The 57,671-nt window shown below is 70.9% G+C and carries 43 protein-coding genes (1 of these 43 running past the window's edge); 13 read left to right on the forward strand and 30 right to left on the reverse strand.

Annotated elements, in window-relative coordinates; translation table 11 throughout:
- A partial coding sequence (locus IF43_RS0116600; protein ID WP_037888864.1) for an NlpC/P60 family protein occupies positions 1-802 on the forward strand: 802 nt, incomplete at its 5' end.
- Positions 803-878: 76 nt separating this feature from the next.
- Here the strand turns inward: IF43_RS0116600 and IF43_RS0116605 are convergent.
- The 3 genes from IF43_RS0116605 to mobC are packed head-to-tail and all read right to left on the reverse strand — an operon-like array spanning position 879 to position 4,237.
- Complete coding sequence (locus IF43_RS0116605; protein WP_051795452.1) at positions 879-2,021, reverse strand: hypothetical protein; 1,143 nt, start codon at positions 2,019-2,021, stop codon at positions 879-881.
- Positions 2,022-2,036: 15 nt separating this feature from the next.
- Positions 2,037-3,806: a hypothetical protein gene (locus IF43_RS0116610; protein ID WP_030200614.1), complete on the reverse strand. Its 1,770-nt coding sequence runs from the start codon at positions 3,804-3,806 to the stop codon at positions 2,037-2,039.
- On the reverse strand, positions 3,803-4,237 hold the full coding sequence (mobC, locus tag IF43_RS39510; RefSeq protein WP_078910216.1) for a plasmid mobilization relaxosome protein MobC: 435 nt from the start codon (positions 4,235-4,237) through the stop codon (positions 3,803-3,805). Before mobC ends, IF43_RS0116610 begins: the two co-directional genes overlap by 4 nt.
- Positions 4,238-4,479: 242 nt before the next feature.
- Between mobC and IF43_RS0116620 the strand changes: the two genes are divergently transcribed.
- A complete protein-coding gene (locus IF43_RS0116620; protein ID WP_030200620.1) occupies positions 4,480-4,851 on the forward strand; it encodes a hypothetical protein in 372 nt (123 codons plus the stop codon).
- A 63-nt stretch (positions 4,852-4,914) separates the two neighbouring features.
- Here IF43_RS0116620 and IF43_RS0116625 read toward each other — a convergent pair whose 3' ends face one another.
- The 24 genes from IF43_RS0116625 to IF43_RS0116745 all read right to left on the reverse strand — a co-directional run bounded on the left by IF43_RS0116625 (position 4,915) and on the right by IF43_RS0116745 (position 40,094).
- A complete protein-coding gene (locus IF43_RS0116625) occupies positions 4,915-6,636 on the reverse strand; it encodes a DNA cytosine methyltransferase (protein ID WP_030200622.1) in 1,722 nt (573 codons plus the stop codon).
- A gap of 495 nt (positions 6,637-7,131) precedes the next feature.
- Positions 7,132-7,776, reverse strand: a complete 645-nt coding sequence (locus tag IF43_RS43880) for a DUF6248 family natural product biosynthesis protein (protein ID WP_369405187.1) — start codon at positions 7,774-7,776, stop codon at positions 7,132-7,134.
- 1,134 nt (positions 7,777-8,910) lie between these two features.
- Positions 8,911-9,525, reverse strand: a complete 615-nt coding sequence (locus IF43_RS0116635; protein WP_051795459.1) for a hypothetical protein — start codon at positions 9,523-9,525, stop codon at positions 8,911-8,913.
- 142 nt (positions 9,526-9,667) lie between these two features.
- Entirely contained in the window at positions 9,668-10,540 is an 873-nt protein-coding gene (locus IF43_RS40760) for a phosphoadenosine phosphosulfate reductase family protein (RefSeq protein WP_051795461.1), read from the reverse strand.
- 94 nt (positions 10,541-10,634) lie between these two features.
- Positions 10,635-11,324, reverse strand: coding sequence for a hypothetical protein (locus IF43_RS40765; protein WP_030200633.1), 690 nt, complete (start codon positions 11,322-11,324; stop codon positions 10,635-10,637).
- Positions 11,325-11,498: 174 nt separating this feature from the next.
- Positions 11,499-11,888 carry a hypothetical protein gene (locus IF43_RS0116650; RefSeq protein WP_030200635.1) on the reverse strand — a complete coding sequence of 130 codons (390 nt, stop codon included), beginning with the start codon at positions 11,886-11,888 and terminating at the stop codon, positions 11,499-11,501.
- 134 nt (positions 11,889-12,022) lie between these two features.
- Positions 12,023-12,352, reverse strand: coding sequence for a hypothetical protein (locus IF43_RS0116655; protein WP_158939351.1), 330 nt, complete (start codon positions 12,350-12,352; stop codon positions 12,023-12,025).
- A gap of 532 nt (positions 12,353-12,884) precedes the next feature.
- Complete coding sequence (locus IF43_RS0116660) at positions 12,885-25,946, reverse strand: hypothetical protein (protein ID WP_030200641.1); 13,062 nt, start codon at positions 25,944-25,946, stop codon at positions 12,885-12,887.
- Between the two features lie 83 nt (positions 25,947-26,029).
- A complete protein-coding gene (locus IF43_RS0116665) occupies positions 26,030-26,443 on the reverse strand; it encodes a DUF6292 family protein (RefSeq protein WP_158939353.1) in 414 nt (137 codons plus the stop codon).
- A gap of 564 nt (positions 26,444-27,007) precedes the next feature.
- Positions 27,008-28,192 carry a ParB/RepB/Spo0J family partition protein gene (locus tag IF43_RS36500; RefSeq protein WP_051795462.1) on the reverse strand — a complete coding sequence of 395 codons (1,185 nt, stop codon included), beginning with the start codon at positions 28,190-28,192 and terminating at the stop codon, positions 27,008-27,010.
- A complete protein-coding gene (locus IF43_RS0116675) occupies positions 28,189-29,424 on the reverse strand; it encodes a ParA family protein (protein WP_030200647.1) in 1,236 nt (411 codons plus the stop codon). Before IF43_RS0116675 ends, IF43_RS36500 begins: the two co-directional genes overlap by 4 nt.
- Positions 29,425-29,705: 281 nt before the next feature.
- Positions 29,706-29,831: a hypothetical protein gene (locus IF43_RS43500; RefSeq protein ID WP_267884787.1), complete on the reverse strand. Its 126-nt coding sequence runs from the start codon at positions 29,829-29,831 to the stop codon at positions 29,706-29,708.
- A gap of 11 nt (positions 29,832-29,842) precedes the next feature.
- Entirely contained in the window at positions 29,843-30,175 is a 333-nt protein-coding gene (locus tag IF43_RS0116685) for a hypothetical protein (protein ID WP_030200648.1), read from the reverse strand.
- Positions 30,172-30,714 carry a hypothetical protein gene (locus IF43_RS0116690; protein WP_030200650.1) on the reverse strand — a complete coding sequence of 181 codons (543 nt, stop codon included), beginning with the start codon at positions 30,712-30,714 and terminating at the stop codon, positions 30,172-30,174. The genes IF43_RS0116685 and IF43_RS0116690 overlap by 4 nt, the downstream gene beginning before the upstream one ends.
- 100 nt (positions 30,715-30,814) lie before the next feature.
- Positions 30,815-32,389, reverse strand: a complete 1,575-nt coding sequence (locus tag IF43_RS0116695) for a hypothetical protein (protein WP_051795464.1) — start codon at positions 32,387-32,389, stop codon at positions 30,815-30,817.
- Entirely contained in the window at positions 32,389-33,228 is an 840-nt protein-coding gene (locus tag IF43_RS38080) for a hypothetical protein (RefSeq protein WP_051795466.1), read from the reverse strand. Before IF43_RS38080 ends, IF43_RS0116695 begins: the two co-directional genes overlap by 1 nt.
- A gap of 112 nt (positions 33,229-33,340) precedes the next feature.
- A complete protein-coding gene (locus IF43_RS0116705) occupies positions 33,341-34,051 on the reverse strand; it encodes a hypothetical protein (RefSeq protein ID WP_030200660.1) in 711 nt (236 codons plus the stop codon).
- A gap of 5 nt (positions 34,052-34,056) precedes the next feature.
- On the reverse strand, positions 34,057-34,545 hold the full coding sequence (locus IF43_RS41645) for a hypothetical protein (RefSeq protein WP_030200662.1): 489 nt from the start codon (positions 34,543-34,545) through the stop codon (positions 34,057-34,059).
- 1,804 nt (positions 34,546-36,349) lie between these two features.
- Positions 36,350-36,589 (reverse strand): hypothetical protein, encoded by a 240-nt coding sequence (locus IF43_RS0116720; protein ID WP_030200665.1) that lies wholly within the window; start codon positions 36,587-36,589, stop codon positions 36,350-36,352.
- Positions 36,586-37,095 carry a hypothetical protein gene (locus tag IF43_RS0116725; RefSeq protein WP_158939355.1) on the reverse strand — a complete coding sequence of 170 codons (510 nt, stop codon included), beginning with the start codon at positions 37,093-37,095 and terminating at the stop codon, positions 36,586-36,588. The genes IF43_RS0116720 and IF43_RS0116725 overlap by 4 nt, the downstream gene beginning before the upstream one ends.
- 109 nt (positions 37,096-37,204) lie before the next feature.
- Positions 37,205-38,512 carry a DUF2637 domain-containing protein gene (locus tag IF43_RS38085; RefSeq protein ID WP_051795468.1) on the reverse strand — a complete coding sequence of 436 codons (1,308 nt, stop codon included), beginning with the start codon at positions 38,510-38,512 and terminating at the stop codon, positions 37,205-37,207.
- Positions 38,509-39,045, reverse strand: coding sequence for a hypothetical protein (locus IF43_RS0116735; protein ID WP_030200670.1), 537 nt, complete (start codon positions 39,043-39,045; stop codon positions 38,509-38,511). Before IF43_RS0116735 ends, IF43_RS38085 begins: the two co-directional genes overlap by 4 nt.
- Positions 39,045-39,428, reverse strand: coding sequence for a hypothetical protein (locus IF43_RS0116740; protein ID WP_030200671.1), 384 nt, complete (start codon positions 39,426-39,428; stop codon positions 39,045-39,047). The genes IF43_RS0116735 and IF43_RS0116740 overlap by 1 nt, the downstream gene beginning before the upstream one ends.
- Positions 39,429-39,572: 144 nt before the next feature.
- Positions 39,573-40,094, reverse strand: coding sequence for a hypothetical protein (locus IF43_RS0116745; RefSeq protein WP_030200672.1), 522 nt, complete (start codon positions 40,092-40,094; stop codon positions 39,573-39,575).
- Positions 40,095-40,682: 588 nt separating this feature from the next.
- On the opposite strand from IF43_RS0116745, the gene IF43_RS0116750 reads away from it, so the two are divergent.
- The 8 genes from IF43_RS0116750 (at position 40,683) to IF43_RS0116790 (ending at position 50,762) form a co-directional block, all read left to right on the forward strand.
- A complete protein-coding gene (locus tag IF43_RS0116750; RefSeq protein ID WP_030200674.1) occupies positions 40,683-41,471 on the forward strand; it encodes a GntR family transcriptional regulator in 789 nt (262 codons plus the stop codon).
- On the forward strand, positions 41,468-42,070 hold the full coding sequence (locus tag IF43_RS0116755) for a GNAT family N-acetyltransferase (protein ID WP_107048509.1): 603 nt from the start codon (positions 41,468-41,470) through the stop codon (positions 42,068-42,070). The genes IF43_RS0116750 and IF43_RS0116755 overlap by 4 nt, the downstream gene beginning before the upstream one ends.
- A 196-nt stretch (positions 42,071-42,266) precedes the next feature.
- A complete protein-coding gene (locus IF43_RS43710) occupies positions 42,267-42,545 on the forward strand; it encodes a DNA-binding transcriptional regulator (protein ID WP_030200679.1) in 279 nt (92 codons plus the stop codon).
- Positions 42,546-42,942: 397 nt separating this feature from the next.
- On the forward strand, positions 42,943-44,697 hold the full coding sequence (locus IF43_RS0116765) for a hypothetical protein (RefSeq protein ID WP_030200683.1): 1,755 nt from the start codon (positions 42,943-42,945) through the stop codon (positions 44,695-44,697).
- A 1,744-nt stretch (positions 44,698-46,441) separates the two neighbouring features.
- Positions 46,442-46,684, forward strand: a complete 243-nt coding sequence (locus IF43_RS0116770; RefSeq protein ID WP_030200686.1) for a hypothetical protein — start codon at positions 46,442-46,444, stop codon at positions 46,682-46,684.
- A 268-nt stretch (positions 46,685-46,952) separates the two neighbouring features.
- Positions 46,953-47,417, forward strand: coding sequence for a hypothetical protein (locus IF43_RS0116775; protein ID WP_030200694.1), 465 nt, complete (start codon positions 46,953-46,955; stop codon positions 47,415-47,417).
- Between the two features lie 316 nt (positions 47,418-47,733).
- A complete protein-coding gene (locus IF43_RS0116785; protein ID WP_030200698.1) occupies positions 47,734-48,552 on the forward strand; it encodes a hypothetical protein in 819 nt (272 codons plus the stop codon).
- A gap of 305 nt (positions 48,553-48,857) precedes the next feature.
- Positions 48,858-50,762, forward strand: a complete 1,905-nt coding sequence (locus IF43_RS0116790; RefSeq protein ID WP_324605114.1) for a pentapeptide repeat-containing protein — start codon at positions 48,858-48,860, stop codon at positions 50,760-50,762.
- Between the two features lie 336 nt (positions 50,763-51,098).
- Here IF43_RS0116790 and IF43_RS0116795 read toward each other — a convergent pair whose 3' ends face one another.
- Complete coding sequence (locus IF43_RS0116795) at positions 51,099-52,289, reverse strand: DUF4238 domain-containing protein (RefSeq protein ID WP_158939357.1); 1,191 nt, start codon at positions 52,287-52,289, stop codon at positions 51,099-51,101.
- A 291-nt stretch (positions 52,290-52,580) separates the two neighbouring features.
- On the opposite strand from IF43_RS0116795, the gene IF43_RS0116800 reads away from it, so the two are divergent.
- Both IF43_RS0116800 and IF43_RS36505 read left to right on the forward strand, forming a co-directional pair.
- Positions 52,581-53,387 carry a NucA/NucB deoxyribonuclease domain-containing protein gene (locus tag IF43_RS0116800; RefSeq protein ID WP_030200701.1) on the forward strand — a complete coding sequence of 269 codons (807 nt, stop codon included), beginning with the start codon at positions 52,581-52,583 and terminating at the stop codon, positions 53,385-53,387.
- A 107-nt stretch (positions 53,388-53,494) separates the two neighbouring features.
- Positions 53,495-53,884 carry a hypothetical protein gene (locus IF43_RS36505; RefSeq protein WP_051795473.1) on the forward strand — a complete coding sequence of 130 codons (390 nt, stop codon included), beginning with the start codon at positions 53,495-53,497 and terminating at the stop codon, positions 53,882-53,884.
- A gap of 258 nt (positions 53,885-54,142) precedes the next feature.
- On the opposite strand, the gene IF43_RS0116810 is transcribed toward IF43_RS36505, so the two are convergent.
- Positions 54,143-55,393, reverse strand: coding sequence for a hypothetical protein (locus IF43_RS0116810; protein ID WP_234332210.1), 1,251 nt, complete (start codon positions 55,391-55,393; stop codon positions 54,143-54,145).
- A gap of 670 nt (positions 55,394-56,063) precedes the next feature.
- Between IF43_RS0116810 and IF43_RS0116815 the strand changes: the two genes are divergently transcribed.
- Complete coding sequence (locus tag IF43_RS0116815) at positions 56,064-56,537, forward strand: lamin tail domain-containing protein (RefSeq protein WP_030200710.1); 474 nt, start codon at positions 56,064-56,066, stop codon at positions 56,535-56,537.
- A 375-nt stretch (positions 56,538-56,912) separates the two neighbouring features.
- On the opposite strand, the gene IF43_RS0116820 is transcribed toward IF43_RS0116815, so the two are convergent.
- Positions 56,913-57,671 carry the 3' portion of a Ku protein gene (locus IF43_RS0116820; RefSeq protein ID WP_030200711.1) on the reverse strand. It continues 141 nt past the right edge of the window, so 759 of the gene's 900 nt are visible here — the last part of the coding sequence; its start codon lies beyond the right edge, outside the window; the stop codon is at positions 56,913-56,915.

A 57,671-nucleotide genomic window follows, 5' to 3' on the forward strand; every position in this document is an offset into this window, starting at 1 on the left:
CGCCCGGTCCGATGCCGGCGCCAAGGGGCCGGCGCAGTTCGTCGACGGCACCTGGGCCACGTACGGCCGCGACGATGACGGCAACGGCGAGAGCTCCCCGTTCGACATCGGCGACGCTGTCATGGCTCAGGGCCGCTACATGTGCTCCCTCCTCGGCGACGCCAAGAAGTCCGGATACCCCGGCGACACCCGAGGCCTCGCCCTCGCCGGCTACAACGCGGGCTGGGGCGCGGTCATCCGGTTCGGTGGCGTGCCACCGGCCACCTTCGCCGAAGGCCAGACCTACACCTACGTCCGCGTCATCCTCGCCGACCTCATCCGCTTCCAGGGCACGGACTCCCTCGACGTCACCGGCCACGGCAGCGGCCCGGACGCCCTGCGCAGAGCTGCCGCGCGGATGGGCACCCCCTACTCCTGGGGCGGCGGCGGCCCTGACGGCCCGAGCATCGGCTTCTGCGACGGCATCAACGGCTACCTCAACGGGAAGTGCTCCGCCTCGGTGACGGTCGGCTTCGACTGCTCCAGCCTGGTGCAGTACGCCTACTGGCCCTCCACCCACCTGGCGCGCACAGCTGCCGCCCAGTACGGCCAGACTTCCGACCGTCCCATCGCCCGCAGCCAGCTCAAGGTCGGAGACCTGCTGTTCTGGTCCCACGGCGGGTCCGCCTCGATCTACCACGTCGCGATCTACGCGGGCGACGGCACCATCCTGCATGCCCCCAAGACCGGCCGCACCGTCACCGTCCAGTCCATCGACACCGCCATGCCCTCCTCCGACTACTACGGAGCCACCCGGCCCTGACTCCCTCCACCCCTTAAAAGGGGTGTGCCGCAGACCTCGAGAAAGGTCTGCGGCACACGGGCGCGGAGGGCGGAATCTACTTCGCCTTGCCCTGCCTGGCGGCCGGCCCGGTCTGCCGGTGCGCAGCCACCCCAGGCTCAGCCGGAGCCGTCCCCTTGACCGGCTGCGCCCTAGTAGGGCCCATCGTGGACGACTGCGACCTGGCCGCGGCCGTAGACACCGTCTGCCGGGCCGCCGCCGGGGCCTCCCCCGGCGCGTGACGCAAAACCTGGGTCGTCGCCTGGAAGAGCCTTGTCCCAATCTGGCTCGGCGGGCCCTGCACCCAGGAAGTGTCCTTCGCCAGTCCGGCCAGGTGCTCGGAAACCGGCTTCCCCTCGCTCTCCATCTTCGCCATCCGTGCGGCGATCAACGGCCAGTGCTTCGCCGGGACCGCGAGGACGGTCTCCCGCACGTGATCGGGCAACGCGTCCTTGAGTATCTGCGCGTACCGGGCGCTCTCCTGGGGGGAGATCGACAGCTGTCGAAGGGCACGCGCCCGGTCGGTCAGGTCGAGATCCGGGGGGATGTCGAGCTCTTCGGTCAGCGGCCCGTACGACAGCAGCGCGTCCCGGCTCGTGGTCGGAGCCTCGCCGGCCGCGAGTACCTTCGCGACCGCCTGGTCGACGCCCAGCCCCTCATCGTGCGCGGAGGCGAGGATTCGTCGCACATCGACACCGCGCTCGTCCAGCCTCGCCATCGTCGCTGCGATGTCGGGCCACGTGGGCGAGGACAAGATCGCCTCCCGCACCGGCCCGGCGGGCAGGGTCTCGCGGAGCATCCGCTCCCACTCCCCCGTCCCCTCCTGCGCCACCCGCGCCTCGTTCGCGGCGACCTGGTCCCGCACGGTCACCGCGATCTCGCCGACTCTGGGCAGCAGCTGCTCCAAGTCCACCCCGGCCCTCTTCAGCGCCATGAGCTGCTGCGCCAACAGCGGCCAGTCCGCGCCGGCTGTCAGGGCCACGGAGATGTCCGCGGGGAGCAGGTCCTTGAGCTCCGCATTCGCGTCCTCCTTCGCCTGCTCGGCGGCCGGCAGCTCCTCCTCGGCCCCCCTCCTCTGCCGCTGCTGGTGCCGCCGCACGGCGTCCGCGATAGCCATGACCAGACGCACCGACATGACAGCGGTCTGCACCGCCTCGCCCGCCGATTCGGCGAACGGCTCCCCCTGAGCGGGTGTAGCCACGTGCTCTCCCCTCGGTTAGCGGGTCCGCCTCGGACCCTTGCCCTGCTCGTCGCCGGGCCTGCGCTTCGGGGCAGGTGCTACCCCCTTGCGCGTAGGCGCCGGGCTCCTCCCCATACCGCCGGCCCCGGCTGTCGACGACGAGCTCGAACCGGGGGCGACCGCGGCCGTACCGCGCTGCGCCCGCCACCCGTCCAGTCGCCATGTAAGCACCTCAGCGACCGACTCCGCAGAGGACAACTCCCTTCTCCTGGCCACCGTTGCCAGCACATCGGCGGGGTCTTCGCCTGCCCGCTCGACCTCCGCCAGACGGGCCCGCAGCGTGGGCCACGCCGGATCGGCCAGCACGGCCTGCGCATGCTCGGGCAAGGCTTCCTGGACGACACCGGCCATCAGCCGCTCACCCGGTGCCGCAGCCTTGCGCTGCCCGGCCACGGGCCGCGCGCCGGTGCGATTGGGGCGAGGCCGGTACTCACGAGCCGCGCTCGCACCGGCGGTCACCTCCACTGCCTCATGCAGAAGCCGACCGGCCCGCCCGGAGGCCTGGGCCTGCGCGCGATGCTCCTGCGCGTCGTGCCAGCGGCCGGCCGCCTCCACGGCCTGGACCAAGGCCAGCAAAAACCCCAGCGCGGCCGCCGCATCGTTGCGTCCGACGGCGGCAGCCGACTGCGAAAGGATCTGGGCCGACTCCCGGTAGAGCCTGCGCGACTGCCCTTCCAGGGCACGGTCACCAGGGGCCCGCGATGCCCTCTCGAATTCCATGGCGGCATCCTTGATCTGGTTGCGCACCAGCCGCGGTGACACCACCGCTACGACCACGATGAGGTCTCCGAGAGCAGACACATCCCCCGCCCCCTGGTGCAGTCCCTCGGCACCAAGAGCTTCGGCAGCCGCTCGCACCTTCTGCTCGGCCACCTGCCACGCCTCCGCCGGCGAAACGCGGGGCGCCGGAACCGCTGCGCTCCAGCGCTCGCGTACGCGGGGAAGTGACAGGTCCGGGGCCAGCCGGGCACCGGAGAACCAGATCGGTTGCTGCTCAATGTTGCGGTCGCCGGGTAGCGCGACGGAGTAGCCGGTCAGCTTGCCGTCTGCTGCAATCCGTTGCTTCACCCGAAGGCCCGCCGCGGCCAGCCGCTCGAAGAAGTCGGCGTCACCGGAAGCCGCCGCGGCCGCCTCGCGCACCAACCGCTGGAGAGTTGCCCGAGGCGCCTCGCTCAGCCCTCGCCGAGCAGCCTTCTCCTGCTCGCCGGACTTCTGCCAGCGCCCGGCCGTCTTGTCTCCGTGCTTGAGTCGGCGCAGCCCGAACTTCACCTCGAAGGCACGCGCCGACGCCTGCATCTTGACGATGTCCTGCCGCAGATTCGGCTGCCGTCCATCCTCGCGGACCTTCGTCGCGACGAGGTGGATGTGGTCGTCGGCGTGCCGCACCGCAACCCACCGGCAGCCCTCGTCATCGTCGTGTTCGGCGATGCCGGCGGCGTGCATGATCTCCGCTGCGACCTCGGCCCATTCCTCGTCGCTGAGGATGCGGTCTTCAGGGTCGTTGCGCACTGCCACGTGGTAGACGTGCAATTTCGGCTTCTTCCCCCTCATCGCGAACACGGGTGCGTCCAAGAGAAGTGCAAGGTCCGAGATCGTCATGTCGGGCGACCGAGCCGGGTCGTCGATGTAGGGGTCCCAGGCGGCAACCATGTGTGGGTTGGTGTGTTCGTCGCGCCGACCGGGACCGTAGAGGTAGTGGAGCAGGCCGTAGGTGTCGCTTCCCTCGTCGAGCTTCTGCGGGATCACGTCCTGTCCCTCCTCTCCCGCATCAATTGCAGGGTGGCCTCGTCCAGGCGCCGGATGGCAGTCACCAGGGCCCGGTGGACGGAGGTCATCTCCTCGTCCGTCACCTCGCCATCCGAGTTCAGCACCTTCGCGATCTGGTTGTAGTTGACCCCGATTCTCTTGAGCTGCCTGCGGGCCTCGATCAGCTCTGCAATGAGTGCTCTCTGACTGGAAGGCAGCGGCACGACAATCTCTTCTGCAACTTCCACGGAGAGGCGTCCGATCCAGGACGCTGTGGCTTGACGCGCGCGTTCGGCGGCAGCCTTCACGAGGTCATGCTCGTCATCGTTGAACGAGACTTTGATACGTGTCTCGCGAGCGCCGCCGGCCTCGCGCTCGCGTCTGCGCGAAGCGCGGCGTGCAGGTGTCTCATCCGCTGCTGGCTCTGCCATGGCAGCCCCCTCCGGGGTTCCCGGTCCGTGCTCGGACCAATGATCACCAGCCGTCCACCCTACTGAAGAGGGTGGCCGGCGATCCGCTTACTGGGCCCAGTAAGCACTATCTTGCTACCGGTGGCTGAGGTAGGCCTTCGAGTTGCGAATTGCATCGTGGCTGAGCATCAAATGCCCTCCAAACTGCGCTGATTGCGGTGATCCACACGTTGCCGGCGCCATGGCGTGCGTACGATGCGGCCATGTCTGCATACGAGATCCTGCGCAAGATGGAAGCGATTCAAGCGCTCCGTGCGGAGGCGATCCAGCCTCTGGCGGAGATCCAGGGACAGCGCGCCGACCTGCTCCGGCAGCTGGCTGAGCTCGACGAGCCGTACGGCAACGCATATGCGGCCGCGGAGGCCGCGGGGTGGACCGCGGAGGAGCTGTCGGCCATCGGCGCCGAGGAGCCGGTGAAGCGCCCGAAGGGCCGTCCGCGCGGCCGCCGTGCGAACCCGAGGAAGTCCGCTGGGGAGTCGGCCCCGGCTGTCCCCGAGGCGCTCTCGCCGGCGGTGGTCCCCACACAGGGCAGCACAGGGGGTACTGCTCCGGTCGGAGCCACCTACTCCAGCTGAGGGAAGCGAGCAGGCAGAAGGGCCCCGCCGAGGCGGGGCCCTTCTGCGTTCGTGGTCGTCCGGTCAGGCAACGTGGACCGTGGTGGCGGGTGACGCCGGGGTGCGCGGGGCGAACAGCTTGCGCAGGAGCTTCGTGTCGTCGGCCTCGCCGAACAGGTACATCTGCTCGGCCTGCGTGTTCCGCGCCACGGTCCCCCGAGCAGTGACGCCGTGCTTGTGCGCGCCAAGCTGATACAGCTTGGCCTGGTAGGCCGTGACCGGCGCGTACCAGTCCTCGCCCTGAACGGCGGCGGAGACGGCCGCGCCCATGAACGGGGAGACGGCATCGGCGATCATCTGCGCGATATTCCGGGTGCCCTTCGCGCCCACGCGGGCCGGGATGTAGGTCCACGGGTAGTCGCGGCGGAAGCCTACGAGCACGCCGAGGTCCGGCAGGGAGACGGCGGCCTTCCCCTCGCCCTGGGGGACGCTCGCCGGGCGGAACTTGACCCCGTACCAGGGTGCGGTGACGCACTGCCCGACGGTGTTGAGGCGGAAGGATCCGCCGCCCATCGCCTTGCCGGTGGCGGGGTCCACCTTGCGCTTGCCGCGGGTGTCGGCCCACCAGTCCTCGGGGAGGTTCAGCGCGGCGGCGACGGTCACCGTCGGCAGGGCGGGGCGGCCCTGGTAGGGCTCGATGCGGCTGCTGAGTTCCGGCGTCCAGTCCGGGAGCTTGCCCGTCTTCGTCAGGACGTGCGCCCACATTTCCCGGGCCGCCGTCTCGCCGTTGCCGTGCTCGGCGTAGCGGGGCTTGTCGTACCGGGTGGCGACCATCCAGGCGCGCTCGCGGTGGGTGGCCGCGCCGTAGTGGGCGGCGTCGGCGATCTGCCACGAGCACCATGCCCATCCGAAGCCTTCGACGCTGGTGATCTCGGACTGAATCGCCTCGGCGAGGGCCGGTGTCTGCTTCAGCAGGTTGGCGGACTGCTCCATGGTGATGGAGACCAGCGGGGCGCCGATCTGTACCAGGCACATCGGCCAGATGAGCATCTCGGCCATGAGGGCGGTCCGCTCGTCGGAGACGACGGAGGCGGCCCACTCGCGGAACGCGGCGGGGGTCATGCAGGGGGGTAGGTGTCCGCCGCCGCAGAGCTCCCCGTAGCTGTCGGCGTCGGGGTGGTCCTCCATGCCGTCGATGACGTCGCCGAAGTAGTGGTGCGGGCCGCCGTAGAGCGAGCAGAGGTCGTCGACGTCGAGGAAGCCGAAGGCCTCGCCGGCCTGCCACATGATCGACTGGAGTTCGGCGATCTCGTCGGAGTTCCACCCAGCGCGCTTGCCCGCATCGCTGAGGGTCTGGCACGGCGGGGAGCCGTGGAAGCGGTGGGTGTAGCGAAGGGCAGGGTGGCGAGGGTCGAGCGTGCGGACGTCGGCCTGGACAACCCAGTGCCCGGCGGCCCGGGCCGTCGCGGCGGCGTCCCGGTTCCACTCGATCAGGACCCAGTCGCCGCCATCGTCGACCAGGCCGCGGCCGGTGGACATGCCGCCCGGGCCACCGAAGATTTCCACGCCGCGCTCGGGCTCGCCCTCCTGCCAGTCCTTCGCCCAGCGCGGCGGGTACGGTGCCGCGAAAGCGGTGCACTCCTGGCAGTCCGCGCAGGCCGTACCGGTGCCGCAGACGATGCAGTCGGTGTCGCACGTCCAGCCGTCCCAGTCGAGCGTTGCCGGTCGGAAGCCGTTCGCGTACGGGCGCCCTTCCTCGTCCGTCGCCGGGCTCGTGCTCTCGTTGTGCACGGGGGTGTCTGCCATGCCCTGTCCCTCGGATGGTTGAGGTGATTCGGTGTGGCCCTGGGGCCGGGGTGTTGGTCTGGGATTCCCGCCCCATTCCGACGTGTACAATACTCTCAAGTTTTACGTGATGGGTCAAGCCTAAAGGGCCTGCTCAACGCACATTTGAGGTCACGTCAGGCTGTGGTCGACTGCCGGCCCCGGTCCACATCGCGGCAGCGGCTGCCCGCCAGCACCCATCGCGTCAGGGTGCGGTCGCCTCACGCACCTTCGGCTGCGACGGCGTGGGTACGGTGCGCGCCCAACTCCAGCCCGGTGGACGGTGTCCGGGTGGCCACCCAGCGCCCTCCCTCTCGCCGCCGGCACTCTTTGGGGTGCCCAGCGCGCCCGCGGTCGCGGTACCAGCTGGCCACGCGTGCCCTGTGACGGTAGGCGCCCTAGGTGCCACCGTCAGCTCGGCAACCGGCGGTGGGCGGCGGGGCCGGTCGACCTGCGCCGCCTCGCCGCCGTACACGCTCAAAAAAGGGCGCCCTGGGCCAGGTTCGCGTCCGCGGGACGACGGGACGCGCTCACCGGCGCAGCATCGACGGGGGCGGGCTCCGGCCTCGGTGCGGATGTTGGATTCCTGTCGGGCGCGGGCCCGTCCTTCGGGCAGGTGCAGCGGCACCACCAGACGCACGGCGCGTCGTCGGCGCGGGGGATGAGCCGGGCGACGGTCCTGCCCGTGGGGCCGTACACCGAGTCGATGTTGTCGTCCACGTCGGGGCCACCCTTCTGCCGGTGGACGCACAGGTCACATCGGTGCGAGAGGCAGTTCCAGCAGACTCCGCGTTCGCACATGGACCACCGGTAGAAGCCCCACGGGTACTTGCTCTCGATGGGCTGGAAGTGGCTGGGCCACGCGTGCTCGCGCACCCACTCCCCCTCGGCTTCGGGCATCGGGGACGCGTTGGGCACCGGGTCGACCAGGCCCATGATGAGGGCGCCCTGGAAGTTCAGCAGCGGCACGTCCCGAACGACTTCGCGCTCCCTCGGCGTCAGCGTGCGCCGGGGGCGGCGGATGACGGTCCGGAGCGGGCCGCGCGGTGTCCTCGGCGGTCGGGCGGGGCGTCTGCACGCCGGGGCAGTAGCCGCCCTCGTCCGCCCACTGCTCGGCGGCATCGCGCTGCGCCTGGAGCTCCTGCTCGACAAGCGTCACCGGCCGCCGGTAGTTGCGCAACGCGTGGCTGGCGAGCGGGGGCAGGCGGCGCGCGGCGGCCTTCTTGTCGTCGCTGCGGTCGTACTGCTTGGCGACCTGGGTGTAGCGGGCCTGGTAGGCGTCCCGGTCCGTGGCGTAGAGGCCTTCGGGGTATAGCCGGGCGAGTTCCAGCGCGACCTGCCCCATGGGGCTGGGGATGAGTGCGCGGGTGCCGTCGGGCTGTCGGGCGGCGGCCAGGAATCGCGACGCGTACAAGGCCCGGGTCCGCTCGCTGCTGACCTTGCGGCCGCCCGCCCCTGCACCTTCCCGCGCGGCCTGGCGGGCCTGCCCGTTGCTCCAGTACAGGCGGCCGGTCTCGGCGGCCTCCAGCACGCGCAGGTGCCCGGCCGTCCAGCCGAGTTCAGGAACGGCGTCTTCGGCGTAGTAACGGTTCATGCACGCCTGGCGGCGGTTCTCCTCGTCCATGCCGGTGGCGGTTCGCTCCTCGGCCTCGGCCCGGGCTTCCTGACGGCGCCGCTCGCTCTCGCGCTCGGCGTGCTGCTGCGGCGCCAGCGGCTGCTCCAGTTCCGCGCGCAGCGTGGCGGCCGTCGCGTCGAGACCGGCGGCCCTCTGGGCGTGGACGGCGGCGTCGGCGGCGGCCTTGGCGTAATGGGTGAGGGTGTGCTCGGCGGCGCCGTCGGCCGCCCATTCGGCCGCCCACTCAGCGTATTTCTCCGCCTCGACCGCCTGCACGTGGGCGGTGTGCATGGCCTCCTCCAGGCGGGCGGTGCTGCCGGAGCGGCTGGCGCACACGGCCTCGGTGGCCTTGTCGGCCGCGGCGACAGCGAGCGCTGCGGCAGCCTGGGCGATGCGGATGAGCTTCTGCGGGCGGGACTCGGTCCGGTGGGGTACGGGGGGTTCTGTGGCAGGAGCGCCCTGGTGGTCGGTCATCGGCTTCCTTGGGGTGTTGAGGGGTTTCGGTGCGGCCCTCAGGCCGGCGTCGGATCGGGATTCCCGCCCCAATCCGACACAACCAATACTCTCAAGTTTTCAGGTGGGGGTCAAGGCCCTTTCAGATCAGTGGGCCTGACCCTCCGCCGGAAGTGCGGCTGGGCCGCTCAGGCCGTTCTACGGGCCTCGGTGACGATCCGCTTCCAGGTACTGACCGATCCGCCGTGGCGCTCGGCGAGCAAGGCGGCCACCTCTCCCGGCTTGGCCTTGGGCGTGGCCTGGAGCGCCAGGGCGGCCTGGCGGACGCGGGGGTCGGGCGCCTTCTCCGTGGGGCCGGACGGGCGGCCGCCGACGGTTCCGAAGGCGGGGTTCTTGTCGGCGAACTCCCACAGCTGACGCCGGGTGCGGTACTCGCGGGTGCGGGTCGGCAGCTGCTCGATGTACGCCGGGTCGGGCCACCCCGCGGGCGGCTTCTTGCCGTACTGGGTGATACGGCTGGTGTCGACGCCGAGCACGCGGGCCTGCGCGGCCGGCGCCAGGAGCTCGTCCGGGTCGCCGCTGCGGTCGACCTTCGACTCCACGGCGGGCGCCTGACGGCTCTGCTCGAACCAGGTGGTCCACTGCTCCAGGTCCCAGTGCATGACGCGGTCGATGGTGCGGGCCGGCGGGTGGCCGTTCGTCTCGCGGTCACGCCACAGGTCGGCGATGGTGGTCCGGCTGTAGCCGCTGTGCTTGATCAGGTCCTCGCGGTTCGCCCACTGGCGGCCCTCGACGGTCTTCACGGTGTGCTCCTGGTGGTGGGGGTCCTGGGTACGATGATGGCTGGTTCGGTTATGGGTCTGTTGAGGGCCCTCGGTGGCCGGACCGCCGGCCCGGCGGGATTCCCAACGCTTTGCGCCCCGCCGGGCCTCACGCTGTCCGCCGTCAGCTTCGGGCACGCTCGATGATCGCGCGCAGGGTGATGGACTTCTTGAAGGGCTGGCCCATCTCGGCCTCGGCCTCGGCGTACTCGGCGAACAACTGCGGGTTGAGCTGGGCGGAGCGGACCAGGTCGTCGGTATGGGCGAGCGGGCAGGCCCGGCAGCTCAGACGGCGCATGCCCTGGTCGTACGCCTCGTGGTGCGCGATGCCGTTCTCCCGGTGGACTTCCCAGACCTGCTCGGTGGTGAGCCGGTGGATCGGCAGCCACGTCGTCACGACCCGCTTCGTGCCCTTGCCGCTCATGCGGTGGCGCTCGACCTCGGGCTTCTTGGCGCGGGCCGGGGACTCCTCGGCGCGCATGCCCATCGCGTACCCGGCCCTGACCGGGCGTCCCAAGTTCAACTCGGCGCCGACTTGGTCCACGTAGTCCCGGCCGGGCCCGGTCTTACCCTCGGCCGTGCAGTAGCGCGCGAAAAACCCGGGCCAGTTCCCGTGGGCACGGATCCGCTGCCACAGCGACCCCCAGCGCTCGTTGCGGCGGACGGCGAAGGGAACGCCGTACTGCTCGGCGTGCGCACGGGCGACGTCGAGCGCGCCGGGCCACTCGACCAGGTGCCCCCTCTGGGTGGTCCCGAGGTCGCAGTGCAGCACGTGGACCTTGTGGAGCTGGCCGGCCTTGTCGGCCTGGGTGCACACCTCGTGCACAAGCGCGCCGGAGTCCTTGCCGCCGCTGTCGCCGACGATGACCACGTCGTGGGCGTCGAAGTCGAACTCGACGGGCGCCTCGGACGCCGCGGGCGGGGCAGGCGCAGGGAACAGCTCCATCTGGGCGGCGCACCCGCTGCCGCACGGCGGGGTGAAGGTCTGCTTCGTCATGGTCTTCTCCTGGTTGAGGTGTTCGGTGCGCTCGCGCCGGGCCCCGGCGGGGGAACGGGATTCCCGCCCCGCTCCCCCGCCGGACTGGCGCCGGTCACTCGACCCGGTCGACCCGGGCGTAGTTGTGGAAGTCGTCGCTGACAACGAACTCGGTCGGCTCCACCGGCGCGCACACCCAGGTGGCCATCGGGCCGGGCGTCTCCTGCTGGCCGCTGAGCCACCGGTGGATGTCGGCCCGGACCTCGAAGAGGCTTCCGTCCTCCTCCTCGGCAAAGAACGTTGAGGTGCCGCCGAACCCGTTCTCGTCCGCGTACTCCCACACGCAGACCAGGTAGGGGCCGCCCTCGTCGTAGATGCGGCCGAAGACGCTGCGGATGTCCCGGGCGCTGTAGCCGTCCGCGAACCTGCCGTGCAGGTGCGCGATGTCGCCCAGCGGGTCGGGGCGCCGCAGGTCCTCCGCGGCCTCCATGCTCGGCGCAGGCGGCTCCTGGTTCTCATGCTCGCCACCGTGCTGAACGACCAGGTCGCGCACGGCCTCGATCGGTACGTCCCCGTACAGCGAGCCGCCGCGGAAGGTGCCGCCGGTCAGCCACTCCTCCAGGTCGTCCTTGTTGCCCCAGCCCTCCGCGTCGGGGGCGGCCAGCCCCGGGTAGAGGAAGACCTCCTGCGCCACGGCGGCACCGGGGCAGATCTTGAGGGTGAGCAAGTGGCCGTCGGCGAGGCGGATGCCGTTGAAGTCGCTGCCGTCGGTGGTGAGGCTGTCGAGTCGAGGCGTGCTGGTCATCGTTGGTCAGCCCTTCGGTCAAGGTGGTTCGGTGTGGCCCGGTCGGCGGGATCCCCGCCCCGCCGGCCGGGCCTTCTCGGACGCGCCGCAGTCGGCGCGGGACCGGGGCGGCGTGGTGGCCACCCCGGGGCGCATTCATCAGGTGTTGCCGGTCGCTGCTGGGCGCGCTGGCCGTCAGCTTCCCGGGTGGCCCTCCACCACGGCCCAGGCCCACTCGTATGCGCCGACGCAGTAGTAGCCGTCCTCGGTCGGCTTGAGGACGTTGCCCGAGTCGGGGCCGTCCTGGTCGAACCACGTCCATTCGATCTTCAGGACAAGCGCCCTCGGGTCTCCCTCGGCGTTCACGCCGCCCTCGTGGACGTGGATGGTGGGTGCGAAGTCGTAGCCGTCCCGAACGGCAAGGGCGGCGTGGACCTCCGCGATCCGGCGGACGGTGCCCAAGGTGAAGTAGGGGATCACGAAGCCGTTCCAGCGCTCGGCCGGGTCGATGAGGGCGGGGTACGTCGTGGTTCCGTCGGCGGTGACGAGGGTCTCGATGTATGCGGGGTCCGCGGAAACGATCACAGGTGGCTCCTGTCTGGCCGCATCGCTGGCGCGCCTGACGCAGCGGGGCACGGCCGGTTGAGGTGTGCTCGGTGGGTGGGGTCCACGGCCGGGCGGGGATTCCCGCCCCCGCCCGTCCGCGGGGTGATGGCCGGTCAGGCCTGCTGCGCGCCCATCTGGAGCATCAGCCAGTCCGAGCCGCCCTTGGACCGGACGAGTCCGGCGTAGAGCAGCACGGTCTCGTCCTCGGTGAGGGCGCGGACGCCGTTGTCGGCGAGGAAGGCGTCGATCGCCTCCAGCGGCTCGTCGGCGTACTGGAAGGTGTCGGTCAGGCCGTGGATGCCGGACGGCTCGCCGTCCTTCCAGAGCTGGACGGAGAAGGTCCGCAGGACCGGGTCGAAGACCGGCCTCAGCTCGGCGTTGGCGGCCTCGGCCCCGTCGGGGTCGGAGAGGGGAAGGCGGCTGAGGTTCTCGAAGTCGATCACGATGTGCCCTTCGTTGAGGTGGTCTCGGTGTCGGCCCGCGGGCCGGTGCCGGTTGGGGGATTCCCGCCCCCCTTCCGACATAACCAATACTCTCAAGTTTTTGGATGTGGGTCAAGCCTGAAAGGCCAGGCCAGAGGGGCATTTCACGGCAAGTTTCCGCACGCCTTCACACGTCCGGTCGCTGGCCGGTCGGACCGGCGAGACCAGCAGCGCTGGAAGCGGCGCCGAGTCCAGCCGGATCGCGGCAGCGACCCGCTCCCCCTCAGCCGCAGCCGGGCGGTGTGCTCGCCTCACGCTCCCGCATGCGCGACGACGGGGGCACGGCCTGCGCCCTCGAAGCCCGAAGGCCGGCAAACCGGACAAAAGCCAGGCACCCCTCCCCCGCCGCCAGCCGCCTTGCCACACGCCCGCTCACCCGCAGCCGCCAACGCAGCCGGCCACGGAGGCTTTCGGACCGTAGGCGCCTCACCCGGGCACGCCGACACCAGGCCCATGGCCATCAGTCCACCGATCTGATTGGCCTCCGCTCGGGTCAGCGCTGCTGCGGCTTGCGCGGCTGAGGCTGTTCGGGCCCGCGTCGCAGGTGACCTGCTTGCTCCGTGCTGCCCGGAGCAGGCTTCTTCACGGGGCGCTTGGCCGTTGTCGACCGGCCTCGGGCCGCGGCCGCCGACACCTTCGGTCGGCCCCCCGGCATCGGTTTCGCCAGAGCTTCGCCCATCTTCCTCAAGGCCCCGATGTCCAGCTGGTCCACGACCCTCCCAGCCGGCGGGGTTCTGCGGCTTCCTGGCCGAGGGGCCGTGTAGGCGGTCGCGGCGTCTCCGAGGCGGAGCAGGGCCTCGGCGCTGGGCAGTGCGCCACCTCGCTCGTCGGCTCGGGCTCCGTCCCCGCGGAGCCTGCGGGCAGCGGCCTGGGCCAGCCCTGCGATCCTGTCGCACGCCTTGGCCGACAGTTCCCGTAGGAAGCCGCTGGCGCGTTCGTCGCCGAGCAGCCGGTCGAACTGCTCTCCGGCCCGCCGCTTGACGACCGTGAGCAGGTGTCCCATGGCGCCACGGACGGTTTGGATCTTCTGCCACTCCGGCAAGTCCTGGAGCAAGTTCGAGAGGGTGTCCGCCTCCCGCAAGCTTTCGTTGACCGCTGCCGCAGCCTGGTGTTCGTCGCGCTCGGGCGTCGGTTCGGGCGCGGCCGGCGACGCGTCCGCGTCCGCTGCGGGAACGTCGCTGGCCGCCTCTGCGATGAGGCCCTGGAGGGTGACGAGGTCTTCGCGTACCTCGTCGTGCAGGTCGGCGGACGTGCCCCCCGTGCCCCCATTCGCAACGGTGTCGTCCCAGGCGGCGAGGAACTCCTGGAATGAGTCGTGGAGGTCAGGATCACTCTCGCGTGCGGACTCGGGGTCGGGGCGCTCCTCCTGGCCTTCCTCCTTGGCTGCGTACACGGAGACCGGCAGCTCGTCCGTCCCCCACAGGGGCGCGTGTTCTGCCCCCTCCGCTTCCTCAGATGTGTGCCTGGCGGACTGGGGGTCTTCACGCGGCGTCGCAAGCTCGGGTACGTCGGGCGCCGCGGGCGCGGGCTCTCCTGTGAGACCTGCCGTGACGTCGTCCGTAGGGTCGCTCTCTCCCTCGGCCGGCCGGAACGCAGCGTTGGAGTCATCGGCGGGCGTCGCCTCGGGTGCCTGGTCAGCGGGCGCCGTCGGCTCTTCGGCGGCGGGCAGCTCCGGCTCTCCCATGATCGCATCACCGGCCTCGGCGGCGTCCGGCTCCGAGGGCTCCGCTGCTTGTGCCGTCGGCACGTCGTCCCTTGCGATGTCGGACGCCGGCGGGGAGAGCTCGGCGGCCGCGGCGGCTTCCTGCTGCGCAGCGTCCACGGTCGCCCGGAGGCGCTCCTGGAGGCGCCGGACGTCGAAGAGCACGTGCGCGAGGGGGAACACGAGGGTTGCGCGGGTCGCGCTGCCCGAAGAGGGGGGCAGCGTTCCGTTCCAGGTGGTTGCGGCCTGCTCGAGGGCGTGGAGGTCGGCGGCCATCATCCGGGCCCCCCGGCCTGCGGCATCTGCCACGTCGGCGAGCCTGGTGGTGAGCTCGGCGTAGTGGCGGTTGCTCGCGTAGTTGGGCGAGAGCTGCCGCGCGGCTGTCTCGATGCTCAGAGCGTGCTGGGCCGCGAAGGTGCGCAGTTCGCTGCGCACCTGTTCGGCCCGGTCCTGGAGGTCGCTGCCCGGGGCGGCGACCACGGGCTCGCCCAGCGGGGAGCCGGTGACGACGGCCCACATCACCGCCGCGTTCTCGGCGGCGGTCTCCGGGGTGTCGACCAGGGTGGTGACGTCGGGTGTGGCCAGCTGCATACGGGCGTACCAGCGGCCATCGGCCGTGCGTTGCAAGGTGGCGATGCTGGCTCCCTCGCGGCGCACTTCGCCCTGGTCGGCCTGCCCGTCCGTGCCCTCCAGGTGCAGCCGGTGCTGGTCGTAGGTCAGTGGGAAGGAGGTGGTGAAGCGCTGAGACCGCGCGGGTTCGTCGTGGCCGGCGGTCTGCTGCTGGGTCGGTGATTCCTGGTCCGTCGCACCGGACCGGCCGGGGACGGCCTCCGCGTCTGCGCGGGCCGCCTCCAGGGTCGCCTGGAGGCGCTCTTGCAGGCGGGTGATGTCGTACCGCAGCTGCGCGAGCGGGAACGCCAGGAGGCGCCGCTCCTCGGTGGCCTCGGCCGGCAGGGCCCCGCCCCACCTGTTAACAACAGTGAGGACACCGGAGAGGTGCACGTCCATCTGCTGGGAATCGTGGTTCTCAGCGGGGGCCTCGGCGAGGACCTCCAACCACGCGCGCAGTTGAGGCAGATTCCTTTCGGCTTCGCCCGCCTCCTCCGCTGCCGCGGTGATCAGCGCGAGGTGCTGCAGGGCGGCATCACGGAGGTCGGTACGCAGGACGTCCGCCCGTGCGAGCGTCCCCGTGGCTTCGGCGGCGTGAACGGCCTCTCCGTAGGGCACCTGGTGGAGCACCGCGTACAGCAGGGCGCCGGAGGAGGCGGCCTCCTGGGGGGTGTCGGCCGGGCGCGCCTCGTCGGCGACTGCGCCCTCGACCGCCAGGCGGGCGATCCAGCGGCTGTCCGCAGTCGGGGTGACTCGAGCGACGAGTGCGCCACCGACGTGCAGCTCACCGCGCTCGGGCCCCTGTCCGTCTCTGCCGAACAGGTGGAGCTCGTATCGGTCGTCCGTGAGGAGAGGTACGACTTCCGTGTAGGGCAGAGGCGGGGGCGGGTCCTCAATGCCCGTGTCCGCCGCGCCGCCGGCCTCGGCCGCCGCAGACGGTCCGCTCTCGGTCTGGTCGTCAGGTGTGGCCATCTGGGCTTCCTCCAGTGCGGTCTGGACCGGCGTTTCAGCGGGCGCTGCCTCGACGACCGGCGCTGCGGCCCGCGGGGCGGGCGCGGGTGCGGGCTCCACCTGTGGCACGTCGGTAGGAGAGGCTTGGTCTGCGCCAGGAGCCGGTGCATGCTGTGCCAGGCCCTGCTGGGCGGCGCCTGCCCCCGTCTGAGGGGTGGGTGGGGACGCGCCGTTGTCCGCCGCCGCGGCCGCGGATTCAGCGGTGGGAGGTTCAGCGGTCGTGGACACCTTGAGCACTTCGCCGTCGGCCGGCGGGGCTGGGCTCTGCTCGGCGTGCTCCGTCTTCGCTTCCGTGCTCCCCGCACTGGTGCTCTGCTCTGCTGAGTCCGACTCGGGGGCTGTCTTCTCCTCGGCCAAGGAGGCAGGCGTCGCCTGCGAGCGGAAGGCGATTTCGGGCTGGGATGCCTGGGACTCGGGGTCGCCCGCGTCGACTCCATCCAGGACTTCACCCTCGTGGTCCGCGGCCCCCACACCGGAGAGGTTTACGGCTGACGGCTCGCCCGGCATGCTTCCCGGGACCGCGACGAGCGCCGCCGCGGACGGTTCGACCGGCGACTCCTCGGCGGCGAAGGCCTCGATCGTCGCCTGCGAGCGGGCCGCGAGCTCCTGCGCCGCTGCGTGCAGTTCGCCAAGCGGGTCGGCCAACTCCGCGCCGACGGCCGGCGCCAAGGCTCGGCTCCAAGCGGCAACGGCGTAGAGGCGCGCCAGGACTACGTCCGGGCCGCCGATGTCGGCGGCGGCCTCCAAAGCGGCCCGGGCACGGGTGTAGGCCTCGTCCAGGGCGGCGATGGGGTTGGTCGCGGGAACCCGGCTCTCGCCCCGGCGCGCCTGGTCGTCGTCGAGGTAGCGCCGCACGCCGGGAAGCTGGATCCACCGCCGGTAGACCTCGTGTAGCTGGCCGGCATCGGCCTGAAGGTCGGCGTCGTCCGTGAACGGCTGGGCCGGGCCAAGCGCGGGAACGTCGAGAGGCGGCGGCACCACCACCAGGCCAGGCAGTCCCTCGCGGTGGGATTCCGAACCCTCGTCGGGCGCCTGGGAGGCCGACGGTGCCGCTACATTCGTCACGGCGTCGCCAGGGAACGCGTCCGTGCCCGGGCCGCCCTGATGCCGAGCACGGTCGGCACCAGGGCGGGCGTCGTCCTCGGGCAGGTTGCCCGGCGGCAGCGGCTGGACGCCCTCCGTCGCCTCCCTCTCCGTTCCGCGAGGGAACAGGTCCATCTGCCCCTGGGCCGGTTCAGGTGCCGGTCGGACCCTGACCTCAGCGAGGGAGAACTCGAACACTTTGGCGTAGTTGCGGACTTCCCGACTGACCAACGCGGCCTCTGCCAGCTGACGTGACTCCTCGGTCTCGTCGAGGACGGCCTCGAGCCGGTGGTCGTAATGGACCCAAATGCCCGAGACGTCCCCCAGCCCCACCGTGTGCAGGCGCGTGCGGCCCTCGGACTCCACCACCTCTACAACGAGCCTGGAGACCCACAACTCGCCGTTCATCCTGTAGTCGTGGATCACATCACCCGGCCGTACCTCAACCGGAGCCACGACCCGATAGCCGTCAGGCAGGGAGGCCGTCCACGCCGGAGCAGGCAGCGGTGCCCCATCGTCCCCGCGAACGGCCATGAACCGGGCCTGCCGGAACGACTCCGAAGCCCAGAACTCGACCCCGGCGTCGGTGCGCAGGACAGGATTGGAGCTTTCCCTCACCACGCGGGCGGTGACGAGCTCACCGTCCTCACCTCGGTAGTCCGCGTACTGGCCGACCTCGTAGCGCAGGTTGAATCGTCGCTCGTAAGGGAGGCGCTCCGCAGGTGTCGCCTCGGGTCCGGGTGGCTCCCCACCCCCGGCGATGAGAGTGCCGCGCGGCAGGGTCTCCGCGGCGTCCGGGAGCATGGTGTCGGCGAGCTCAAGCGCGCGAACGTCGAGGGGCGGCGGTAGAAGCTCCAGGCCAGGCAGTGGGGCCACGGACTCGGATGCGGCCGCTTGGGCGGGCGCCGCGTCCTGTTGCAGCTCACGGACGAGAACGGACTCCGTGGGCGGGCCGTCCTCCCGCTCTTGCGCAGCGGAAGGCTCCGTGGCCTTGACACCGGAGGCGGTTTCGCCGTCGGTCGGCGGCGCCTTAGGCGCTGATGTAGCGGCCGCCGGGGATCCGCTCCTCCCTACGTCTTTCTGCTTCGTCTCCGGCTGCTCGTCGAAGTCCGCGGGGGTGGGTCGCCAGCCGGGTTCGGGCACGCTGCCGTCGGCCACGGCAACAGGTTCGGGCTCCGGCTCTGGCTGCTGAGCCTGGCGGGCGAACTCCGACATGGTGGCCTGGGTGCGCGCGGAGAGCAGGTGCGCTGCCTCGTAGAGCTCCTGGAGCGGAGCGAGGAGGTCGGCGTCGACCGCGGGCTCCAGTGCCTGGCTCCAGGCGGCGACGGCGTGGATCCGGCGGAGGATCTCGTCCGCGCCGCCCAGCGCATCGCCGCGCAGGGCGCCCTCTGCTCGCGCGTAGGCCACGCGGAGCTCGGCGATGGGGTTCTCCAGGGTGCCGAACCCGTCAGGGCGAGCATCGAAGTCCTGCTGGATGTAGGCCTGGACGGCGGGCAGCTCGCTCCACTGCCCGTAGGCCTCGGTCAGCCGGTCGACGCCCCGTGAGATGTCGGCGTCGTCGGCGTATGGCGGAACGTCGAAGAAGGTCGGCAGCTGATCGAGGTTGGGCGGGGTGACGTCGAGGACCGGCAAGCGTGGGAGTGCCTGGGTTGGCTGCTGCCGCTCGTCGCGGCGAGCGTAAACGACCACGGTCCGGCCGGCGGCCGCCAGGACGCGCACCGCGGTGTCGACTCGGCCCTTGCGGGTGGGCTCCTTCCAGGCCCTGGGCAGGTAGTAGCCGCCGACCCTACGGGACTGCTTGAACCCGCCGCCGGTCCACAGTGCCGCTTTGGCCGTCTTGTCCTCCGGGCTGATGCCGTAGACGAGGGTGTCGTCGCCGTTGTGGAGGATCCAGACCGGGTCGCGGCCCTGGTCGTCGAGGGCAGGACGGTGGACATCGCGGCCGTAAACGACGGCATGGTGGTTGGCCATGCGCTGGGCGACGACCGCGGCGTCGTCCGTACCACGGACGGTGTCGCCCTGGACGTCGCCCAGGTACTGGTACTTGGTGTAGCTCCACTTCGCCGTGGCGACCTGTCCGCCGGTGCTGTCGTAGAGAGCCACCGTCCGGCCGGTCTCCAGGTACGTGTACCCCTCTACACCCGGTACCGGCTCGGCGGGCAGCGGCTCAGGATCGGGCCCGGATTCGCGCGCGAGCGCGTCCGGCTGGGTCGGCTCCGTGCCGGTGGCCTGCGCGTCGGGCGCTGGCGGCGGCCCGTACCGGTCACGGGACACGGCGAGTTGCTCGTCGCTGGGCGGGGGGCTCTCGCGCAGGGCGACGTACAGAGCGTCGAGCGCCAGGGTGCGGGCGTCGGTCTCCGTGCCCCGGCGGAAGTGGATCTCGTGGTCGAGGCGCCCGTAGGACCATGCGGGCAGGGACGGGGACCGGGTGGCAGTGTCGTGGGCGACGGCAGTGTCGATCCAGGCGGGGAGTTCCTCCCACAGGATCGTGGTGGAGACATCCCTCTGGGCGATGGTCAGCCCGGTCGCGTTCGTCGACACCTGCACCTCCCCGTTGCCTTGCAGGGCGGGTGGCAGCGAGCTGGAGGTATCGGCGTAGTACGCGGCGACGGGTGCCTGCTGCTGTTCGACGATCCACTCCCGGACCCGCTCCGTGGGCACGGTGTCGGACGCAACGCTGGGCGGCTGGCCGTCCACCGCGACGGCGCTGACCAAGCCGAGAACCTGCTCCTCGCTGAGGACGGCCCGGATGGCCCACCCGGCTGACTGGTGGATGCGAGCCGCCTGCGGACCGCCGATGTGCCCGACCATCACCCGATCGCCGAAGCCGTCGATCAGGCTCTGGAGCGGCTTAGGGTCCGGCGCGGGGGTCTTTCCGGCCGCCGGGGAGGCCGGAAACGGTGCCGGGGTGTCGGCATCGATCCGCAGCTGGTCGTAGAGGGCAGTGGACGCCGCGGCGTGCAGGCGCTCGCGGTCCTGGTAGGCCTCCTCGCTGGCCCCAAAGTATCGCCGAGCCCACTCCGGCCAGTCGGCCGTCGGGTCGCTGTACTGGTCCATCAGCCAGTCCTCGGCCCAGTCGGCGAAGGCGATGGCGAAGTTGCTGGAGTCGTTGGCGCGCGCGGCCTGTTCCAGCCGCTCGACGCCAGAGGCCCCGGTCAGAAGGGCGCGCAGCCCCTCGTCCCACAGCTGTGGGTCGGTCAGTCGCCGGGCGCCGGCCGCCGCGGTCTGCGGTGCAGGATCGGGCTGGCGTACTAGGTCGGGCTCCGTGGCCGGGGCGTCTTCCGGTGCCGGGGCCGGCGCTGCGGGCGCCGCGCCGGTTCCGGCTTCCGGGGCGGGGCGCGGGGCGGGCGGCGTGGAGGACAGGGGCGGCAGGTCGACCACGGTCCCGGGCGGGGCCGCGAGGATAGCGTCGAGGTCGACGGCACCGTATCCCTCGCCGGTGTCGGTCAGCAGGTTGACGAGGCTGATCGAGATGTCACCGAGCAGGTCTCCGGCTTCCCGGCGGGCCTGGCCGACCTGGTAGGTGACGCTCTCGTTGGGGCCGGTGCGGAAGTGGCCCCGGCCGCGGTCGGCGGCCCCTGAGATCCGTGCGGCGAGGTCGTGCAGTGGGTTGTCGGGGTCGGGCTCGTAGCCGTAGCCGGGGCGGGTGACGTAGTCGGCTGCGGAGGCCGTGCCGGTCAGGCCATGCCGCTGGAAGAGCGGTTCGTAGTACCGCAGGATGGTCGCAATCTTGACCATCTCGGGAGCGGGCTGCGCCTGCTGTTGAGCATCGGCAGCGGTCGCCGCCTGTGCCGGATCCAGGGCGGGATCGGCGCTGGCACGGGCCTGCTGCCGGACGGCGGCCGCGGCCTGGCCGTGGAGCACGTCCCGCGAGTCGTAGGCACGATCGTCGAGGTAGGCGTAAACCCACTCCGGCCGGTCCCGGGCGTCGGTCGCGTACCGCTGCACCCAGGCCCGGGTCCACTCGCCAAAGGCCCCGAAGAACGCGCTGTCGGCGGCGTTGCTCTGCGCCCACGCGATTACGTCGGGCTCGGCCAGCCCCGCGTCGGTGACAGCCTTGAGGGCCTCGAAGAACCGGTCCGGGTTCTCCAGGTGCGGCCGAGGAGGCTCCTCGGCGGGCGCGGGGCCCGGGGCGCGGCGGACGGTGCCGACGATCTGGCCCTCGCTGCGGACGATGGCGGAGCCGCCCATCATGCCGACCATGACGGCGGCGTCGTGCATCGCCACGTCCGCCTCGGTCATCTCCGCGCCGGCGGCGCCCGGGTCGAACGGCGGTCCCGACTGGCTCTCGCGGCCGGAGGTTACTGCCGCGTCCGAGATCTGCGCTTCGAGAGTGGCCCGGCGGGCGCGGACTTCCTCCAGCTCGGCGTGCTTGTCGAAGGGGCGGCCGAGGTGGGGCCGTGTGTCCTCCAGCGCGGTACGCATCTTGGCGACCTTGCCGCGGAGCTCGTCCGGGGCGGTCACCGCGGCGTCGGCGGCTTCTCCCAGGGCCTTGGTGATGCGCCAGGTCTGGCCCTTGCCGAACCAGGGCAGGTTCAGCCGGACGTCGACCTGGTGCTGGCCGGGGACCACCAGGTGCGCGTACGACTCGTACGCCACGTTGCCGAACTGCTGCTTGCGGTGCCAGGTGAAGCCGACGTTCAGACCGCGCCAGGTGTATCCGGCGTCCAGGTCCAGGGTGGAGCGCGCGCCCTGGGCGGACTGGGCGAGGGCGGCCGGCACGTCGTCGGGCTGGACCAGGCGGCCGTCGGCTGTGCGCCAGGTGTCGTCGGCGGCGGCTGCGGTCACCGCGTCGGCCATGGCCTGCATGGGGGCGAGGGAGCGTTCGGCCTGGCCGATCTCCTGGTCGAGGATCTCGACCTTGCTGTGCATGCGGCGCTGTGCCTGGCGGTGGCCGTCGGCGGCGTTCAGCAGGACCTGGAGCTGACCGTTGACGTCGGCGAGCTCCATCAGCAGCGGGTTGCCCGCCACGATGGCCTTGGCCGCGCCGAAGCCCGCGCCGACGGCGTCGATCTCCTCGATGACGCGGCCGACCCTGCGGCCGGACAGGATCTGCACGATGGGCCGCTGCTTGCGCTCCAGCTGCTGGAACATGTAGCTGTCGAAGCTGTTCAGTGCCAGGTAGCGGAGGAACTGGACGGGCTTCCCGAGCTTGATCATCTTGTTGCCCGGGCGGTCGAGTCGGCCCTCCCGCTGCTCCCACTCGTCGGGCCGGTGCGGCGGATCGACGTGGTGCAGGGCGACACCGCGCGGCTGGACGTTCACGCCCGTCCCGCCCTTCTGGGAGGACATGAACAGCACGTTCACCTTGCCCGCGCGGGCATCGGTGAACAGCTGCTCCTTGGCGAGGTCGCTGTTGTAGTCGTGGATGAAGCGGATGCGCTCGCGCGGGATGCCGGGCAGTCCCTCGTCCGGCAGGCCGGCAACCAGGCCCTTACGGATCTTCCCGTAGACCTGGCTCCCGCGCTCCTTGCTCGGGGTGCCCAGGTCACAGAACAACAGCTGCAGGGCGCCCTCGACATCCTGCGGGTCGTCGGGGAACTTAAGGTTCTTGGTCTGGTTGTGGATCTCCAGAACGTTCCTGACGACGGCGCCGACCTTGCCGGGACCGTCCGGGTCCATGCCGACCAGCTCAAGGTCCAGGGCGGCCTTGCGGCCGTCCGTGATGACGTTGAGCATGTTGTCCTCCCACGGCTTGACGTTGCCGCCCTGGATGTCGTCGATCCGGGCGGAAATGCCTTCGACGTAGCGGACCAGGTTCGGGGTGGCCTCGATCTCCACGAAGCGCTCCTCGCGCTCCGGTCGCTCGATCTTGAAGTCCTCACGGGGCCGCAGCTCGGCAACCTCGTTGAACAGGGCGATGGCCTCGTCCGCGTTGACGTAGTCCACCGGTCGCCGCTTGAGCCGGAAGGACACTCCGTCGACGCCGACCTCGGGGCGGGTCTCGAAGTTGATGTGGTTGGCGGCCCAGGCGTCCGGGGTGCCGAGCCCGAGACTTTCCATGCGCATGGGCATCGTGTAGTGCTTGAAGACGTACATCTCGCGGACCGAGTTCGAGATGAAGGTGCCGCTGTAGAGGGCGACGACGTTGTCGCGGCCGGTGCGCTCGCGGGTGACGAGGATCTTCAGGTCGAGGTCGGTGGCGCGCTTGGACGGCTTGCCGAGCGACATGCCTTCGGTCGTGGCCGGCAGGGCGAGGTTCTTGAACAGGTGTGCTTCGTCGACCTGGAGGAAGTCGACGCCGAGGTTCTCGTAGGTGACCCCGGCGTCGACGGCCTTGGACCGCAGGTCGGAGGCGCGGGCGTCGAACCGGTCGACCTGCTTGGCGATCTCCTTGATCCGTCGCTGGTTGGCGTCGTCGCCGTCGATCGCGCCGAGGGCTTCGCGGTAGTCGTTGGCCAGCTCTTCCAGGTACGTCGCCTCGGTGACCGGGTGCACTCCCAGGCGGCCGAAGGAGCTGTGCGTCATGACGATGGTGTCCCAGTCGCCGGTGGCGCAGCGGGCCGCGAAGAGCATGCGGGAGCGGGCGTCCGCGAGGTCCTTCTTGCCCGCCATGAGGATGTTGGCGTTGGGGAAGAGCTTTTTGCCGTCGCGGGCGATCTGTTCCAGCAGGTGGTTGGGGACGACCACCATCGGCTTGTTGACCAGGCCGAGCTGCTTGAGCTTGAGCGCCGTCATGAACATCGTGGCGGTCTTGCCCGCGCCGACCGGGTACGGGCACAGGGAGCCCTCGTCCGCGGACAGCACCCGCTGGACGAAGTCCCACTGGTGCGCGTACGGGTTGAAGCCGGGGTCGAGGCCGTCGACGGTCAGGTGGGAGCCGTCATTCTTGCGCAGGACGGTGCTGTTGAAGCGCCGGTTGTAGTCCGCGGCCAGCCGGTCGGACCGTTCGGGGTCCTCCCACACCCAGCTCGCGAAGCGGCGGTTCAGGTCGCTGAGCTTGGTCTCGGCCAGCAGGGTGGCTTTGTCGTTGCGGACCCGTTTAGAGCCGCCTTCCGGGGTGCGGAAGGTGTCGTAGACCTTCGGGCTCTGGCCGTTGAGGGCCAGGTCGAGGAGCTCGAAGGCGTCGACCCGGTTGGTGCCCCATTCGCTGGTGGCGGATTCGGGGATCGTCATCGGGGTGTCGACGTTCCAGGTCGCCGTCTTGACGACGTGGGTGATGTCGACGTCCACGCCGAGGAGCTCCTCGGCGAAGGCTGTCACGTCCTCCACTGGGATCCAGGGTGCGCCGAGCTTGGCCTTGATGTCCTCGGGCTGGAGTGGCTCGGGCTGGACCTCCCGCAGGGCCTCCGCGTGGCGCTGGAGGTCCTCACGGCCCTGCGTCAGGAGGAACTCCACCCGCTCCAGCTTGTCCACGACCGGCCCGGACAGGTACTCGCCCACGGTGAGGAGGTCGCCGGTGTCCGGTTCGGCGAAGACCAGGTCCCCGAGCGCGCCGGCGACCTGGTCCGGCTCGATGCTCAGCAGCTGGGCGATGTAGGGGACATCGACCTGGTTGCGGAAGTTCAGGCAGAGCGACAACGCTTCCTCGGGATTGTCGGCCGAGGTGGGACGCTCGATCCGCTTGTTGACCCGACGGGTCTGCAAGGCGGCCTTGGACGCGGTCTGCGTCTCGTCGTCGAAGTCCTCCAGCGCGAGGACGGCCACGAAGTCGGGGTCGCGGCGGAAGCCGCCCAGACGCGGGTAGCGCCGGCTGACGGCAGCCTCGCCGGTCTCCTCGTCGACCTCGCCCTGCGCGATCGTGTACCGGTTGATCGGGCCGTGCACGCGGGCGTACGCGTCGTAGAGCCGGTTCACCTCGGCGCGCAGCGGCTCCAGCTGCTCGTCGCTGGTGTCGTGGTCGGTCTCCGCCTCGATCAGCGCCAGGGTGGCGTCGCGCAGCCTGATCAGCTTGGGCAGTTCCTTGCCCGCGCGCGCCACGGCGACGAGCTCGCCTTCGATGACCTCGTGCGGCTTGCCCTCCACGAGGTGGAAAGAGCCTTCCTTGCGTCCGTCGTCGCGGACGGGGAACGGCAGGGTGTCCAGCGTCCAAGCCTGGGCGCCGGAGGACACCTTCCACTCCCGGCCGGCGGAGCGGGCCTTGGCGGTGATGTCGGCGAAGGCCTCGCCGAGGACCGCGGGGAGGTCCTGATCCTCGGGGGCCTTCACCGCCAGGGTGTGCCCGTACTGGGCAGCCCGGCCCGACTCCCACGCGCCGAGCACGTGGGACGGGTTCGCCAGGAAGTAGTCGTTGCACTCCTGGTCACTGACCCCGGGCACCCCGCTGGTGCCCATCCAGCTCTCGTCGATCGACTCGTCGGCATCACGCCGGCGTACGACCAGGATGTCGGCCAGGACCCCGGTGCCGCCCTCGGCGAGCGCGCCGTTGGGCAGTCGGACTGCGCCCAGCAGGTCCGCGTGCTTGGCGATGGCCCGCCGGGCGGAGTCGTCGGAGGCGTCCATCGTGTAGCGAGAGGTCAGCAGGATCGCGACGCCGCCCGGCCGCAGCGCCTGCACCGACCGCCAGATGAAGTAGTTGTGGATGCTGCCGGTGACCGCCTTCGGCGCGGTCTTGTCGAACACCTGGTAGTTGCCATAGGGCACGTTGCCGAGCACCGCATCGACAGAGTTCGACTGGAGCGAGGCGTCCTGGAGTCGCGCGTTGATGATCTCGGCGCCCGGGTGGAGTAGGGCGGCGATCCCCGCGGTCGTCGGGTCCCGCTCCACGCCGAACCAGTCGACGTTGAGGCCGTCGGGGGTGTGCTTGATGAAGGTTCCCGCGCCGCACCCTGGTTCCAGAACCCGGCCGCCGTTGAAGCCGAGACCTTGCAGGGCAGACCAGCAGGCCTGGGTGATTCGGTCCGGGGTGTAGTAGGCGGTGGGCGTGCCCTGTTCGGCGTGCCGGTACTCCCGCGGGGACAGCAGCCGTTGCAGCTGTTCGCCGATCTCCGCCCAGGTCCCCTCCCGGTTCGGTGAGAGGGCGGGAGCCAGCGGCCCCCAGCCGGGCCACTGCCGTAGCGTGCTCAGCTCGTCCTCGGTGGGGTCGGTCTGGTCCTCGCGCAGCCGCAGCAGGGTCTCGATGGCGGCGACGCTCGCGCGGGCGCGGCCGATCGGCCCCAGTCGCGATTCCGACTCGGGCGGCTCAGGGGCAGGGGCAACCGGCGTGGACATGAGGTTCTCCAAGCAGCAGGGCCCGGCGCAGCCTCAGCGCCGACGGCCCTATGGGGCGGTCGGGAGGAAGGGGCAGCAGCGCGTCAGGAGGACGCGTACGCGGACAGACGCGACTCGAACGCGTCGTCGTCGCTCTCGGGCAGCCGCTGCGGCCCGTCATCCCGGCTCGGAGTCAGCCCGGGGTGGGAAAGCACCATGTCGGCCCAGCGCGCCATCCGGGCGGGCCCGGGCACCAGGTCCTCCCCCATGAACCACTCACTCAGCCCCGCTTCCGCAGGAAGCCGCAGCACCCAGCCGTAGGACTCGTCCCAGACGAGCTCGATGTCCTCTTCCTCGTCGGCGTACGGGCCGCTCTCCGGCGGCGCCAGCGTCACCACCGCGGTACGTACGGCCGGCGGACGCCCGGTCACGGCGTGCCCGAGCACGGTCAGCCCAATGTCTTCAAGCTCAGCAACGGCGGCCTGGACGTAGGGCTGGTGGTCAGTACGAATGAACATGAGCTTCTCCCCCATGGCTTCAACGAGCCGGGCGCGGCCGCCCGATACTGCACCGCCGACACCTCTGCCCCGAGATACCGCCCAGGGCCCCCGGCGTCCGACAGCAGACGTACATGATCCCTACTCGACGACCATACCGACTCAGAATCAACCGAAATAAGACCCCAATCCGCGTTGTAGCGGCCGAAAGGATCGGAGCCCGCTGTCCGGCAACCTGCCCCACGCCCTGAGCGAGACCGTACGCCGCGCCACGTACTGGACAAGCAAGGAGACGGGCAGCCCTCCAGGCGGGGGCGGACCGCTGGGGTGACGGCGTCGCCGTGGCGCTCCGCGAGGCCGAGTGCGACGTGTCTCCGCTGAACTTGCGCTCCTCGCCGCCGGGGACGACTTGATTCGAGCAGCGGTGGACCCGCATCGCCAGCTCGGACGCGCCCGACCTTCCAGACAGGGTCTGACCGCCAAGACGACGGAGCTGGCTTCCGCCGCTGGCCACGGCTCCGAATCCCTGAAAAAGATGTGGGCCCCCGTTCGCACGGGGGCCCACATGACGCAGCAGAGGTTCTTCTACTCTGCGCTGAGCTCTGCCATCAGCTGCTCCAGGACCGCTTCCTGCCGGCTCCGGGTGAGCTTGCCGAAGAGCTGCGCGACCAGCGTCTCGCGCTGCTCGGGGTCTTCCATCTTTTCGACTACCAGGTCGGCGAGCTCGTAAGGGTCCTGCCAGGGAACCTTGGGCTGCTTACGACTGTCGACAAGCCAGTAGGCATCATCTGCCGGGGTCAGCTCCCGAGTACCACTCGGAACCTCGGCCACGGTGTCGGCAGTCTTTACCGGGTAAAGACTGTGTGTGTGCACAGAGTTTGGGTCGGCGTGCCGGCTCTGGCTGGGCAGCGGCGCTGTTTCGGTCCCGGGAGCCTTAGCCGCCTCGAGAGCATCGCACTCAGAGGGCAGCGAGCCTGCCGTGAGCGGCCCGGCAGCAGCGGTCGCCACTTTGCTATCGGCCTTGGTTCGCTTACGCCTCGGCTCGCTGGCCTTGCTGATCGCGACCCGTGCCTCTTCGTGCTGCTGTTCAGCCGGCATGCGTCCGATGCGGCGTCCGTCTCGAACCTTCAGCTCGCCCGTCTCGACCTTTTCCTGAAGTTCTGGAGCGAGCTTGAGGAGCGAGAGTCGCTGGGACACCCAGCCTTCCGTCTTACTGAGGCGCTTCGCGACCTTCGACTGCGATCCGTGTGTGTCGAGCAGCTGCTGGATCGCCTTGGCCTGATCGAGGGGAGGCATGTCCTCGCGGTGGATGTTCGCGACAAGGGCCGACTCCAGCAAATCGCTGGCGCTAGAGGCGAGTGCGTCGTTGACGTCGATACGCAGCGACGGAAGCTCAGCGAGTTCTGCAGCTGCCAGGCGCCGGTTGCCGTCGATGACCACGTACGACGCAGAACCCAGATCCTCTTCCTGGTCAGGATGTACAGCCAGGAAGGCAGCTCGACGCACGACGGCAAGTGGTTGAAGCTGGCCTCGCTCCCGGAGGGAGTCGGCGGCCTCCTCCAGAGCGGAGAGCTCCTCCCGAGGGTTGAACGGGTTGTGCGCAAGGTCCCGAAGCAGCGCGACAAGAGGTTGCGGCGGAGAGGCACCCTCGTCCGTCGGCCCCTCTCCCGTCACCTCTGCGATGGCTTGGCCTCGATCGCTGAGTCGACGGATCTCGCCGAACGACGCAGAGGCGCCGACCCTCTCGGCTGCGGTCTGCTTGCTGCTCACGTGATCTCCCCGGCGGTCCTACGAAGTGCGATGGCCTGGTCTTGGTGCGGCGCATAGGAGAAGAGGTGCGTTTTGGCCCGTACGGCCTCGCGCTGCTCCTTGAGGTCGGGGATGATGCCGACGACGCGGGGATCCTCTATCTCCCTCCATGCCTTCAGGGAAGACGTGGCGATGTAGCCCCGGCGTCCGTCGTAGAGGTTGACCACGAGGCCCAGCCGGTCAACGTTGATGTCCCAGTCGGTCTCGCCGGACTCGATCTGCTCGCTCAGCATGGAGTAGGCGTCCGCTGACGAGTCCTCGGCTTGGACGACGATGAGACAGCCGCTGTTGCCTTCCTTCTCGCCGTCCCGACGGCGGGAGTAGTAGATCGCTGCGTCCATACCCAGCCCCAGGCTCGGCGGGCAATCAATGATGATCGCGTCGTAGAGCGGCTCCAAGGGGCGCAGAGCCCGCTCCAGCGTCGCTTGCCGGTTGCGATCCATCACGATCGAGATGTCGAGAAGGAACGCATCAGCACACGAGGGCAGGAGGTCGAGCCTCCCGCCGAAGCGATCACCGGGAACCTTGACGACGAGATCAGCGATCACGCCTCGGCAGCTCTGGCCGCCCGACATGAACTTGGTCAGGCTGTCCGCCGTGCGCGGGGGTTGCCTGAACCCGAGCTGCTTGGTGAGGTGCCCCTGTGGGTCGAAGTCCACCAGGAGGACGCGCAGCCCATGCACAGCGAAGGCCTCCGCCGCAGCCCTCCCGGAGGCCACAGGCTCCTCCTCGCGAAGAAGGCGGTTGAGCGCCTCCACATGCTCCGGCCCTTCCGCCAGCGCCCCTCCAAGCCCCGAACTGACGGCCGTCTTACCCACGCCCCCCTTTTGGTTGCACACGATGATTCGCCGCACCATGCGGACAGGTCGGTGCCGGGGCGACGGGTGCTCAGCCAGCCATAGCGCTACTGCCTGGGCGAGACCCTGCACGAACGGAATCCCGCGAGCGGCACAGGCATCCTTCAACCCACCCCACTGCTCGGGCAGGAGGAACGTGGAGAACGTGACGGCGCCTGCGGTGTCAACCAGCGCATGCTCCTCCGCGCTGCTCAGCCACCGATCAACGGCTTCACCGACGGCATCCTGCATGTCGATGTCAAACTCGGCAGTTCGAACCTTTAGTGCCTGCTTGAGGCCGGACGGCAACTTGGAGACTACTTTTCCTCTGTCTCCAGGGGGGTTTGGAGTGACCATGAGGTCACTTTACTAACTTCCCTCCTTCGTGGATGCCGCCACTCCGAAAGAAGCCCCTCCCGACCCCCCGGCCCGAGCGAACACGCTCTGGTCGCGCAGACGGAGCGCCCTCAGGGCGCCCCCAGGGGCTGCTACACGCAGGGCCTGACGATGCGCAACCTGCGCAGACTCGGAATTGAAGACTCCGCTTCTTTACCCGGTAAAGAAGCGGAGTCGATGCTCCGTTTCTTTACCGGGTAAAGGTGCTCCTGCTCCCACTGCCGCTGTTACGGGCTCAAGGCTCACACCGACGACTGGGAGCAGTTGGCGGCGCCAGCCAAGGCCGCCTTGTCGGGGGCCCGGAGCGACGACGTGGATCCGGCCGAGGAGGAGGAGAAGCAGTCGGTCGCCTCGATCCCCTCCCGCACGGCTGGGTCTCCTATGCGTCAAGGTCGAGGGCGAGCTGGGCGGAGTTCAGGTCGGCAAGGGCGCGGGCGCTGCGGGCCTTGAGGGCCCGGTGGTGCCGCCGGCCGTAGCAGGCGCGGCACAGCACGAGGAGGTGGTCGGCGGGCAGCTGGGCTGCTTCGTGGTCGGGCGTGTTCGGGTCGACGGGGGCGAGGAGGAGGGGGCCCTCGGGGTCGCCTGTGCGGGCGAGGCAGAACGGGCCGGTCCCGGGGTGGGCCCCGGAGCAGGAGCCGGGGCTGTCGTTGCGGCATTGGCAGTGCCCTGCGGCGGTGACGGCCGCCTGGTACTCCTGCGCGCTGATGCTCACCGTTCGCCCCCGATGTCGAGGCGGACGTTCACGTCGCCGCCCCGGGAGAGCCACCGGCCGCCGCCTCCGGCGTGGATTCCGCCGACGTGGACCTCGACCGGTTGGGCCGCCTGCCGGGGTACGGTCGTGGTCTTGGCGGCGAGCTTGCCCCGCATGATCGCTCCGGTGCCCAGGAGGAGGACGGCCGAGACGAGGGCGACCTTCCAGATCGTGTCGAGGAGTTCGACTGCCGGAGCGAGCGCGGGGGCGGCGATCCGCATGGCGAGTCCTCCGGACAGGGTGAGGGTGGACAGCGCGGCCGACGCGAGGGCGAGGCCCTTGGCCCAGCCGGGCATCGGTGTGGGCGCCGTGGCGGGGGTGGTGGGGACCGTCTCCAGGCGGGGGGCGATCTCGCGGGCCCACGCGGTGCGTCCGTCCGGGAGGACGACGGGCACGGCGGCCGGGACGGGTACGGCGTACAGCTCCAGCTCGGCGGCCGGCGTCTGGGGGGTGGGCTGCCAGATCCGGGATGGGGTGACGTGGTCGAGGTGCTGGCTCATGATGGGTCTCGCTCTCGTTGCGGGAGTGGAGAAGCCCGGCGGCCCTTCCTGGCCTGCAATGCGGGGAAGGGGCGCCGGGCTTCGGCATGCTGCTGGTCGGTCAGGGCAGCTTGTAGCGGCCCCGCTCCGGGGAGATCAGGGTCCCTTCGCCGGTCAGCTCGGACAGAACCGCGCCGACGCGTGAGGCGGAGAGGGGTCGGCCACCGTCGTCCTTGAGGGCGGCGACGATCTCGGACTTGGTGAACGTCCCTCCGGCCGCGGCGATGACGGCTTTGATGCGGGACGTCGCCGTCGTACCGCTGGGCTTGCCACTGCCTTGGGCGATCGGGGCGTCGGGGCCCGCAAGGTGCCCAGGAGGACCTTCTCCGGCGCTGGGCTGAACGGCGCCTTCCCCTGTGGTGTGCTCCGGTACGTCTGGTGGGGTGCCGGGGGTGGCGTGCGCGGCAGCTGGTCCGCCCGGCGTTGGCGGCTGCGGTGCAGAGGCGGCTCCGGGTCGGGGTGGGGCGAGGATGATGGCGCCGCCTCGGTTGGCGTACGCGCCGCCGGCGACCGGGTGCGAGGCGGTCTCCAAGGGGGTTGGGGTGCCGGTTCCGTAGAGGGCGAGGATCGCCGGGTCTAGGCCGTCGACCGGGATCAGGGAGCCGACGCGGAAGAAGCGCATCAGCACCGAGGGGCGGGGGGATCCGAGGAGGTAGGCCATCCCGGCCGTGCTCGCCCCATGGGGCCGGGCACCGCGTCCGGCGTCGAACCTGCTGCGCAGGGTGGGCGGTCCGTCGAGTCGGGGGATCGGCACGAGCGAGACTCCGTCGGGCAGCAGACCGTCGGAGACGAGGGAGGCCATCATGCCGCTGGACCAGCGCAGCAGGACGGTGTCGCCCTCCTTCAGCATGCCGCGCAGGGTGTCGCTGCCGCCCAGCTCCTCGACGTGTCCCGCCTGTGCCGAAAGGCTCACGCCGACGCCGACCGACCGGCCTGTCCTGCCGATCTCCTTGATGAGGTAGGCGGCCTCCTGGCGGTAGGGGGCTCCGTCTTCGAGCAGCCGGTTGGCCTCGTCGATGCGGATGGTCAGCAACGGGTCCGGCCGGCCAGCGAAGAAGGAGGAGCGGCCCATCGCGGCGTACCGCTGCATCCGGTCCAAGGCGACTGCGACGGCCGCCCGCAACATCCGAATGGCGTCCTCGGGCGTCGTCACATGCCAGTCGACGTTCCCTCGCGCCTCCGGCACCGACTGGCCGTATTTGAGGTCGGCGAGCCACGTGCAGATCCCCGACCGCTTCTCGGCGGCCAGGATCAGCTGCAGGGCTCGGCTCTTGCCCGCGCCGGTCGTCCCGAAGATCGCGGCGCGCTGTGCGCCCGAGCCCGGCTCGTACAGGCGCATCCGGGCGGGCTCGCCGTCGTGGTAGCGGCCGACGGTGATGTACCCATCGGCGTCCATGACAAGGTCGGTCAGCGGGTCGGGCTCCGGGAGCCCGGCCAGCGGCGGCCTCTTGTAGATGGTGACGAGTGCGCTCCCGAGGCCGTCGGTCTCGACCGCGACGCACGCGGGGTCGGTGACCCCGAGGGCGGAGCACAGGAGCCGGTGGTCGTAGGTGATGACCCGGCCCTGGGGGACGGCCACCTCGATCTCGACCACGTCGAAGTCGGCGGCGGCCGGCGTCACCGTCGTGCGGGACATCACGGCTGCGGCACCTCTTCCCACGCGCCGGTGGTGGTGTTGCCCCGGCGGACGCGGATGACCTGGGCGCCGGGCATCGCTGTGGGGGCGACCTGCTGGGCCCACACGGACGGGAAGTCCGTCGCGGCGGCGGCTTTGCCGACGGTGATCTGCTTGCGGCCGGTGCCGTGGCCCGCGACCGCGCCCACTTGGATCAGCGCGACGGGTGCGTTGATGAGCGCGGAGAGCCGTTCGGTGTCGATGGCCGGGACGGGGTGGCCGGCGGGGGCAACGACGTGGGCGGACCAGTCGTGGGGGCCGGCGGCGCGCAGCTGCTCCAGCCGCGTCCCGGGGGCGATCCCTCCGGGGACGGCGGCTGCCACCGCCCACCAGGACGCGAGGCGCGCTTCCAGAGGGCCGGTCGTCAGAACCGCGGGCGCCGGGGCAGCGGTGACCGCTTCGAGGGCCTCCGTACTCTCGCCGGCCCTCGACAGGGCGGCGGCGTTCTGCCGGGCCCACTGGGCCGGGCGCACCCACCAGGTGATCCCAGTCCACACGGCGGCCGCCGTGAACTCCCAGGGCTGCATCCCGGGGACGCTCTGAAACCCGAGGGTGGCGGCCGTCAGCGTGACGGTGGGGGAGAGGTACATGCTCTTGAGCCAGGCCGGGGCGGAGTGGGGGGCCACCGACATCAGGAGGCCGCCCCCGGCGGCGAGCGCGCCGGGGACGAGGGCGAGCGCGGCGGTCGGCGTGACGGTGGAGGCGAGGAGGACGGCAGCGCCGCCCACGGTCCCGGCCCGCCCGGTCATGTCTCGGGTGCGGGTCAGCGCGGCTTGAATGCGTTCGACGGAGGGCAGCACGACGAACCCCTTCCAGGGGGTGGTGGTGTGATGGGCAGGACGGGGCCGGCGAGGAGCTGGGGAGCACCTCGGCCGGCGAGGTGCTGCCCAGCTCCTGCCGCGTGCGGCCGGGTTACCGGGAGCGGTAGAAGTTGCGGTTGGCCATCTCGATGCCGCCCGGCATGTTCGCGGCCCGCTCGGCGATGGCTCCGTAGTCGGTCCGGTGCGCGGCCTCAGCCTGGGCGAACAGGACGGCCATCTCCTCGGCATTGGTGGCCATGCGGCGGGCGGCGGCGAGCGCGTTCCGCATCGCCTGGGCGGCCTGCTGGTGCTCGGCCAGGGTGTTGGTGTCCACCTCCAGGTGGGCGGCCAGGGCCACCTGGTGGTCGACGGACCTGGCGCAGTCGGCAACGTATTCGTACGTCTCGCGGACCCGGGCGCCGACGCCGCGCAGGGAGCGTCCGGCCTTGGCGAGCTGGGCGACAAGCCGGAGGTAGGTGAAGATCTCCAGCATCGCCGTGATGGAGATGCCCATCTTCTCGGCGGCCTCGGCGACGTCCTTGCCCGCGACGCCCGCGGGACGTTCCCGGCCCGTGGGGCCGAGTTCGAGGGCCGGGGCCGGTTCGAGCGCCGTCGCGGGCTCGGCCGCCGCCGGGGCACCGGCCTGCTTCGGAGCAGCGGCTGGTCCGGGTGCGGGCAGGCTGGGGTTGTACTTGGGGACCTGGGCGGTCGGCTGGCCGACCGCAGGAGTGGGCGGGGGTTCCGGCTTCAGGGCCCGGATCTGGGCGGGCGGCGTGAGGGCCGAAGTCGGTCCGGCAGGCAGCGCCGGGTACTTCTCACTCATCGGGTCTACTCCTGGTGGTAATCGCGCTCGGCTGGGGCGGCGTGCCCGTGGTCGCGGGTGAGGTCGGCCAGCTCCTGGTGCCGCCAAGCGGCCTGCTTCCCGGCGGTGGCGATGGACTCCGAGGCCTGCGGGAGGGCCTTCTCCAGCGCGAGGGCGTTCTTGCGGATCTCCGTGGCGTTCTCCATCAGCCGCAACGCGTGCCGCCGCAGCGAGCCGGGGATCTTCAGCCTGTTGATCTCGACTAGCAGCTTCGCCAAGTGGGTGTAGAGCTTCTGCGCGGCGACGGCGTCGTGGCGGGCTTCCTCGACACGGGCCAGGACCTCGACGGCGATGTCGGCGTCGTTCTCGATCAGGTCGTAGATGGTCAGGTCGGTGTCGCCGAAGTCGTACGCGACCGGCACGAGGTCGAGCGCGCCACCGCCGGTGCCGCCGGACCATCCGGTGAGGGCGATGCCGGACGCTCCGGCGACGACTGGCTCGTCTGAGGTGGGCATGGGGGTGGCTCCTGAGGGTGCGGCTTTAAGGGCAGGACGTACAGGGGTCGGCCCGAGCACGGCGGCCGGTTCGGGCGCCGGGGGCGGGTCGGGCGGGATGCGGGTCAGGGTCACGACGGGCGGCTCGGGGACCATGCCCGGCGGCGGCTTGGGCGGGCCGTGTCCGACCCACGGGCCGGCACCCGGCCCCGGCGGCGGGGGCGGTCCTCCCGCGCCGGGCGGCGGCCCCGTGGGGCCCGGAGGAGGACCGGACGGCGGTGGAGGGCCCGAGGGGCCGGGGGGCGGGGTCGTGGACCCCTGCGCCCCGGGCGCTCCCGCGGCTCCGCAGGAGGCCGCGCGGCGCTTGTTCTGCAACGCCTCCCAGCGGACCCCGGCCCGGTCCCTGACCCGCGTCCACCCCGAACGTGCCCAGCTCCCGGCCTTCCTGCGGCCCTGGTTGCCCCACGACAGGCCTTCGGCCGTGGCCTTCTTCCCCCATGTCCAGGTGGACTTGGCGGCCTTCGACCTTGCCGCCCGCACCCCCAGCGCCGAGGCGCTCGCCAGGCCCCGCCGCGCCTTCGCCGCCCCGAGCCGCAGCCAGGACCGCTTCGGGGAGGGGGGCGAGTTCGGCTTCTTCTTGCCGGACTTCGAGCCGGGGGAGGTGCCCCTCGTCGGGCCACCCTTGCCCTTCTTCTTGGGACTGGGGGCGCCCCCGCCCTTCCCGGCCTTGGGGGACCCCGGGCCCTTCCCGGACGCGCCCGGCTTGGACCGGCCGGACGCCTTCGGCTTCCCCCCGGGTCCGGGACCGGACGACGTTGGACCCCCGGCCCCGGATCCGCCGCCCTTGCTCCTGAGGCGGGGCAGGCGCAACCGTGTCCCCTTCGAGCCGCGCGGCGCTTTCCCACCCGACCGGTCACCCGAGCCGGAACCTGGACCAAGTCCGGTGCCGGCGTCGGGGGGCTTGGGCTTCTTCGTCTTCCCGCCTGACCCGGTGCCGGACCCGGCTGGGGCGTTCTTCGGCGTCGGCGCCCCGAACCCGGGCGCCTTGCCGTTCGTAGCCTTCCCGAACGGGGATGTGGACCGGTTCGAGGGAGGCTGGGCAGTCGGACCAGACCGGCCCGAGCCCCCGCCCCCCTTCGACCCGCCGCCTCCGCCGCGGCTCCCGCGGCCGGAGCCGGCCGCCTTCTTCCCGAACTCGGGGCCCGAGGGGATGCGGGTGCCAGCCGCGGCGGCCGACTTCCCGCCCTTGGCGGCCTTCTCGGCGACGGCCCGGTGGTGGTCGGCGCGGGCCTTGATCCAGGAGACCAGGGCGACGGAGCCGCGCAGGCACGCGACGGCGACGGCGGAGGCCACCAGGACGGAGAGGGTGGCGCCCTCCCGGAGGGTCATCGACTGTCCGGCCGCAGTCGCGGCAAGCCCCTCCGAGGACGTGCCCGCGACTGCTGGGCGATCACTGTCCGTTGCGGTGGCGAGCGGCAGCGACAGGGTGAGCGGCGGGACGAGGGCCTGGGCGATCAGGGTGGGAAACGCTCCGGCCGGTTCCTCTTCCGTCCGGGGAGCCGTCTCGGCGGCCGGGGCGGCGGCGGGGTTTCCGGTGACCGGGGACGAGGCGGTCGGCGGGTTGAAGCCGACGGCCGGGAAGGGGATCACCTGGCCTTCGCCAGGGGGTCCTGACTGCTGATCCGTCATGAGTACCTCCCTCGAAGGGGGTTGACAGTGAGTGATGGTCGGTGCGAATCTCGCGCGCGCGCGACGCGCGCGCGCCTCGGGCCCCGGGAGACCCCGGGGCCGGGCGGCAACAACAGCAACAACACGAGCTCGGCGACTACGCAATGTGACGCTGCGCCCAGGTGTGGAGGAGCTCGGCGAGCTCCCGCCACACCTGGTGGTCGTCCGGGTTCGCGCCCTCCGGGGTCTCCCGGTCGGCCCGCTTCTTCGCGGTGGCCTTCGCGTACTCGACCATCAGCCCGGCGAACTCGCGGGGCGACTTCGCGGCGGCCTGCCGGGCGTTCCAGAACTGGGCGTGGTTGGCGCGCGTACGGGCGGCCCGCTGCGCTGCGTTCACTCCGCGGCCTTGAAGAGGGTCGAGAGCGGCATCACGGGTTGTGACGGCTGCGGGGTCTGCTGCTGGGGCTGCGGCTGGGCGGGCACGAGCCCGGAGGCGTCGCTCGCGACGGCCTGGGCGACCTGGTTGACCACCCCGGACGGGGCGGCCGTCAGGTGCTTGCTGGCCTTGTGGAGCTCCTTCTGCGCGGCCTTGTCGGCCCGGGCGCGCGGCAGCTCGATGCGGCCCCGGCGGTAGGCGACCTCCAGGGCCTTCGCGCCGTCCATGATGGCCTGGGCGTGCTTGGCCATCTCCCGCAGGGGGCGGGAGATCCGCCAGGCGTGCAGGCGGGCGGCGAGGGGGCCGTCGCCCTCGATCGGGTCCTGCAGGAGGTGGCCGTACACCTCATCGGCCAGCACCCGGAAGTCCAGGTGGTAGGCCCTGAAGATCTCCCGGATCTGCTTGGCGTAGTACGTGCTGCCCTGCTCGGTGAGCAGGAGGTCGCTGGTCCAACGGTCGGAGCTCACGAGGTCCTCCATATCTGGTGGTTCAGGTGAGGCCCGCCGCCGACGCCGGGGCGGTGCTGGGGAGCACCTGGCCGGCGACGGCGACGGGCCTCACGGCCGCGGGGCGGGTTCAGACGGTGACGCCCTCGGGGAGGCGTCCGATGCGGGCAAGGGCTTGCTTGGCGCGGTCCTCGGAGCAACCCACCTCACGGCAGGCGCGGGCGACGGACACCGTTGCGGAACCGGGGTCCAGGTCCTTCAGGGCGGCATCGAGCTGGTCGTCCGTCAGGGACGGGCGGCGCAGTCGGCCGCGCGATGCGGCGCGGGGGATGCGGGCGGTAGCGGAGGGCCGCTCCCCGCCGTTAGTGGAGGAAGTCCGCCTCAATGCGGAACCAGCCTTCCCCGCCTTGTCGGACCGGGTGCCGCCTCCGCTTGTCGTCTCCGCTAGGCCTCCGCCTGCGGCCCGAGTGGCGTCGCCGTTGGCGGAGGTCTTAGCGGAGGGGTGACCTGCGGCTTTCGTGGTGGTGGAGGAGTCGTTGGCGGAGGGCTGCTCGATGATGGCCGAGACGTCCGGCAGGGGGTCCTCCAGCGCGGCGCCGAGCTTGGCCAAGCGGAGTCGGAGCCGGGCCTGGGCGGGGACCTTGCGGCCCCTCCCGTAGCGCTCGACGACGAGCATCTTGAACGTGACGCGGGAGCGTTCGAGCTTGACGGCGCTGCGGTAGGAGCGGAGGTCCCACAGGACCATGCGCCGCCACAAGAGGAATGTCGGCAGCGGCGCGAGGAGCCAGCGCGCCCCTCGCGGGGTGTCGGCCCGTTCGCCGGTCTCGATGCCGACCATCCGGGAGACCGCCGAGTAGGCGGCTTCGACGGCGGCGACGAACAGGATGGGCAGGACGGCGTGGAGGCCGACGCCGACCGGGTCGCCCTTCTGCCAGGAGCCGGCCGCATTGAAGGCGATCGTCGCGAAGGTGAGGGCGTGGGCCGCCGGGCGCAGGAACCACACCGGGTATCCGGCCCAGGCCAGGGCGAGGGCCAGGGCGAGGAACACGATGATCCCGCTGTCCACGCCGATGGGGAGCAGGTCGGCGATGTGGCGCGGGACCCCGTGGTCGATGCCGAGTTGGCGTACGGCGTCGTAGGAACCGGCGAAGCCGATGGTGCCGACAAGCGCCGCGCCGACGACAGACAGTCCAAGGAGGGCCCACATGGGCCGCAGGGCCCGCTGGTCCGGCTCCTGGTCGTCGTCCTCGTCGTCGAGCTCCGGTCCAGCGGACTCGGGTTCCAGGGCGGGCCCGCCCGGCTCCGGGTCGGCGGCGCCCGGCTCCGGCTCCGGGTCGGGAAGGCGGGCGGGCTCGGACAGCAGGCGGGCGATGTCGGGCTGTCGCCGGGCCAGCAGGCCCAGTTCACGGTCGATGCTGTCGAGCATGGGGGTGCTCACGCGCCTTCCTCCCTGGCCGGGGTGGTGCCGATGCCGCCGACGGTGGCGTTCGGCTTCGGCGCGGGCGTCGAGCCGCCCGTCGCCTCGTCCTCGAAGACCTCGCCGTCGCGGCGGGCGAGGTCTTCGACGTGCTTCCACAGCGGGCGGGGCAGCCGGTCGAGCCCGAGGAGTTCGCGGCGGGCCACCAGAAGCCGCGCGAGTTCCTGGCGCCGCTCGTCGTCGTTCAGCCGGTCGTCGAGCAGGGCGGCGGCGATGTCCATCGCGGCGATCTGCACCTCCTCCGCCACGACCTTCGCCTCTCCGCGGGCGGCGAGCAGCTCCTTGCACTGGCGGCGGTTGGCTTCTTCGAGACGGTCGACGTCGCGCATGATCCGCTCGTTGTGCTGCTGAGCGCCGTACGCGTCGGCGGCCGCGTCGTGGAGGCGCGTGACGGCGTCGGTGGCGCGGGTGTCGGCGGCCGCGAGCTGGGTGGCCGCGGTGTCGGCGGCGGCGGTCAGCGCGGTGAGGCGCCTGGCGGTGATCAGGCGCAGCATCAGCGGTCCTCCTTCGCGGCGGCCGGGGTGGGCAGGAGCGCGGCGACCTGGGAGGGGACCAGGCCGACGGGGATCTTCAGGCGGATGGTGACGGTGCCCTGGCAGACGGAGCCGAGGACGACGGGGGCCCCGGCCCGGGTCTCGTCCAGGCGGGCGTTGTCGATCTCGCGGAGGAGGGCGGGCAGGACGGCGACGGCGGCGGGGTCGACGGTCAGGACGGCCGTGATCGTCGTGGGATCGACGGTGACGCTGACCTCGACGCCGTGGCGGGCCAGCCCGCGCACGTCCTCGGCGAGCGACCAGCCCTCGGCGAGGGTCTCGTGGAGGTCGGTGGCGATGCCGTTGGTGTTCAGGGGCAGGCTGCGGTGGGCCATGATGGTCATGCGCGGATTCCTTCTTCCTGCTGTTGGTCGATTTGGGTTCGCGCAGAGACCCCCGGCGGGCGCTATCCGTCCGGGGGTCTCACGTGTGCGGGGTAGTGCTCGTGCGTCGGCGGAGGTGCGGTGCCGCACCTGCCGCGGGGCGGGTCAGCCGGCGTTACGGACCCGCTTGAAGCGGTTCAGGCCGGGCAGGGTCCTGAGGAGCTCGCGGACGGCGACGCGGACCAGGGCCCGGACCTCCTCGACGTCCTCCTCGGCCAGTTCCTCGGGGGTTCGGGCGGCGCGTACGGCGGCGGCCTGGTCACGCTCGGCCTGCTTGCGGTCCAGCCGCTCACTGAGGGCGGTGTTGGTGAGCATGCGGGCGCAGGCGATCAGCTGGTCGGCGCCGTCGAGGTAGCGGCCGGTGGCCGCGTTGGCCTCGCGGTCGTCGACGAGGACCAGGTGGATCATCGACTGCTGCAGGAGCTCCGCAGCCTTGGCCAGGTCGGAGGCGGCGGCCGCGGTGAGGTCCTGGCAGCCGGCGATGTCGGCGGCCTTGCGGCGGGCCTGGGCGTGCCGGGTGACCAGCCAGCGGACCGTGTCGGGGGTGTCGGCGTCGGCGATGAGCGCGGCGGCCGAGCGGGACGCGGCCTCGGCCGCCTTCACGAAGTCGATGGTGACGGTGGTCATCCGGGTCCTCCTGGGGTGAGGCGAGGTGGAGCACGGCGGCCGGCGCTTCGGTGGCCGGTCGCCTCGGCCGGGCGGCCACAGCCACGGCACCCGCCCGCGAGCGGGTGTCGGACTGGTAGCGGCCCGGACGGTCCCGGCGGTGAACAGCCGGGGCCGAGCGGGGCGATGCGCTCAAAGTCATGAATTGCGGTGCTTTTTTGCGCACTTCACCTGTGACAGGTGATTCGCCGGCGCCCGGGCTGTGACCCCCCTCTGCGTAGGACCGGACCCGTGTCAGGTAGTCCGCGTGCCCTCCCGGATCTGGACCGGGTCCCTGATGTCGAGTTGTTGCGCACAATCGGCTAGGCAATGAAGATCATCCAGTCGATATGCATTGACTAGACAATGCCCTTGCGATGACGAAGATGGCAGTCCTGTGACGCGGCGTCAAGCGCGGGGCACGACACGGGAGTTGCTGCGGAGGTCAGGATTGGGTGCCGCCGGTAGGCGTCCTTGCAGCTCAGAGGGGACGGCCAGTCAGTTCACGGCAGCGCCAAAAGATTTGCATTGACTAGACAATGCAACCCGGCAGGAGTACACATAGGGCCCATGAAGTCCTCACCTGTGTACCAGCGGATCGCGGACGAGATCCGCAGGAAGATCACCGACGGCACGTACCAGCCCGGCGCGCAGGTCCCCACCGAGGCCGAGCTGATGGCTACGTTCGACGTGAAGTCGCGAGCGACCGTGCGCCAGGGCCTGGCGCTGCTCGTTCACGAGGGCTTGATCGAGGCCCGGCGCCCCAAGGGGTACTTCGTGGTCGAGCACCGGCTGCTCGTCTACCGGCCCCAGGCGGAGTTCCGGCGGAAGCCGCCGGAGGTGGACATCTTCACCAACCTCGTGGCGGAGGAGGACGGACGCGTCCCGAGCCAGGACATCGAGGTCTCGATCGTCCAGCCCACCAAGCTGGTCCAGGAGCGCCTCAAGCTCGACGACGGCCAGCTCGCCGCCGCCCGGCGCAGGGTCCGGCGCCTTGACGGGGTCGCCTACAACATCAACGACAGCCACGTCGCCCTCGACCTGGTCCAGGGCACCGAGTGGATGCACCCCGGCGACGTCCAGCGCGGCACTGACACCGTCCTCGCAGAGCTGATCGGCGGTGAGCTGGTGTACGGCTTCCACGAGCTGTACCTGCGGATGCCGACGCCGGCCGAGGCCCACCGGCTCAACCTGGGCGCCGGCGTTCCGGTCGCCGAGCACATCTCCACCTCGTACGACGCCACCGGCAATCCCGTCCAGGTCACCGTCAACATCGTCCCGGGCGACCGGCACGTCATCGTCTTCGAGACCAGCCGTGAGGGCACCGACCTGCCCCGCATCCCGTGGGGCAAGCCGTGATCCTCGTCCGCGCCGAAGAGGCCGACCTCCCGCGCCTGATCAAGTTCCGTACCGACGCGGCGGCCTGGCTCGCTCAGCGCGGGTCCGATCAGTGGGCCAAGCCGTTCCCGGCCTCCCACATCCTCGACAGCATCCGGCGCGGGGAGGTCTACCTCGTCAGGCAGCACCTCGTCGGGGACGCGCTCGCCACCATCACGGTGGACAGGGACGCCGACCCCCAGCTGTGGACCCCCGAGGAACGGCGCGCACCTGCCTTCTACGTCCACAAGTTGGCTGTCGACCGCACCGCGGCACCAGCCGGTCTGGGAACCCGCCTGCTGAACTGGGCGGGCGACTACGCCGCGCGGCACGGGGCCGACTGGCTCCGCCTCGACGCGTGGACCACCAACGACCGGCTGCACCGGTACTACCTCGACCACGGCTTCGCCCATGTCCGAACCGCCACGGACCCGGGCGTCGTCTCCGGATGGGCGGCCCAGCGGTCCGCCGCCCTCCACGCCAGCCACGGTTTCATGCCTGCCTGGGTTCCTGCCGCAGGAGACGGCGAGGACTCAGCCCAGCGCTCACACTCGGCTGTACCTTCAAGGCCGGCGCGGTGAAGGTGCAGTACCCGCGCTGGCCCGTGCTCGTTCTTACCTCGCCGGTGGCGAGCACGGAGCAGGCATCAGAGGGCTGCCACGTCTCTCGCCGCGCACGCCGCCCTCTCGGCCGTCCGACACGCCGGATGGCCCAAATGTGGGTAACGGACGGCGCAGAGCAGGGTATCTTTCGATTCTCTCAACGTTGGAGGTGAATGTGACGGTCACTCACGACCCCGGATCGGCCGTAGACGCGCTGCTCCGTGAGCACGCGCCACTGCTTCCCCCCGAGGTCCGGGCTCCGCTCCGGCGTGCCGCCGGGCTCACCCAGCTCCAGGTCGCCACGGCCGTTGGCGTCCGCAAGCTCCAGGTACTGCGTTGGGAGCAGGGCGAGGCCGAACCGCGCCCGGGTGAAAAGCGGGCCGCATACAGCCGACTCCTGCAAGGCCTCGCCCGACAGCACCCCGACATCCTGGCGTCGACCGCGGTGCCCTAGAAACGCCTGAGGCCGCCCCTGCGCCAACAGGGACGGCCTCGATACAGCAATCCGACTCGCCGACCTACCACAGCCCGAGTCGTGTCCGGTGAGGTGACCTCGCCGGGGGTGATGCCCGTAGGCCCGCAGGCCCGCGTAGTCACCAGTACCCCAGAATAAGGGCCCCCTCCCCGGGAGGCCACCATTCTGGGGCCCTGTCTGGTCACATTGCCGTCCACGGCTCCCCGATCAAGGGGAGATCTTTCCGTGCGCGACCTGCGCGTTCGCCCTTCTGTAGCCCTCGTGCCGCAGCTGCGGCACCAAATCTTCAAGATCAATTTGGCAGGTGCGCTGCCCTTCGTGGGGCACCGCTGCCGTACCTGCACCGGCGGCGAGTCCACCGGGGCGGGGGTGTCCGATGAGTGAGACGCACGCCGCTGAACAGCTCGCCGAGCTGCACGGCCCGGATCACAACCCGTTCTACGGCACGTACGTCCGCGACTGGATCGCGCTGTGCGATGCCCTGCGGGACGCCGATGTTCGCGGGTACCTGATCCTGCGCTCCCTGGTGTTCGAGGGGAAGGGCGTCAAGAACCGCGTCCGCGTGCTGACCCTTGCCGAGCTGTGCCAGCTCATTCCCGGCCCGAACGGGAAGCCGTCGAGCCTTAGCCGGATCCGAGAGCTGCTGCGGTGCCTGTCGGCGGTCGGGCTGATCACCACCCCGGCGGGCGGTCCGGTCACTACGTCCTCCGGTGGGAAGGCACAGGGCCGACCCCTGCGCATCAAGATCCACGACCAACCTGCGACCGACTTCACGCCGCTGTGGCCCAACACCGAGGAGAAGCTGGCGTCCATCCGGCCGAAGGCCCAGCGGGCCGCTCTCGAAGCGGCGGAGCGGGACGCCTCCCGGGCTGCTGTGAAGGCGGCTGGTCAGAATTCCGACCAGCCGGACGCTGGTCGGAATTCTGACCAGCCTGGTTGGAATTCCGACCACGGTGGTCAGGATTCCGACCAGGACTGTGGTGATGACCTGGGAGAACGGGCCGGACAGTCCTGTTCTTGTGCTTCTGCTTCTTCGACTGCTGAACAACCGGGGGGGTCGGCCGGAGGCCACAGTGCGGGTGGTTTTGCGCGTGCGGGTGCGCGCGAGGGCGCGGCGTCTGGAAGTCCGACCGCTGCGGGCGGCTCCGCCGCCGACTCCTCGCAGTCAGCAGCATCAGAGCCGGGGGGCGGGGCTGGCGCGGCGGCGGCGAAGCCGAAGCGGGCAGCGAAGAGTCCCCTTCAGGTCTCGGAGCTGAGGCCGGTTGCCGGCGAGGACGAGGTGTACGCGATGCTCGACGCCCTTGGGGTGCTCAGCTCCCCGGCCGCCCGCATCTCCACCCTGCGCCGCGCGGTGCGGGAGTTCCTCGGCCACTATGCGGACGCCCGCACCGGCCCGTTCGCGATGTACCCGCGCCGCCCGGAGCATGCTGCGCTCCGTCTGAGCCTCGGGTGGCACCAGGCCGGGGGCCCTCTCCGTTCCAGCGCCGGCTACACGGGCGGGGATCGGATCGCCCGGCCGGTCGGCTACCTTGCCACGCTGTTCACCACGCATGAGTGCGAGCACCCAAACTGCGAGGCCGGGGTGTTCCTCGACACCCGCCAGGAGTGCAACACCTGCCAGTACCGGGCAGCGGAGCGCTTCCAGCAGGCTGAAGCCGCGAAGTTCGCCGAGCAGCAGGCTCGTGCTCAGGCTGAGGCAGAGATTGTGGCCCGGCAGCAGGCCGACGAGCGGGAGCAGGCGCACGGGGAAGCCCTTGAGGAGAACGCGCGCCGGATAGTACGAGAGGCCGCCGCGGCGGCGGAGGCGGAGGAAACCGCCCGTCTCCGCGCCGAGTTCGCTGAACAGCTCGCCGCGCTGAACGTAGCCGAGCCCCGGCCCGTCGTGCCTTCCCCGCTCTACCCCGCCCACGACGCAGACCCTGCCGGCCCGGAGGCAGACCTCCCGAACGAGGAGGACCCGTTCGCCCCCGACCACTTTGAGGACGGACCCGTGCCCGAGGCCCCCGTGCTGGAGGACTCCGTCCATGTCCAGGAGCAGTCGGTGGACACTTCGGACCCGTGGTCGGTGTCGAGCCCGAACGCCCTGTACACGGCAGCGAAGGCGGCCATGGCTTCCCGGGCGCCGTTCTAAACGGCCACCGGGGTTCGCCCCGGGGTGCCGTCGACTCGAGCGGGACGGCCATGGACCAGCCTGCCGACCCGAAGCCCGCAGTCGCCCTGTCTGCCGAGGCTAGGGACGGAGCTGCTGGACTCCGGGGGCCGGCCCCGATGGACGTGCTGTCCGAGGGGGCCGCCCTCCACGGCATGCGAGCCGCACCGGCCCGCCGGCCTCGAGTAGCCGGCCCCGCCCGTCCGCCGGTGCCCCGTCCCTCCTGGTGACGGGGCACCGCCCCCAACCCGCCCCAACCCGCCCCACCGGCCCAGGGGATAACTCGTCCAAGCGCCCCCCACCCTCCACCAGGGGGAGCGGGCCTTGTCGGCCCCCTCCCCCTGGTGACACCCCGAAGGACGGCGCCGCGGCGAGGCTCGCGACGTAGGTGCAGCGTCACCGGGCTTTCGTGCCGACTGGGGGACCGGTCGGCACCGGGCTGGGCCTGGGACCGCTGGGCCGCGGGGTGGGGGCGGAGCGCGGCCACGGGGCGACCTGCGGTCGCGCTTGGACGAATTATCCCCCTAGGGGATTGAAGGACGCGCGCCCGAAGGCGCGCGGAAGGGGCGCCGGTGGGTGGGGCGGGGCCCGTAGCCTGCGCCGCCCCGCGTCCTCGCCCCGTACGGGGCTCGGCAGGCCCCGCCCCACCCACCGGCACTGCATCTCCTCCGTGCACCCCCGACCCCCCGTCGGCAGGTGCGGGTTCGTGGGCAGGAACGAAGGACGCGCTTCGCGCGGCGACAGAAGAAGCTGCGCGCGTCCGGGGCCGCCCGGCCCGGCTCGGCCTGGAGGCTCTCGCGTGCGCCCTCAGTGGTCGCTGAGGGCGCACGCGGGCCCCGACGGTCAGGAATTGCGTGAATGGGCTGAACGGGGCTCAGGGGGTCCTCTGGGGCCTCGCGTTGGCGGGGGTGCGGGGTAGCCCGTGACCAGCAGCTCTTCTACCTGATGAGCCGCGGCATGACCGTGTTCGAGGCCATGGCGGCGGTCGTGCGCCGACTTCGGCGAGCCGGGAAGGAACTGCAGGTGGAGGCGCGCCCTTCAACTGCCACATGTCAACCCGGTCCGTCTGACCGGCTCCGTCGGCGAACTGCTGATCACCCACGGTCCGCGCACGACTCCCACCGTCAAGGGGTGGTCCGCGCGGACCGCACTTGCGGGGCTCACCCCGCGGTCCCGCTCGGTGTTCAGCAACTGGGTGGCGGACGTCCTCGCGACTCACGCTCCCGCTGTTCCGGCTTCCTGGGGCGCCGGCCCCGGCGGCGGGCGGCCCCATTCACGTGGCATCGCGAGAAGCGATGCGCACACCTGGGGGGGTGCCGCTCACCCGGCCTGCCCGAGTTGGGGGCTCCCGCCCGCGCCCTGACGGGCCGCTGTGGGACCTCGCGGGCCTCCGGTAGTCCGGATTCCGTGCAGACGCGCCACCGCATCAAGCCGAGTCAACTGGGGTCAGCCTGGATTCCGAAGGTAGACCGGTACGCGCGCTGCTTGGACGCGGGGTTCATCCACCCCAACACCTTTGATCCTTAAGCCCCCACCCGCGCTGCAACCCACAGAAAGAAAGGAGAACTGGGGATGCAACCCTCACAAAGAAAGGAGGAGTTGGGCATGTGCCAGCGATTCGCTGGTACGGTTCGGAGAGCCACCGCCGGACCTCATCGGGCTGGACACCTTCAAGGTCCGACAGTGGCTCCCCCCGTCTCGTCAGTTCCTCGGGAAAGGAAACGACATGTCGAACGCTACCGTGACCACCCCTCGCCGTCCGGGCCGCATCCCCGTGCTCCACCGGATCCTGGCTGTCGTGGTCGTCGTGCTCGTTGCCCTCGTCGCGGCACTCTTCACTGGAATCATCGTCTCGACCCTCGGCGAAACGATGCTCGCATCCGTTTGCGCTGGCGGAGGCGCTTTCATCGCAACCGGAGGATTCGGCATGGCGATCGCCACCTACTTGACCCCCGCCGCCTCGTCCTGACCCTGGCGTGGCCGCCAAGGGCGCCCGCCACCCTGCCGGTGGAGGGCCTCAAGGCCCGTTGTCGTTGCTGTCTGTGCGGAAGGATCTGCGGCATGAATCAAGACATGGTCACCGCAGCCATGGGCGCCGCAGGAGCTGTCGTGGGGGTGCGGCGGTCACTGGGGTCTTTACCGTGCGCTCTGCCCGGCGTCAGGCGGCAGCCGCTGTCCGGGCTGGTCTCGCCCAGGCAGCTGGCACCTACCTTGGCCCCCTCGACACAGCACGTCGCATGGCACAGCGGGAGGCGTATGCGCGGCTCCTGACAGCTGCCCATGACTACCAGAAAGCAGCACAGTCGGTGCTGTGGATGTCCACAGTGATGGATGCCGGCAGGGTGTTCGAACAGGATGGGGCCGAGCTGATGGCCGCCGAAAGGTTCGCGGAGTACCGCCGACGCATCACGGCAGTCAACGACGAGGGACTCGTCCGGGCCGCCGCTCAACAGGTGGAGCTTGAGGGGCCGGCCGAGGTCGGGGAGGCTGCGAGGCGGGTGCAGAAGGCTGCCACCGACCTCGCCCGGGTGCTGGTACTCGCGGGGCTTTCGGACCCGGGCGAAGACATCCCGCCTAACCCACAGCGCTCCGAGACGCTGCATGAAGCGCTACTTACCGAAGTTGAGCAGTTCACGCACACAGCGCGCGATTACTTGAACCGCCGGGACCACCCTGCCGGCGAGGAGCCAGCCGGGCGGTGAGCGCAGGTGTGGGCGTTCGAGATCAAGGCCCACGCGCCGCACTGCCGCGTGCTGTTCACCGTGTACGAGATGAAGCGGCTCGGCCGCGACGCCGCTGAACTCACCGGGCGGGCCGCCCGCTCGCGCCACATCGTCCGCGCGGCCCGCATCAGGCCCGTCAGCCGTCCCCCACGGAGATCCCGCGCCCGCAACGGGCGCGGTCTCCAGCGAGCAAGCAGAGCCAGAGTCGGGCAGCCGAGGTGATTGTCGTAACGGCGGGGCGACGTTCGGCCCGAAACCCCTCCGCAGGCACACCGTTCGGCACCATCCTGGGCCCATGCAGTCCGAACTACTGATCGCCCTGGTCGGCGCAGGAAGCGGCATCATCGGCGCCGGCCTTGGGATGCTCGGCGGCCTCCGTCAGGCCCACGCCGCACAGGCGGCCGCCGAGCGCACCACCCACGCAGCCCACACCCAGTGGCGCAGCAGCACCCGCAGGGACGCCGCGGTCAGCTTCGTCGCGGCCGCGCACGAAGCTCTGGAGGCCGCCCGCCACACCTGCACGCAGGGCGCCGACCGTGACCTGACCGCCCCTAATGCCGCGCGGCGGGAACTACGCAAGGCCCTGGCCTTGGTACAGCTCGAAGGCCCCGACAACGTCGCCGAGATCGCCGAGAAGATCCAGAATGACGTGGACAGCACCGTGCTGTTGGTGACGAGCCGCCACCGGAGGTTCCTGCCCAAACTGCTCCTGCGCGCCGCCGCCGAGCGGGGGGTCGAGGAAGCCCAGGCCGTACGCCGGGAGATGGATCGCGTGGGGCCCCGGCCCATCGACGGGGCTCTGTGGCGAGCGCTCCGGCAGACTGACGAGCTGACCGCCCGCGAAGTGGGAATGCTGGCCCGCCAGCACTCCAAGCGGCTCCAGGACGAGGCCCGCTCCCTGAACGCGGGACCCGCGACACCTTTGGAGCCGGAGGGGGAGCAGGAGCCCGATCCGCGCCAGCGGCCCTTCGCCGAGTCCTACCAGGATCACCGCAAAGCCCTCCGGGAATTCAGCGCCGCCGTCAGGGACTCCCTCGACGTACCTGGGGGAGCCGCTCCAGCTCCTGTCGGCCCGGCAGAGGAGCGGGCCCGCGAGCTGCGCGCAGTGTCCTGAACGATGACCGTCGGACGGGCCGCACCGGCGGAACCCGCCCGGGGTGCCCGGATGCCTGGCCAGCTCAGCCCGCCTTAGGCCCATTCAGCGCGGCCAGCAGCCGCTCGTCGTAGCCGGCGGCGCCAGGCCGCCTCAGGCAGTAGCAGGACACTCTTCCCTCCTGGAGCCGTCACACCATGAGCACACTCGCACCGTCGGCATCGTCGGCACCGTCGTGGGCGCACTGCGCCCACCGCGCCCACCCCACCGATCCCGTCGGCTGCCGAGGCATCCATGTCCCCGGTCATACCGCCTGCCTCGCCCACTTGACCGATACCGACCGCGACACCTACCTGGCCAGCCTGACCCCCGGCGCCGACATCGACCACCGCGGCACCCCCATCACCGAGGACCTCCTCGACCGCCTCCTCAACGCCGTTCGGGACCCCACCACCACGCACCCCCACCTCGGGACCGCCCAGTTCGACGAGGCTCAGTTCTCCGGCAGCGCGCAGTTCGACGAGGCTCAGTTCTCCGGCACCGCGCAGTTCGACGGTGCACAGTTCTCCGGTGACGCCTGGTTCAGCCAGGCGCGGTTCTCCGGTGACGCCTGGTTCAGCCAGGCACGGTTCTCCGACACCACCGGATTTGAAGGAGCACGGTTCTCCGGCAGAGTTTGGTTCGACGGTGCGCATTTCTCCGACACCGCCCACTTCAGCCAGGCGCGGTTCTCCGGGAAAGTCTTGTTCGGCGAGGCGCGGTTCTCCGGTGACGCCGTGTTCGGCCAGGTGTGGTTCTCCGACGTCGCTGACTTCGGCGAGGCGCGGTTCTCCGGTAACGCCGTGTTCGGCCAGGCGCGGTTTTCCGACGTCGCCCGGTTTACCCAGGCCCAGTTCTCCGGCAACGCCTGGTTCGCCTGGGCGCGTTTCTCCGGCGTCGCCCTGTTTGACGAGGCGCAGTTCTCCGACGACGCCCTGTTTGACGAGGCGCAGTTCTCCGACGCCCAGTTCGGCGGGGCACGGTTCTCCGACGACACCCAGTTCGGCGGGGCACGGTTCTCCGGCGACGCCCAGTTCGGCGCACAGTTCTTGGTGGCTTCGCGGTGGGGGCCGGTGGTGTGCACGGGGATGGTGGATTTGTCAGGGGCAGTGTTCGGGGCGCCCGTCACGCTGGAGGTCACAGCTGAGCAGGTGCTGTGTACGCGGACCCGTTGGCAGTCCACCGCGACCGTCCGGGTTCGCCATGCTTCTGTGGATCTCGGGCATGCGGTGCTGGAGGCACCTCTTGCCGTCACCGCTCACCCGACGCCGTTCACCACTGCATTCGGCCAAATCTTGGATGAGAGCACGTTCCCGGGGAGCGGGGCGGTGCGGGTGGTGTCGGTGCAGGGTGTGGACGCCGCGCATCTGGTACTGACCGACACCGACCTGTCCGACTGCCTGTTCTCCGGAGCCTTCCATCTCGACCAGCTCCGATTGGAGGGCCGCACCACCCTCGCTTCCACCCCCACCGGCTGGCACCTCAAGGGCATAGCTCCGGTTCGCTGGACCCGCCGGCGCACGCTGGCCGAGGAGCAGCACTGGCGGGCGCGGACCGCCGGACAGTCCCCCACACCTATCGGCGCCCCGCCCGAGCCCCGCCGTTGGCGTACCGGCCCGCACCACCCCGACCCCGCCCGGACGCCCGACCCCGACGACGTCGCCCCCCTGTACCGGCAACTCCGCAAGGCGTTCGAGGACGGCAAGAACGAACCCGGCGCCGCCGACTTCTACTACGGCGAGTGCGAGATGCGCCGCCACGACCACACCGGCACCCCGAAAGCCGAACGACGCCTGCTGTGGGCCTACTGGCTGCTCTCCGGCTACGGCCTGCGCGCCGGCCGCACCCTGGGCTGGCTCGCGGCCGCCATGCTCGCCACCATCGTGCTGTTGATGGCCTTCGGCCTCCCCGTGTCGTCCCCGAAACAGGAAGCCACCGGCACCGTTCCGGCGGGCGGCGGCACCGTCACCTTCATCATCGACAAGCCGGACGTGAAGAACCCCACCCGGGATAGGTTCACCAGCAGGCGCTTCGACAAGGCTCTGAACGTCACGCTCAACTCCGTGGTCTTCCGCTCTAGCGGCCAGGACCTCACTACCACCGGCACCTACATCGAGATGACCTCCCGCATCCTCGAACCCGGCCTCCTCGCCCTCGCCGTCCTCGCCGTCCGGGGACGCATCAAACGCTGATCACCCAACCGACCGAGCGTGTTCGAAAAGTGCGCCGCGCTCTGCGCGGCGCACTACCCTCTCGGCACGGCAAGACGCGCACGTCTCCCGCCGACACCGGCGCCCACGCCGCGCGGAGTGATCAAGTACGACACGCCGTTCGAGGCACGGCTTCTACCGGCGGCGCAGATCCTTCACCAGTACCAACCGCGAGGTCGGAGTGACTCCGTCAGCTACCAGGTACATGCCGAGATGGTCCCACGGAGCCTGAGGCCACCTCGACCCCATTCAGCAGCTGATCAACGGCCCAGACGTTAAAGATCAAGCTAGGGGATGCGCCCCTATTCAAGGGGTGCACTATTCCTCGGGGAGGAACTGGCGGGGGTCGGTGAACTCCACCTCTCGCTCGCGGTGAGGAGGCAGCGACAGACCCTTCAGCGGATTGTCGTCGGGGTGGTGGAAGATGTGACAGCGGGCCTCCTGGACGATCCTCTGGTTGAGGGAGCTGGCGAGGGGGGCGTCGCCGCGAATCTGGATGTCCCCGAGCTGATCGTTGGTCATGATCAGTCCGACTCGGCGGTCCAGAGCGACGAGCACTCCACCGGCGGTCGCCGTGCCGATTGGCAGTTGTGAGTTCTGGCCAAGGGGCTTCATGAGGACGACGGGGGTATCGGTGGTGACCAGCGACTCTCTCTGGAAGTGGATCAGGTTCCAGCTCCGGCCGTAGAACTGCCACGCGGTTCCTCGGAACAGTCGGTCCATCGTGAAGATGTGATCGTTCTGGTGGGGATCCAGGGTGTAGTCGTCGAAGTCGGTCATCAGCTCCCATGCCTCGTCGACCTCAGCTTCCGAGACCGTCCTGCCCTCGACGGCTTCGAGCGCCTCGCGCATGCCGTCCCAGCCCTTGACTGCGATCTCCAGCTTCAAGGACATGTCGGCGATTTCGCTGCTGACCTGCCGTGCCGCTGGTGTGCGGAGGTACTGCATGGCCGCCCATGCTGATACTGCCTCTCGCGTTTCGGGAGGGATGGGCCAGGCACTCCCATCCACGAGTGAGCTGATCGCCGGTGCGGCGGCGTTCTCCACGCGGCTCAGGCTTTCCTCGATCTCGTCGGTCATCGTTCCGTCGGCGGTCTCCACCATGTAGAAGTCCTTGACGACGGTCGTGCTCTTGGTGGAGACGAGCTTGCTCGGACCGTCCGGGACCGTGGTGCGGATTACCTGTTTGGTGCCGTTGGCGAAGCGGTTGAGGTAGAAGCGCGGGACGGTGTGGTGGTCGTGCTTGGTCGGTCGGTTGATCGTGAACTCCCAGTCTCTTGATTGCGGGCAGCAAGGTAGTCGGTCCAGTCGCGTCTGGCGCGCAGAAGCGACGCCGATAGCGCCCGCTACGCACGCGAGCCTGCGGGTAGGGCCAGACCGGTCGCGCCTGTCCGGCCCGTCCCAGCCGCTGAACTGCACAGGAGGGATTCCGCGGCGTCCGGTTCCGGGGGCGGCGTGCGGTCGGCATCCCCTCCAAAGCCCATCAACGCCCGGCGCGTTCGTGAACACGGAGAGTAGCGACTGTGTGCATACTGTGACGGCTGTGCTGCTCGTACTCAGGAGGCCGCATTGCGCACACGCGCCATCGTCACTGCTCTGGCCGCCCTCGCCGCCACAACGGCCGGGCTTGGGGCCCCGGCCGCGGCCGCCACCCCACCAGGCCCCCCGGGCACGCTTGCCGCGGCGGCGCCGCCCGATGAGGGCACTCGTGTGGTCACCACATGGGATCCGCCCGGCCGGCCTGTGGCGGCCGCGGCGGCAGTTGAGTGCCCGGAGCTGGCGCGCACCACCAACTGCGAGATGCACACCATCCACGGCGACATCATCCAGGACGGCGTGATCACCGGCGGATCGGACTCGGTCATGCTCGCCACCTGGGGCACCCACCCCAAGCAACGCGCCTTCACCGCCAGCATCCACATCACGGTCGTCTCGGCTTACGGCACCGGAGTGGGCATCTCGGACATCACCACTGCCGCCTGTACCGCGCCCTGCCAGGCAAGTGGGCAAGTCGTCGGAGCACCGGCCGCGCCCGGCGTGGAGTACTCAGGCATCCTCACCTTCACCGACGCCGTCGCCCGCGGCAGCCGTCACGAAAACATCCCCGTCTTCACCACCACGCCGGTGCTCCCCGCAGGCTACGAGACCATCGCCGGCAGCGGCCGCGCCTCCACCAAAATCCGCTGCGACGAGGAACTTCGCGGTGTAGGCGCCGGCTGCGTACTGCCCGAGTTCACCCCCACCGTGGACATGTCCGGCCTGGAGGCGATCTCCAAGAACATCCGCGGCATCCAGCAGCGCGGCGGCTACGGCATCCCCGGCGACCACGCCCGCGCCCTGCACCGCCTCACCAACGCCTCCACCATCCGCTCCAACCGCCGTTCCGTCTGCGCCCGCAGCATCACCGGAGCGCCCCCGGAAACGGGCCTGCAGTGCGACGAGTACCCCTTCGCCTCCACCAAGGAAGGCGGCACCGCACTGGGCACCTTCTACCGCGGCTGGGACTGGGTCCCCGCCAAAGAGAACAGCGACCAGGGCTACATGCTGAGCATCCTCTACCGCAACAACCGCGTCCTGGACGGCGACGAATTCTGGGTCCGCGTCTGACCACAACCCACCCCAAGTACCGGCCCGGCAGACTCCCCCTGCACGCCCAGGGGCCACAGGCTTCCCCTGCCGGGCCGGTACCCGCCCGACGACAGGAGGTCTCTGCCGTGTCGACGCTGCTGGTCCGCACCGACTTCACCCAACCCCACGCCTGGCAGAAGCTGTGCGCGACGCTCCAGACCCCCACCCGTGAGGGGTTCCAGGCCGACGTCGTGACCATCGACGACCCCGTCTACCAAGGTCTGACACCCGAGCAGGTCCTTCAGCGGGCCCCGACAGACCCCCAAGACCGCCTGATCGCCGTCGCCGATACGCCCGCCCTCAGCACCCCCGACCTGCCGCTGCTGGTCATCGACCTCCTCGAGGAGGGGCCGCAGAACCTGCGGGTCATCGCCGCCCAGCTCTGGTCCATCGACAACAACCTCTCCCTGGGGAACATGGACTACGAGGAGTTCGCCGAAGCAGCCGACGACCACGGCGTCTACCGCGGCCTGTGACCACTCCACACACGAGCATCACCACGCCATCCCCACACGCGACACCAGCGACGTCCCCCGCACCACCGCCTGCGCCAAGAGCACCCGGCCGGCTGTGGGCCGCTTGACCTGCCTGCCGCACGCCGCCGCGCCCGGACCCGACCCTCAGGTGAGGGGGGACCCCTCGGCCCCCGTCCAGGGCGCGGGCACGCCACACTTTGATGCGCCCGCACGTGACACCCCGTCGGGTACCGGAAGCGGGGTCTACTCCGCTCGGGGTCACGCTCGTTCCAGCGCGGCCAGCAGCCGCTCGTCGTAGCCGGCGGCCGCCAGGTTGTCGTGGTCGAGGCCGGCCTGCCGCAGGACCAGGAGGGTGGTGGCGTGGTCGGAGCGGGCCCACGCTGTCCACGTCGCTTCCCTCAACGACGCGCGGGCGCGCAGGACCCTGGGGGCGGTCTCGTCCCCGGCGTCCGCACGGGCCGCGACGTACGCCTCCACGGACGTGACCAGCTCGCCGAACGCCTGCGCGGGGCGCGCTTCCTGGCCGGCCGCGCCAGCCTTCTTCGGCGTGGCGGCCGGCACACGGAGGGCTCCGGGTGTCGCGGCGCGCTGCTGCTCTTCGACGGCCCGCCGCAGCTGCTCGAGGCCTTCGGGGAGCTCCCAGCCGGACCCGCCTCGGCGGGTCGCCTCCTCCTTGAGCTCCTGGACGTGGGTGCGGTAGCTGCCGATCAGCCCCTTGGGTCGCAGCGGCATGCCCTGCAGGTAGGGGGCGTCTCCCTGGCCGCGGTTGCTGCGCAGGACGACGAGGAGGGCGTCGGCGCTGCCTTCGAGGTCGGCCACGAGGTGCTGCCGGATCGGGAGCCACTGCGCGAGGGCGGCCTGTGTGGTGCTGGACAGCCGCATCGCCTCGGGGGCGTACGTCGTGACCGTGTCCGCCTGGGGGTTGCGGGTGATCTTCACACCGTCGAGCCCCGGGGCGAGGTCGGTGATGCGGATGGCGCACAGCTCGCCGGTACGCGCGCGGGTATCGAGCACCAGCCCCACCACGGCCAGGAATCGGGCCTTCCCCGGTGCGGCCGGTCGGCGCTCGACCTCCTCGGCGACCCGGTGGTGCAGCTCGCTGCTGGCCCAGGACGGCATCGTCGGCTTCAGGCCCGCCTTCGGGTAGGAGATCGCCCCGCTCGGCACACCTGCGGCCTCCGCCAGGCGCCGCAGGATGCTGGAACGCCGCCGCAGAGACGCCGTGACCCCCTTCGGCGGCGTCTTGAGCTCCTTCGCCCGCAGCTCACCCGCCTCGGTCATCCGACACAGGGCCGTGGCCCCGGGGCCCAGCAGGTCGCGCAGCGAGTTGCCGTACCGCGAGCGGAAGTCGTCCTGCTGCAGCGCCCGGTACAGCGTGCCCTCGACCCAGTGGACTTGGGCTGCCACACCCTGGCTGATCTCCGGATCGGCCAACACCTTCTTGACCAGCCCGGGCAGTTCCACGAGTGCGGTGCAGCGGTCTTCCGCGGTGGACTCGTTCGTGGACACGCGATCTCCCTCCAGGGCGAATTATCCCTGTTCATTGTGCCTTACAGGCTTGAGTGACGGGTGGTGTTGGGTCGCTTCGGTAGCTACCCGAGCCGGTGCGCTGCGGCTGATGGCCGGGGATCAGGCACCCCATGGGGCCTGCGGTACGACGACGCAGACGAGTCCCGCGGCTGGGGCCGGGTCCGCGCGATCAGGAAGGCGGTCGCAGCCGCGGTGGCGTCGGCTCGGTTTCGTGGGGTGTGGCCGATGCGTGGCCGCCCCGAACCGGCCGTCTACAGCATGCCGCCGCAGGGCCGCTCGTACGAAAAGTGATCATGCGTGCGAAGAAACGTGCAGAACACTTGTTACGGAATCAACTATTCCGGATGGCGTATGCGCCTGAAATGTGCGCCGGGTGGTGCGCCGGGGCTCAATGCTTGCGGGCCCGGTTTCGGGAACGGGTGGATGTACCGGTCACCGGATGTCAGGGGCACGTACAACCGGGCTGGTTGCACCACGCAGTCGACCGTGACGGAAATGTCCGCGTCCGGTAACGACCCCGATGGGGCCCTACAGCGGCCGCCGTGCGGGATCGAGAGTTTGGGTCCTCGGCCCCGCCAAGGGGTCGGGCACCCCGACCGCTACACGCCTTGTATCGGCGGGTGAATGCCCGTTCTTGAGGGAGCATCACATGACGTTTGCGTCGTCCACCCGCCGCATCTCCGCCACCGTCCTGGCCGCCGGCGCCGTAGTTGCCGCGGCCGCGCTGCCGGCTTCCGCCCATGACGGCGACCACCGGCACCAGCAGCGGCCGCAGGTGGAGATCAGCCGGGTCCAGGCCGACAGCCCCGGGCGCGACGACCGCTCGAACCGGTCCCTGAACGGCGAGTGGGTGGAGATCACGAACACGACCCGGCACGCGGTCAACCTCAAGGGCTGGACCCTCAAGGACGAGGACGGCAACCGCTACCGCTTCAAGGACATCCGCCTGGGCGGTCGTGACACGATCCGCATCCACACCGGCCACGGCCGCGACTCCCGCACCGACCTCTTCCAGGACCGCAACGACTACGTGTGGGACAACCGCTCCGACACGGCGACCCTGCGCGACGACCACGGCCGCACCGTCGACACCGAGTCCTGGGGCCGCCACCACCGCCACTAAGCGGACGACGGGGCCGGCCACCGCTGTTGAGGGGTAGCGGGAGCCAGTCCTCGGGGGAGCCGGTGTGCCGGGCGGCAGGGGAGGCCGCCCGGCACACACCCCTGCCTGCGTCTAGGGAGGGAGACGGGCTCAGCTCGCCGAGGAGGCCTCGGCGGCGTCCATCCCTCCCGCGCGCAGCCGGCGCCGGGCAAGCGGGGGACAAGCGTCCGGCGGGCGGGTCGCCGGACGGTGAGCGGAGTCCCGCTGCCAACGCGCCTGCGCGCTGGCGGACCTCGGCCAGCCGGGCGGGCGGCGACCGCCGCGCTACGCACGGGTCAGCCACCGGCTACAGGGCTCTGAATGGGAATGGTGCGGCGCGAGGCCCTGGCCTCGCGGTCAAGCGGTGCGCGGGGGCTTGCGCCTGCTCGTCGTCTTCTTCGCGGAGGTCTTGGTGGCCTGGGCCTTCTTCGATACCGCGGTCTTCTTCTTGGGCAGGTCGTGGACCGTGGCGGGGGTGCTGGTCTCGCGGGAGGCCTGGGCGTCGGCGACGGACTGTTGGAGGACGGCCATCAGGTCCACCACCTGACCTGCGGGTGGGGCGGGCGGCTCGGCGGGGGCGACCCGGGTGCCGGCGGCCTTCGCTGCGATGACCTCCTCCAGCGCGTCGCGGTAGGAGTCCCTCACCGTGGTGATGTCCAGCCCGGACATGGCCTCGGCCAGGGCGACGGCGGCGTCGACCTCGTCGTCGTCGACCGGGACGTCGGGGGCGGCGACCTGGCCGCTGTCGCGGATCTCGTCCGGCCAGCGCATCGCGTGCAGGACGATCACGTCGTCGAGGACCCGCAGCAGGCCCAGACGCTCGCGGTCCCGCATCGCGAACCGGGCCACGGCCACCCGGGCGCTGCGGGAGAGGGCTTGGCGCAGCAGTTCGTACGGGCGGGCGGACACCGGGCCGTCGGCCGCGAGGTAGTACGCGGAGCTGATCCGGATCGGGTCGATGCTGGACGCGGGCACGAACGCAACGATCTCGATGGCTTTCGCCGTGGGGAGCGGCATGTTGTCGAGCTCGTCGTCCGTGATCTCTATGAGGCCCACGGCGGTCTCGGCGCCGCGGCCGATCTCGTCGGCGGCCAGCTCTTTGCCGTCGAGCTCGCA

The organism is Streptomyces sp. NRRL S-87 (assembly GCF_000719335.1).
Taxonomy (GTDB): domain Bacteria; phylum Actinomycetota; class Actinomycetes; order Streptomycetales; family Streptomycetaceae; genus Streptomyces.

Coding starts and splice junctions, on each gene's coding strand:
- mobC (WP_078910216.1), bottom strand. CDS start 4,237: ATGGCAGAGCCAGCAGCGGATGAGACACCTGCACGCCGCGCTTCGCGC.
- IF43_RS0116620 (WP_030200620.1), top strand. CDS start 4,480: ATGTCTGCATACGAGATCCTGCGCAAGATGGAAGCGATTCAAGCGCTC.
- IF43_RS0116625 (WP_030200622.1), bottom strand. CDS start 6,636: ATGGCAGACACCCCCGTGCACAACGAGAGCACGAGCCCGGCGACGGAC.
- IF43_RS43880 (WP_369405187.1), bottom strand. CDS start 7,776: ATGCCGCCGAGCAGTGGGCGGACGAGGGCGGCTACTGCCCCGGCGTGC.
- IF43_RS40760 (WP_051795461.1), bottom strand. CDS start 10,540: ATGACGAAGCAGACCTTCACCCCGCCGTGCGGCAGCGGGTGCGCCGCC.
- IF43_RS40765 (WP_030200633.1), bottom strand. CDS start 11,324: ATGACCAGCACGCCTCGACTCGACAGCCTCACCACCGACGGCAGCGAC.
- IF43_RS0116660 (WP_030200641.1), bottom strand. CDS start 25,946: ATGTCCACGCCGGTTGCCCCTGCCCCTGAGCCGCCCGAGTCGGAATCG.
- IF43_RS0116665 (WP_158939353.1), bottom strand. CDS start 26,443: ATGTTCATTCGTACTGACCACCAGCCCTACGTCCAGGCCGCCGTTGCT.
- IF43_RS0116675 (WP_030200647.1), bottom strand. CDS start 29,424: ATGGTCACTCCAAACCCCCCTGGAGACAGAGGAAAAGTAGTCTCCAAG.
- IF43_RS0116690 (WP_030200650.1), bottom strand. CDS start 30,714: ATGAGCCAGCACCTCGACCACGTCACCCCATCCCGGATCTGGCAGCCC.
- IF43_RS0116695 (WP_051795464.1), bottom strand. CDS start 32,389: ATGTCCCGCACGACGGTGACGCCGGCCGCCGCCGACTTCGACGTGGTC.
- IF43_RS0116705 (WP_030200660.1), bottom strand. CDS start 34,051: ATGAGTGAGAAGTACCCGGCGCTGCCTGCCGGACCGACTTCGGCCCTC.
- IF43_RS41645 (WP_030200662.1), bottom strand. CDS start 34,545: ATGCCCACCTCAGACGAGCCAGTCGTCGCCGGAGCGTCCGGCATCGCC.
- IF43_RS0116735 (WP_030200670.1), bottom strand. CDS start 39,045: ATGCTGCGCCTGATCACCGCCAGGCGCCTCACCGCGCTGACCGCCGCC.
- IF43_RS0116740 (WP_030200671.1), bottom strand. CDS start 39,428: ATGACCATCATGGCCCACCGCAGCCTGCCCCTGAACACCAACGGCATC.
- IF43_RS0116745 (WP_030200672.1), bottom strand. CDS start 40,094: ATGACCACCGTCACCATCGACTTCGTGAAGGCGGCCGAGGCCGCGTCC.
- IF43_RS0116750 (WP_030200674.1), top strand. CDS start 40,683: ATGAAGTCCTCACCTGTGTACCAGCGGATCGCGGACGAGATCCGCAGG.
- IF43_RS0116765 (WP_030200683.1), top strand. CDS start 42,943: ATGAGTGAGACGCACGCCGCTGAACAGCTCGCCGAGCTGCACGGCCCG.
- IF43_RS0116770 (WP_030200686.1), top strand. CDS start 46,442: ATGTCGAACGCTACCGTGACCACCCCTCGCCGTCCGGGCCGCATCCCC.
- IF43_RS0116775 (WP_030200694.1), top strand. CDS start 46,953: ATGGCACAGCGGGAGGCGTATGCGCGGCTCCTGACAGCTGCCCATGAC.
- IF43_RS0116785 (WP_030200698.1), top strand. CDS start 47,734: ATGCAGTCCGAACTACTGATCGCCCTGGTCGGCGCAGGAAGCGGCATC.
- IF43_RS0116800 (WP_030200701.1), top strand. CDS start 52,581: ATGCACACCATCCACGGCGACATCATCCAGGACGGCGTGATCACCGGC.
- IF43_RS0116815 (WP_030200710.1), top strand. CDS start 56,064: ATGACGTTTGCGTCGTCCACCCGCCGCATCTCCGCCACCGTCCTGGCC.